Source organism: Shewanella sp. 10N.286.51.B8 (assembly GCF_041469325.1).
Taxonomy (GTDB): domain Bacteria; phylum Pseudomonadota; class Gammaproteobacteria; order Enterobacterales; family Shewanellaceae; genus Shewanella.
This window is the reverse complement of sequence record NZ_JBFRKG010000008.1, coordinates 57,672-115,342: the sequence shown is the minus strand read 5'-3', so window position 1 is coordinate 115,342 and position 57,671 is coordinate 57,672. Positions and strand designations below refer to the sequence as shown.

The following is a 57,671-nucleotide window of genomic DNA, read 5'->3' as shown; positions in this document are numbered from 1 at the left end:
CTGTCTGTGGTGACTCCTTTGAGTAAGTTATGATTGTCATAAAAGTTTCGATAGCTTGTCATCTAAGCGTCATTAGCCCTATTTACAGTTCTTATTAAGGTTGAACAATTGAACTATAAGGATTTTGTATGGCTATGACGATTAGCGCACTGGATAAGTTTGTGTTTTGCCACATTATTACTTTTTGTCGAACTCATGAGTTAACCCCTTTAGCGAAAAGAATCTCAGCAAGTGGGGATGGCCATTATTACGTGTATATGGCGGTAGGTTTATTGTTTTTACATCCTCAAGGCAGTCAGTTTTTTAATTTGATGTTAGTGAGTTTTATCATTGAACTGCCGTTATATTTTGTCTTTAAAAATGCCATTCGCCGCACTAGGCCTTGCGCCGCTTTTGCAGGCTTTGATAGCAGCTTTCAGGCATCAGACAAATTTAGTTTGCCATCGGGGCATACTGCAGCGGCCTTTATTATGGCGATGGCTATCACTTCGACTTTTCCTGCATTGTGGCCAATCGCAATGACCTGGGCTGTGGCGATTGGATTATCTCGAATAGCGCTTGGGGTGCATTATCCATTGGATATTGTTGCTGGTATTGGGTTGGGGGTCGGTGTGGTTATCTTAGCCGAGCCGTTGATTTAGCTTGTCATAGCGCTGAAATTGGTCATTAAACAAGGTAAATCATGAAAATATTATACGGTGTTCAAGGGACGGGAAATGGCCATATTAGCCGTGCCAGAGTCATGGCAAAGGCGTTAAGTAAAACTGATATCGAGGTTGATTTTTTATTTAGTGGTCGCGCCAAAGATGAGTACTTTGATATGCAATGTTTTGGCGACTATCAAGTTAGAACGGGCATGTCTTTTATTACCGAAGACGGGCGAGTCAGCATTGGCAAAACCATTAAAAGAAATATCACTTCACCCATTTTGTCTGAAGTGAGACAACTTGATTTGAGCGGCTATGATTTAGTGTTAAACGACTTTGAGCCAGTGAGTGCTTGGGCTGCTAAAAAACAGGGCGTGACCGCAATTGCGATCAGTCATCAAGCGTCCTTACAATACTCAGTACCTAAACAGGGAATGAGCTGGTTTGATGAATTACTGTTAAACAACTTTGCACCTGCAGATATCAAATTAGGCTGTCATTGGCATCATTTCGGTTTTGCTATTTTACCTCCCTTTGTAGAAGTTGAGCCAAGTTGTGGTGCTCACAGTCATCAAATTTTGGTGTATTTACCCTTTGAAAGTGCCGACGCGATAGCAGCTTTTTTAAGGCCTTTTCCTGACTATCAATTTTTTGTTTACCATGGCAATAAGCCAAAGCAGTCATTACCAGATCATATTAATTGGTTCAGCTTTGATCGCTGTGGGTTTAAACAACACATGTCGCAATGTGGTGGGGTAATAGGTAATGCAGGTTTTGAGCTTGCCAGCGAGGCGATGACATTAGGTAAGAAGCTACTGGTTAAACCGCTTCAGGGGCAATTTGAGCAATCATCAAACGTAGCAGCATTAGAGCTGTTGGCTGCAGGACAAAGTATGGATAGCTTAGATAGTAAAATGTTAGCCCGATGGTTAAAGGCGGCGTCGCCCAAGCCTATTGCATATCCGCAAGTTGGTGATGCCTTGGTGGGGTGGTTACTACAAGGTAATTGGCATCAACATCAAGCGCTTTGCCATGATTTATGGTCCCAAGTCGATCTACCTGATAACTGGCGCAAGTAAATGGCATCAGTAAATCGAGCCTTTCTTTGTCTGTGACTCAAGATCAATCAGTTAGCCGCTAGCTTTGCTAATTACTTTGGTAAGTAATAAGTAATAAGTAATAAGTAATAAGTCACATTAGCTGACTTTTGAATGATGCTGATGAAGTTGCTCGAGTAACTCATCTTCCAAAGCAAAGCGCGCTTCCATTGCTTGAGCTAAATTAGAGAGATCGCTATCTAATTCTAGCAACATAGAATCGCTATCTGCTTCAGTATATTTGTCATTGAAGTCTAATGCGGCATCAGTTGATTCACTGATTTGTGGTAATAACAGTTGTGCTCGGGCTTTACTTTGTTCACCTGATTTTTCACACTCATTAACCAATTGATCGTATACCTCAAAATGACCTTCAGAGACATAATCAACTAATTGAGCGCAAAACTGCTTAACGGTATCTAGTTCAGGTAAGCTTTTTGCAGGGACTGAGTAAGGGGCGAGGCCAGCAATTTTGAAGTATTGGATCAGTAATGCTCTGCGGTGCTGCAGCCATTGATCAACCAGCTTATTGGAGCCACCCCATTTTTGTTCGGCTTTTTCTAGTTTTGTCAGCATTATCATTCTCAATTTAGTAACCAATACATAACACTTAATGTATGAGAGAAAGTAGTGATTAATCAACTCTTTTCTGCAAAAGAAGCAATGGATTGACCAGAGGAATGGGCTGAGTTACGAGGGAAATATTCTTTGTTATTGTAATCTAAAGAAAAATGCCCAGCGATAGCATGCTACCGCTGGGCAAATAGATTTTTAAGGGCTCGATTTATCGTGCTTCTTGATTGTTCTTGCTAGCGCAAACTTTTTATATCAAAGGTGCAGCGAGGGTGCAACTTTTTTGTTGAATTAGCTTCACACCTAGTCAAAAACAACCCTTTTTGTGAGCATATTAACGTTTATATTAGCAATTTTGATACTAGTAGGAGGGGCAGCTCACATAAATTTAGCAGAACTGGTTACATTAATACCTTAAGTCGCTAAACTACGGTTCAGCGGATATCAATATATGTTTAGGAATCAAGCCCAATGGCAGAATTAAAGAATGATCGTTATTTACGCGCTTTACTAAAACAGCCTGTTGACAGAACGCCAGTATGGATGATGCGTCAAGCTGGTCGTTACCTTCCAGAATACAAAGCAACCCGTGCTCAAGCCGGTGATTTCATGTCGCTTTGTAAAGACCAAGACTTGGCTTGTGAAGTGACTTTACAGCCATTACGTCGTTATGATTTAGATGCAGCTATTTTATTTTCAGACATTCTAACCATTCCAGATGCAATGGGCTTAGGTTTATACTTTGAAACTGGTGAGGGTCCACGTTTTGAACGTCGAGCTGATACCGTTGACTCGATTAAAAAGCTTTGCATTCCAGATCCAGAAGATGAACTTGGTTACGTGATGCGTGCAGTAAGCACGATTCGTCGCGAGCTAAAAGGTGAAGTACCGTTAATTGGTTTCTCTGGTTCTCCTTGGACGCTAGCCACTTATATGGTTGAAGGTGGTTCAAGCAAAACATTCGAAAAAATTAAGAAAATGGCTTACGAAGAGCCAGCAGCATTACACATGCTTTTAGACAAGTTAGCTGATTCAGTTATCTTGTACCTAAATGCACAAGTTGCTAACGGTGCTCAGTCGTTAATGATCTTTGATTCATGGGGCGGTGCGTTATCTCACCACGCTTACCGTGAGTTCTCATTACGTTACATGCAAAAAATCGTTGATGGCCTAACTCGCCATGCTGACGGTCGCCAAGTTCCTGTTACCTTGTTCACTAAAGGTGGCGGATTATGGTTAGAGTCTATGGCTGAAACTGGTTGTGATGCGCTCGGTTTAGATTGGACTGTTGATATCGGTGATGCACGTCGCCGTGTTGGTCATAAAGTTGCGCTGCAAGGCAACATGGACCCATCTGTACTTTATGCTTCACCAGAGCGTATTCATCAAGAAGTGGATCAAATCCTATCTTCTTACGGTGAAGGTACTGGCCATGTATTTAACTTGGGTCATGGTATCCATCAACATGTTAACCCAGAACATGCTGGTTCATTCATTAACTCAGTACATGAGCTATCAGCGAAATATCATAAGTAATTGATAATGATGCGCACAAAAAAGACGAGCAATGCTCGTCTTTTTTTTAATTCGTTTTCGACCACTGAGCTTTACCATATTTTATTCATCATAGTTTTAATGGTAATGAGTGCTCTCTATCACAAAGTGACAATTGAATATTCTAAATTGTGATCTTAACAAAACTCTTAGTGGGGTTTATTTGATACTTTATCGTCATTCTGAGAATTAAGTATTATTTAGCTAACTAGCTTTGTTTCATGATGAAACAGAGGCAAAAACTAGTAGCCTTTGCCAAAAAGAGTTAATTATGAAAATTCAAATTATTGTTGCTTTAATGTTCTTTGCTGTATTTGCTGCGCTACTACCAGGTACCCATTACATTTATGTGGCTAATGCCGATTATTATATGGGGCAATTTATGACTGTTGCGGCAGTATTATTAATGTGGGGCAGTTTAGCTGCTGGTTTTGTGAGTCTTTTCTTCCACAAAATTAAAAAACTTTATCAATCTATCTAAAGTTAATAGCTATTTCTGTAGCTGAATATAGGCGCTCCCTCTAAAGGGGCGTGTTCAGTTATGACCCTCAAAGTCACCTTAATTATAGGTGGCTTTGTTATTTTTAGTGTTTGTCTAATTTAGTGTGTGGCTAGTTCAATCATAAAACGGCTTCCTTTGCCGGGAGTGCTTTTAATATCAATACGGCACTTTAGGAGTCCAAGCAATTGGCGCACTATGGCTAAACCAACACCCAACTGTGGCAATGTTTGATTGGGCTCAAATGATAACTGCTGCATGGATAATTGTTTTAAGGCTTCGACTTCATGCTTATGCATGCCTGCGCCAGTATCTTTAACGGCTAACCAGCTTTGACCATTTAAGCTTTCGCTGTATACCTTGATGGTGCCACCTTTTGGGGTGTATCTCAGGGCATTATCTACAAGATTATTTAATATTCGACGCATTAATTGTGGGTCGGTATACACTTGCAGCTCATCGGCAATATTAAAGTCTAAGAGTATTCCAAGTTTTTGCGCTCTGGGTGCAAAAGTTTGTTTTAAATCCAGTAATACCTCTCGCAAATTAATTTGACTTATTTGGGCACTGATTTGACCATTTTCCAGTGCTGCTAATTCAAGTAATTGTGCCAGTAACTGCTGTAAGTTTTGCCCTGAATTAGCGGCGTACTCAATTAATTCTGGTTGGCGCTCTGCTGGCGGTAATAGTAGCCAGGTATCGATATATCCCAGCAAAGAGGTGAGTGGGGTTTTTAAGTCATGGGACAAATGCAGTAAGAAGTCATGTTTGGCTTGTTGTTGGCGTTTGACTTGTTGGTGTTGTTGGCTGATTTTATGCAGTAAATGATTAATATTGTCACTGAGGACTCTGATTTCTTCGCTGCCATTGTAACGGTTAGGCAAAGCCAGTGTGCCGCTTAATGGCGAATCTTTTAATTGGTTGAGATCGCTAGCTAATTTTTTAATTGGTTGGGTAAAAAAGCCCAGCAATAGCACAAATAACATTAGTGCAAAAATAATCCAAAAGCCAATGGTAGCGCCCCAAAGCTTGGGCTGATTTTCTGAGTTTATTAGTGCTTGCCAGCTATCATAATCTTCGCCGCCGATGATGACATATAAGTATCCACTGTGAAGCCCGTCAGTAGTGATGAGCGGGCTGACGGAAAAGATTTTTTCTGTTTTTTTTGAGCGGGGATCTGTGCCTAAAATCGGTAGGTCTCGACCTGCAATAAATTGCTTTATCTTGGCTAAATTTACTCGAGTGGTTTTGATTTTCTCTTCTTTGGCATCGTAAGCAATGACACGACCTTGTGGATCTAAGGTATAAATTTCAAAACTTGGGCCCAGCAGCATAAAGTCGTGAAATGCTTCTTTTAGCGCTGCATCTGAGGTAATCCCTTGTGACAATAACGGATTAATGTGCGCCATATGTTCAGCAAGTTGTAAGTGTAATGATTGCTGAATTTGATTACGGCTAAATTCATGGTTGAGTTGTAACCATTGCCACAGGGCTACAAAAAGTAGCAACACCATTAAAGTGGCAGATAAGAATAGTCGGTTAAATAAGCGGTTCATTAGAGACCCATATACACTTTAAAAATAACATGCTTAAAACGAATATCAGCTAAGTTGCTGATGGTGGAGAGAACTTATAGCCTACACCCCAAACGGTTTTGACTAATTCTGGATGCCCAGGGCTGTGGGCGAGTTTATTGCGTAAGCGATTAATGTGACTGTTAATCGTATGCTCATAACCGTCATAGTTGTAACCCCACACTGCCTCTAATAATTGCATTCGGCTAAATACTTGTAGTGGATGCTTGGCCATAAACAGCAACAGATCAAATTCTCTAGCGGTTAATTCCAGCGGGCAGTCATTGGTAATGACCTCACGGGTTGCTGCGTTAATGGTAACGCCATTAAACTGCAGTTGCTCAGAGCTGATTTGTTGAGTTTTACTACGCCTAAGCATGGCTTTTACTCGCGCTCGTAGCTCCAGCACACTAAAGGGTTTGACTAAGTAATCATCAGCACCGGCTTCAAGGCCCAATACAATATCGGCTTCTGAATCTTTGGCAGTTAGCATCATCACAGCAACCGAGTTGTCAGCTTCACGAAGTTGCTGGCACAACATAATGCCATCGCCATCTGGTAGCATACGGTCCATCAAAATCAAATCTATTACACTAGATTTAATGATGTTAAGCGCTTGGCTTAATGTGGTGGCATGAAACACCTCATAATTTAGTGCGGTTAGATTTAGCATGATGAGCCTTGCCAAATCTTGCTCATCTTCAACCAACAAAATATGTGGCTTGATTTGGTGCTGATGGTGCTTATTAGAATCATTCATCCAGAATTTCCCATTTCAGGTCCTTATCCAGCAGACCTGAGATGGGCGGATAAACTTTCAGCTTGTTTGGTTTTTAATCATAAAGGCTGATGCTTGCTATTGTGTGCGGCTGATTGATATGGCTATTGCCGGATTATCAAAACGGTGTGATGGCGTTAGGACTGAGTCCATTAAACCGTCATACATGGTGATCACGCCTGGATGAATATGAACAAAATCAACATCATCACGGGTTGCATTAAACCCCTCTCCGCCATCAGCAGGTCCGGGCATGGTACCTTTTTCTTCTGTATTAGCTTCAGTGCCAGCGTCGTAAACCATGCCTTTCATAGCGACCATAGTGTCGACTGCTAACATCGAAATGTCGTAACTGTTTAATCCAGTAAAGGCATCGTTGGTGTTTACCAGCATGGTTGCTACGGTAAGGTTGGCAACATCGGCTTCATCTAAAGTAATTGTGATGGTTTCTGACATGCCTGGCATCAATATACCAGCGCCACTGGCCGTAACCTCGATACCCTCAATAGCCGCTACATCACTTGAATCGCCGCCTTCAGCAATTTTCTCTAGGGCGACATTTGCGCTTTCGCCTGCTTGCCATAACATCACATCATTGCTATGAACGGCAATTGCAATCGGTGACATGGGTTGATTAGCCGTTAAGTTTGTCACTGTGACGCTATAGGTTTGCATTACCGTATCGGGCGTTGGGGTTGGAGTCGGCTCAGGAGACGGTGAGTTGTTATTGTCTGAACAGCCACTTAAGCCCAGCACAGCAATTAATGCTGCAGCACTCAGGCTATATTTATTGATATTTTTGATTGGATATTTCATCACATGCCCCTTATTTAACGGTAACAACAACTTTCGCAACAGGGTTTAACCAGCGATGAATTCGGCTGTCTAAATCACTGGCGCCGCCGGCTGGATCAGTATCACCAAGCACACCTGGGTGAGTGTGGACATAACCATTAGTAGCACCATCCATAACACCAGTACCATTCATACCTCCGTCACCACCTGGCGCTGCTGGAATACCTGCAACGCCGGACATTCCGCCGCCATTAACCACTTCATCATTGGCTTCAGTACCCGCATCATAGGCGTTTACATAAACTGCGTAAGTACCCGCCTCAGTCGGGATCTCCCAGCCATCTAACCCCATAAAGGCATCATTGGTTGGTAGTACCATAGCAACGATAGAAAGGTGCGTCATTTCCATTGAATCAAGCATGACATCACTGACATTAGCACCGGGGGCTAATAAACCCATGGCTGGGTTGGTAACAGTCACGCCACCTGCGCCCATAACTGCGGCATCTAAATCAGCAATATCCCCGCCCTCGGCCATTTTTTGTAATGCTGGTGTAGCCATTTCGCCTACTTGGAATAGGTGACTGTCAGCATCGTGTGCTGCAATAAACAATGGCGTGAAGTGATTACCGTGGGTTAGGTTAACAACACTGATTTCAACTTCAGCAGCATTAGCTGACATACTGAACAGGCCAGCGGCGATGAGTCCACAAGTCAGTAAGCTTGCTTTTTGTGCGATAGGTTTTAATACAGATGATTTCATAACGGAGCTCCTTTTGTTTAATTGCAATCGACTCTGCCAAAGGGATCTCACTGTGTTATCGCCAAATTATCACAAAAGTTTAACATCGTTATTTTTGCTAAATAATTGTGCTATCTTGGCGATATATTAAGACAACCTGGAGTCAATATAATAATGATAAGAAGCTTAACTCCTGATGATTTTCAACAAGTTATTGAACTCGGAAACTTGGTTCATGGTGAAGGGTATTTAAATCTATCTTCGCTTGAAAAAATTTATCGAATGGGTATAAAAAATAATATCAATGCTCACTTCATCGCAGAAAGTGAACAATTATCACCAACTAAAAATACCCATAATTCGACGGCTAATATTGTCGGTTTTAGGCTGACTTATGCCGCTGGGAAGTGGCCAGTTGATCAATGGTGTACTCCTGAAAAGTGGCCTGTTACTGCTGAAAACATGTGTTATTTCAAATGTAATACAGTAGCAGAAGCATATCGCGGTCAGGGGATTGGTTCTAAATTACTGCAAGCGTCTATTGCGGCTGTTAAGCAACAGGGCGCCAAAGCGGGGGTGAGTCACTTATGGCAACAAAGCCCAAATAACTCGGCGGTAGGTTACTTTACTCATGCTGGTGGGCAATTAATTAAACAACATCCGAGCCGTTGGAACCAAAAAGTAGACGGTAGCGATTATCTTTGTGTGCTTTGCGGCGATGATTGCCACTGCACAGCTTGTGAAATGGTGATTGAATTTAGCTAACCATTTATAGAGAGACGTTATCAAAAGGCTTTACTAAAAGGCTTTACTAAAAGGCTTTATTGCAGATTTTAGTGCCCGCATTTGCACTCATATAACCAAAATAAAAAGAGCCGCTGCTATGTATGATCCTTTAATAACCCCGAATGCTGCTTCACAACCACTGGCCAATAGCTATTGGGCAAGTACCCAAGCTTTGCCGCCACGCTTACCTCACCTAAGTGGTCATCAGCAAACGGATGTCGCGATAATTGGCGGCGGTTATACAGGATTACTGACGGCATATTATCTCGCCAGTAAATACCATATAGATTGCCATGTATTAGAGGCAAACCAAGTGGGTTTTGGTGCCAGCGCCCGTAATGCAGGTTTTGTATTAAAGGGCTCGGGCAGGTTGGGCTATGCCGCTATGGCAAAACGTTGGGATTTAGCCACCACTAAAGCCATTTATGGCGAGTTTAGCCAAGCTGTCGAGCGCGTTGAATCACTAATTCATAAATACAATATAGAGTGTGATCCGCAGGAGAAAGGCTACTTAAAGGTGGCGCATAACCCTAAGGCGTTGCAGCAGCTTAAAACAGCCGCTGACTTTATTCAGCAGCATTTAATACCTTCACCATTAGACAGTAAATCACCCTCGTCAGCAGGCTCTGCAAATATGGATCAGCATGCGCAATTTATTAATGCTGCAGACTTTCGCCGAGATTATTTAAATCATCACCAAGCCTATGGCGCACTGCGATTAAGTGATGGCTTTGGGGTAAACCCGCTAAAGTTATTGCTGGGCTATAAATCAATGGTTGAGCATCAAGGTGTCACCCTATCTGAAAGCTCATGCGTGCTTGACTGGATCGAGGAAAATGGCAAGCACCGTCTGTTCACTGAGCATGGTGAGTTAAGCGCAAATAAAGTGATAGTGGCCGCCAATGGCTATACGCCCAAAGCGTTTAATCACCGCATTGATGAAAAGTTTTTGCCAATACTCAGTAATATTATCGTCACTGAGCCACTTAGTGCTGATGAGCTGCAAGCCGCTGGTCTATTTAGCCATCAAGTAACCATGGACACCCGCATTTTAAAATATTACTTCAGGTTACTGCCTGATAATCGATTACTGTTTGGCGGCCGCGGCGCTGTGTGGGGGAAAGACGCTGCAGATCCGATTTATGGTCAGCGACTCAAGCTGGCCATGAATAAATGCTTTCCTGCATTAGCGACTAAAAAAGTGGCCTATAACTGGACGGGCTGGATAGCGGCACCAATGGATGATATGCCCCATGTAGTTGAGAAAAACGGCGTGGGTTACAGCTTAGGTTATTGCGGCGCTGGGGTGTCTTTTAGTGCACAAGCGGCTTTTCGATTAGCCCAAAGTATTGCCGGTGAAACACCAACTGAAATAGCTAATTTACCACTTTATCAAAACCCATTACCCCGTTTGCCCTTTGCTAAAGCAAGGCGAATAGGGCAATGGGGTTACTATCATTATGGCTGGTTGAAAGACCGTTTTGGATAACAGCTTATATAGTCATTTATATAGTCACTTATATAGCAGCAGGCTAAGTCCGTATTTTTGAAATTTATAAACCTTCTGTGAGTTGCAGTGATTCATCTAGCGGTTGTATTTTGATATTGAAATACGCATAGGATGCACTGATGAATGGGCAAACTAGGTTAAAGATTGCATAAGGCAAATAAGCAATGGTTGCTACGCCTAAGGTACTGGCCATGAAAGCACCGCAGGTATTCCACGGGATAAGTGGGCTAGTTACTGTAGCTGAATCTTCTAGAGTACGGCTTAGATTAACTGGCGCCAACTTGCGTTTTTGATATTCAATTTTTAGCATTCTACCGGGCAGTACAATGGCAATATATTGATCGGCAGTAATAATATTTGCGCCGATACAAACTCCCAAAGTGGTGATAATTAAGCTGCTAGTCCCCGTCACTAAACTTAAGATACTTTCCAGTAAGCGCGATAATGATCCTGTCACTTCCATCACGCCGCCAAATGTCATGGCGCAGAGGATTAACCAAACCGTGGTGACCATGCTGCTCATGCCGCCGCGGCTTAATAAGTTATCTAAAACCGTGTCACCTGTGGTGGCCACATAACCATCAAACATCGCAATCCAAATACCTTTAATGAGTGCTACTATCGGTAATAAGTTGTCCTCATTAACGTAGCTGACCACATTATCAAATTGGAAAATCGCCGCACAAATAGCCCCAGCAATCGTCCCTAGAATTACGGTAGGAAAGGCTGGCATTTTTTTGTTAGCAAAAAATAACACCACTAATAAAGGAATAAGCAGATGCAGGCCAGGTTGATAAGTTGCTTCGAGGAGCAACAGGGTGCTATCAAGATCTGAATTGAAGCTAGCAACATCGGCTGATAGCCCTAAAACAGTGAAGACAATTAGCGCAATGATAATGCTGGGAACCGTAGTCCAAGTCATGTATTTGATGTGGCTGAAAATATCAGAGCCTGCAACCGCTGGCGCTAGGTTGGTTGTGTCTGATAATGGTGACATTTTATCGCCAAAATAGGCGCCGCTAATAATCGCGCCAGCGGTGATATTAATATCTAATCCCATAGCGGAAGCTATACCAATTAAGGCAATACCTAGGGTACCCGCCACAGTCCAAGAGCTACCAATACTGATCGCGACCACGGCACATAAAATACAGCTAGCGGCATAAAAATATTGAGGGTGCAAAATCTGCATGCCGTAATAAATCATTGTCGGCACCGTGCCTGCCAAAATCCAAGTGCCAATCAGCGAGCCCACGGTAAATAGAATTAACAAGGCGCCAGTGGCAACACCAATACTTTTAATGATGCCGCGTTCCATTTCATTCCAGCTATAGCCATTTTTATAGCCAATTAAAATGGCGATACAGGCCGCGAGGATCAGCGCGATTTGGTTGGCACCAGATGAGCTATCGGAAGAAAAAAGATAAACCGCTGTGCCAAGCATTGCTATGAGGGCAAAGACGGGCGCAAGTGCGTCAAGCAAACTCGGTTGCTTGTGCTTATTATCGGACATTGGGTCATCCCTATTATTATTTTTATGGTGCTTTTATAAGCTCTTTTTATTGGTTTTCTGTCGTTGTAAGCAGCCAGTATTATTTGTTATTAATTTGTGACTGGTCGACATCCTGCCATAAATAGAAGGGATAAGTCGATGTTTTATAGCAATGGTCTGCAGTGATATAACTGGATCTTTTAGAGCGGGTCAGACAATTATGACTATTAAGTTAACTCGGTAAAATAGCTATTCGCTTAGGCTAATAAAAGTGAATAACTATGTAATATTTATAATGTGCTTTTTATCGAAACCTTAGCCTTTGTTTGAATAAATAGTCTTTGTTTGAATAAACTTTTATCACTCTTACAAATACTTGTATGTATATTTTCACTTATATCCTAGACTGTATTATTGAGAGCTTAGCGCTCAGTTTCAGCACTATTTCATCATCAGTAAGAGAGTTAATGCCATGTCCGCAGCGGAAAAATCATCTCGTAAGTTAAGTTTTTATATTATCGGCGTGATCCTGTTTGTGTGGTTGTATAGCCTATGGGCCGATAGAGTCACCCCTATGACAGGCGATGCGAGAGTCCATTCCTATTTGGTGAGAGTTGCCAGCCAAGTGGCTGGTAATATCGTTGATGTTAATGTCAAAAATAACCAAGTGGTAGAAGCGGGTGAGGTGCTGTTTAAAATCGACCCACGCAACTATCAAATTGCCTTACAGTCAGCCCAAGCTAACCTTGCTATCACAGGGCAAAGTATTGGCGCCAATACTGCAGCAGTTGAAGTTGCTCAAGCTAAAGTCATTGATGCATTAGCTGCACGTAATAATGCCAAAGAGCAAGCGGTTAGGATTAGCGAGTTAGCGGAAAAAGGCGTATTAAGCCAATCTGACTTAGATAATGCCATTGAGTCACGAGATAGAAGCCAAGCCAGTTATAACGCTGCTGAAGCCTCATTAGTACAAGCCAAACAAAATTTAGGCCCACAGGGTGAAAATAACCCGCAGTTATTGGCTGCCATGGCTAACCTTGAACAAGCGCAGCTAGACTTACAGCGCACCGAAGTGCTTGCCCCTTCGCAAGGCATAGTGACCAATTTACAACTTACTCTAGGGCAAAGAGCCACGGTTGGCACGCCGATGCTGACCTTTATAGATCCCCGCGGTATTTGGATTTCAGCACTGGTTAGAGAAAACTCTCTAGAGCATATTCGTGAGGGGCAACGAGTTGAAATTGTGCTCGATGCACTGCCAGGGAGGGTGTTGAATGGCAAAGTCGATAGCATAGGTTGGGGGACTGGTGGCAGTAATAATATTGACCAAGCAACAGGCTTTTTAACCGCAGATACCACATCGTTAAATGCCCAGCGTTATCCGGTTAACATTGTTTTTGAAGACCAAGATATACCGCAAAATATTCGTTATGGCTCCCAAGCTACCGTTGCCTTTTTTACAGAGCAAAGCAGCTTTGGCGAATGGTTAGCTAAAATTTGGATCCGAGTTGTGAGCGTGTGGACCTATGTTTCGTAATGCGGTGAATCCGATCATCAGGCTGGTATTTTTCCCGGTCTTTTTGCTGTTTTATTTGCAATACTCTGGGGCGGCTATGCCTATTTTAGCGCCGATGTTTGTGGTGATATTTTTAACCATCATGCCATCAAAGCCGCCTATGAGTATGTTACTTAAACTGCTTATCATATTATTCTTTCTTAGCTTTATATTGGTGTTTCTTGCTGGGGTGTTAAAAGACACTCCCACAGGTTATGCGCTATTTTGCTGGGGATTATTTTTTTGGTGCTTTTACCGCAGTCATCACGATCCTAAAGATATGCTTGCCACCTTAGCCTTAATGGTGGTGATTATCATGACAGTGATGAATTTCCAAATGGGTGCGCCAGTGGACGTGTTACCTTGGTTGATGTTTGAAGCCTTTTTAATTGCCATCGTTATCACCTACATCAGTTTTTTATTATTCCCAGGTGATGAGCAAGATATTTTAATGGATGAAACCGTTAAAGAAGGGGCGCAAACTAACATTGGGCTTATCATGTTTAAAGCCACCGCCATGTGTATTACGCTGGTGGTACTTATCAGTATTGGCAGTACGCAAACCATGCTGATTGCCATCACCATTGGCAGTTTGATTAAAATTCCTATCTCGAATGATCATCGTATTTATAGCCAGAATAAAATTGTCACCACCGCCACTGGGATCTTATTTACCTTACCTGTGATGCTACTGTTTGCCTTTGGGGTTTCAACTTGGATGTTAATTGGGGTGACGTTATTTTGCGGGCTGCAGTTAGCTTGCTTTGGCATTCGTCGACAATGTCGCTTTAGTATTTACCAGTTATTGTTTACTAATTTTATCGTATTAACGTATCAAATCATTAAGCACCAAGCGGCAGATTCACTGTCGTCTGAATTTACCCGTTTAATCTCGATTGTTATTGCCATACTGGTTGGGGTGTTGATTTTGAATTTAAGCAAACACTCGGGGGTGCCTTTAGTAAAGGAAGATAAATAGTTTAATAAGCTCCTAATACTTTAATGGAATTGAATTTTGAACGCTAAAACAAAAATCCCTGTGACTTTTGGCATTAGTTGCCATCACAGGGATTTTTTTAATTCAGCATTAGGCTAAAAAAATTAACCTTTATCTTGCTCACGTGCGATAGCGCGGTAGGCAATATCAGTGCGGAAGTAGACGTCATCCCAGTGGATAGCATCGACTAGCTTGTATGCGCTAGCTTGTGCTTCTGTCACAGTGTTACCTAGTGCTGTGGCACATAAAACGCGGCCGCCTGCAGTGACAACATGGCCGTCTTTCATGGCGGTGCCAGCGTGGAATACTTTGGCGTTGTTATCACCTAATGATAAACCGTCAATCACGTCAGCTTTACGGTAAGCATCTGGGTATCCGCCTGCTGCAAGTACAACACCGACTGCTGCGCGTGAATCAAATTCAGCAGTCACTTTATCTAACTCACCCCGGGTAGCGGCTAGACAAAGCTCAACTAAGTCTGATTGCAGACGCATCATGATTGGCTGCGTTTCTGGGTCGCCAAAGCGGCAGTTGTACTCAAGTACTTTTGCGCTGCCATCTGGAGAAATCATTAAGCCTGCGTATAAGAAGCCGGTGTAAACATTGCCTTCTGCTGCCATGCCGTCGACCGTTGGGCGGATAACATTAGCAATGGTCCAGTCGTGAACAACTTGGGTCACTACTGGTGCAGGTGAATATGCACCCATGCCGCCAGTGTTAGGGCCGTTATCGCCGTTATCACGGGCTTTATGGTCCTGGCTGGTGGCCATTGCTAAAATGTTTTTACCATCTACCATTACGATAAAGCTGGCTTCTTCACCTTTTAAAAATTCTTCGATAACAACCCGTGAACCTGCTTCACCAAACTTGTTACCTGCTAGCATGTCTTCGATTGCGGCGTCAGCTTCAGCTTGGTCTGCCGCGATAATCACGCCTTTACCCGCTGCTAAGCCGTCAGCTTTAATCACCACAGGGAAACCTGTTTTGTTGGTTAACTCAACTGAGTAAGCTTTTGCTGCTTCAATTTCAGTGAAGTTTGAGTAGTCAGCTGTTGGGATGTTATGACGTGCTAAAAAGTCTTTAGTGAAGGCTTTTGAAGACTCAAGCTGTGCAGCGCCTTGAGTTGGACCAAAGATAGGCAAACCTGCTTCGTTAAAGGCATCCACTACGCCAAGTGCTAATGGTACTTCTGGGCCAACAATGGTGAGTTCAATTTTATTATCTTGAGCAAATTTAACCAGCTCTGAAATTGCTTCAACCTTAATGTCGATGTTTTCTAGTTTTGGCTCTAAGGCTGTACCAGCATTACCTGGTGCAACAAAAACTGTTTCAACTTGAGCTGATTGTGCTGCTTTCCAAGCTAACGCATGTTCGCGTCCGCCGCCACCAATAACAAATACTTGCATCTTTTAATCCTCTTATAGCTGCGCCATGGTCTCAATTTCTGCTTCAAACATGCTCACTTATGCTTATAAGCTCCGCGTGTTTTCATTGAACTTGAAACAATGGCTTGCTCTAATATGCTTAAAAAGTCCATGGTCTCAATTTCTGCTTCAAACATGCTCACTTATGCTTATAAGCTGCGCTTACTTTCATTGAACTTGAAACAATGGCTTGCTCTAATATGCTTAAAAAGTCCATGGTCTCAATTTCTGCTTCAAGCATGCTCACTTATGCTTATAAGCTGCGCTTACTTTCATTGAACTTGAAACAATGGCTGGCTCTAATATGATAAAAACTAAATTATAAAACACCAATGACTTAAGTTAAGTCATTGGTGTTGGCGTTTTAGTGACGGAAGTGACGCATGCCAGTAAATACCATGGCAATGCCGTGCTCATCTGCCGCTGCAATGATTTCTTCATCACGGATTGAACCGCCTGGCTGAATGATGCAGCTGATACCAGCCGCAGCTGCTGCATCGATACCGTCACGGAATGGGAAGAAGGCATCTGATGCCATCACTGACCCTTCAACCACTAAACCTTCGTCTGCCGCTTTAATGCCTGCAACTTTTGCTGAGTAAACGCGGCTCATTTGGCCTGCGCCGACGCCGATAGTCATGCCATCTTTTGCGTAAACAATCGCGTTAGATTTAACAAACTTAGCCACTTTCCAGCAGAACATTAAGTCAGTTAACTGTTCAGCAGTCGGTTGGCGTTTTGAAACCACTTTAACGTCAGCCACATCAACCATGCCTTGGTCGCGGTCTTGAACTAATAAACCGCCATTCACACGCTTGTAGTCTTGGGTGGTGGTTTTAGTGTTCCACTGGCCACACTCTAATAAACGCACGTTGGCTTTTGCTGCCACGATGTCGCGAGCCGCTTGGCTGACTTTAGGGGCAATGATCACTTCAACAAATTGACGGTCAACAATGGCTTTCGCGGTGTCAGCATCTAGCTCTTGGTTGAAAGCAATAATGCCGCCAAATGCAGAGGTTGGGTCAGTTTTAAATGCACGGTCGTATGCTTCTAATAAGCTGTCGCCTAAGGCCACACCACAAGGGTTTGCATGTTTAACAATGACACAAGCTGGGCCTTCAAACTCTTTCACACACTCTAGCGCAGCATCAGTATCTGCAATGTTGTTGTAAGACAGGGCTTTACCTTGCAATTGTGTTGCACTTGCAACCGATGCTTCATCAATGTTGCTATCAACATAGAAAGCCGCTTTTTGATGGCTGTTTTCGCCGTAGCGTAAATCTTGTTTTTTGATCAGCTGAGTATTGAACGTGCGTGGGAAGCTAGAATCTTCGTGGCACTCATCTTTACTGTGTGCAGGCACCATAGTGCCGAAGTAGTTAGCAATCATACCGTCGTAAGCGGCAGTGTGTTCGAATGCGGCAATGGCTAAATCAAAACGTGTTTCTAAGGTGGTGCTGCCGTTGTTTGCTTGCATCTCTGTAATCACGCGATCGTAGTCACTGGCGTTAACAACAATAGTGGTGTCTTTATGGTTTTTCGCAGTAGAACGTACCATGGTCGGGCCACCGATATCGATGTTCTCAACGGCGTCAGCTAACGTACAACCTTCTTTTGCCACAGTAGAAGCAAATGGGTAAAGGTTAACCGCAACTAAATCGATGGGTTTAATGGCATTTTGTTCCATTACGATTTCATCAATACCGCGACGGGCTAAGATGCCGCCGTGTACTTTTGGATGCAATGTTTTAACACGACCATCCATGATTTCAGGGTGACCGGTATAGTCAGATACTTCAGTGACAGGAATATTATTGTCAGCAAGTAATTTGGCTGTTCCGCCTGTAGAAAGTAGTTCTACGCCTTGCTCGTGAAGTGCTTTAGCAAACTCAAGCATTCCAGTTTTATCAGATACACTTAGCAGTGCGCGACGAATAGGTCTGACAGTATTCATGTAGGTACAGTGTCCACTATTTATTTTAAGGAAGTTTGGCAAAACAGAGCAGACATCGACATGGCTCTGCTTTGCAAAATTCCCTTAATGTTTTTACTTGTTAGGGGGTTGCTGCCTATAGACAGGGCGCGCGCATTTTATCGCAAAAGCACCATATAGGGTGTTTTTTCTGCGCGATTTCACAATATTGAAATAAGAACAAAGTTACTCACAAAATTTTATTCTATAAAAGCCTTGACCTTGGATTTAACTCTAAGGTTTATAGTAATACTTATACTCGTAATGATTATCTGTGTATTGCATCAGAATGTTTATCTTACTCATGGTGAATTTATGTATCGAATAGGTGAAGTCGCGGCGCTGTTTAATGTTAAAGCTGACACGCTGCGGTTTTATGAAAAACACGGTTTATTAGCGCCCTCTAGCCGCTCTGATGCGGGCTATCGACTTTATAATGAGGATGATACTGCCAAGTTAGGTTTTATTATTCGCGCCAAAGCGGTGGGCTTTAGTTTGAATGACATTGCCGAGTTGTTATCCATTGAGTTAGATAAATCCAACTGGGCATGTGCCGATGTAAAAGGGCTGGTGGACTCAAAGCTTAAACAAGTACAAGACAAGATGGCCGAGCTCGCCAATTTTGCTAACTCATTGGGCAAATTATCAGCGGCCTGTTGCGGCGGCCCTGAAAGCGCTGAACATTGCTCAATTTTAGAAGCATTAGAGTCAACAGATAAAGAATTAAATCCAAAAGCTGAACAGCAACGTCATACAGCAAAGCAGCCTCAAGGTTAGGAGCGCATTATGTTATTAAGCAATTTTTTAGAGTTATTTTTAGAGTCCGCTCCGTGGCTATTATTAGGCTTAGTGTTGGCCGGTTTGTTGAAAGTCTTTGTGCCCATGGCATGGATGCAAAAACAACTTGGTGGTCACGGCTTAAAAACAGTAGTTAAAGCAGCTGTGATTGGCGCGCCGTTACCTTTATGTTCTTGCGGGGTTATTCCTGCTGCAGTGGGTTTGCGTCGCTCTGGCGCATCAAAAGCGGCTACAACCTCATTTTTAGTATCAACGCCTGAAACTGGGGTGGATTCGGTTACGGTATCTTATGTGTTGTTAGGGCCATTTATGGCCATTGTGCGTCCGATAGCGGCGATCACCAGCGCCATTGTGGCGGGTTTATTAGTCGGTCGTGATGATGACGATGGTAAGGTCGTCAGCGAAGTTAAAGACGATGCTGCTACTAATACAGCAACTAATACCGCAACTACAACAGCGATGACGATGAAGCCTGCTGCTAATGCATCAGTGATGCAGCCAATGAGTGCCGCTGTTGTAAAATCAGTGCCAGTCGCTAAAGCCAGTAGTTGTTGTGCGAGTAAATCTGAATCGGTTAAGGCTGAGGCAGCGAGTTGTTGCTCGAGCAAGTCTGAATCCGTTAAGGCTGAGGCTACAAGTTGCTGTTCAAGCAAGTCTGAATCCGTTAAGGCTGAGGTGTCGAGTTGTTGTGCGAGCAAGTCTGAATCCGTTAAGGCTGAGGCGTCGAGTTGTTGTGCGAGCAAGTCTGAATCCGTTAAGGCTGAGGCTACAAGTTGCTGTTCAAGCAAGTCAGAGGCCGCTAAAGAACAGACAAGTAGTTGTTGTTCAAGTGAGACAACGTCTGCTGCCAGTGAAGAAAGCTGCTGTGAATCCACTAAAGACATGGCGACAGAGCTTAAACAAGAAACTATTCTGTCTCGTATCTTCACTGGACTTAAGTATGCCGCAACCGATTTAGTGCGAGATACGACATTGTGGTTATTAGTCGGATTATTCTTTGCTGCGTTAGTACAAACCTATGTGCCGACTGACTTTTTAGCAAAATGGGGTGATGGCATTCTCGCTATGCTAGTCATGGTGTTAATTTCAGTGCCTATGTATATCTGCGCCACCGCATCAACACCTATTGCTGCTGGTTTGTTATTAGCAGGGGTATCACCGGGTGCGGTCTTAGTATTCATGATGGCAGGGCCTGCGACTAATATCGCCACATTAGGTGTGGTTGCAAAAGAGTTAGGTAAACGCGCCTTGTTTGGCTACTTAGGCGGCGTATTAGGTGTGGCTTTGGTTGCAGGGATATTGGTTAACTATCTTGTGGCTGAGTTTGGCTTTGTAGTGATGCCGCAAATTGGTGAACACCACGAGTTACTCCCTCACTGGTTAGTGCTAAGTTCTGGCATTGTGTTAGCGGTACTAATGGCAAAAGTCGTTTGGGATAAACTGCCTAAAATGAACATAAAACGAGATTGCTGTTCATAAGCTTTGATTGTCCCTTATAAACCACAAAGGCCCTTGAAGGGCCTTTTTTATGTGAGTTATTGCCATTTATAGAGGGCTTGGCCGTAAGAACATCTTAAAGCGCTATTTATATCGGTTTAATGGTCAAATCTAGTCGATATATAAGAAGAAAATAATTAATAATTTAACATTTTTAGCACTCATAAAATTACGAGCTAGATACATTTTGATGCAAACGTTATTAAAAACAGGTATTTAATTGTTTGTTAAATAAGCTGGTCATTATATAAGGAAGTGCTTAATAAGATCTGGATCAAATAATTACCATAAAGAGTTATTTTAATATTTATTACGGCATTGTGTGTGATGGTTATCACCCTTCGACTTTGTAGAAAAGATTATATTCAAGGTTGGTTTATACCTAATAAGTAGTAATAAGCTACTAGGAGTGATGATGAAACATTTAACGAAAAGCAAATTAGCATTTGTTATCGCAGCAGCAATGGGGATTGCGGGTTGTGGTAGTGATGGCAAAGACGGTCAAGATGGCGCGCCAGGTGAACCTGGTGAACCAAGTAACCCACCAGTAGTAGAAATGTCAGAAGTGACCACTGTTACTATGATCAATCATGCATTAGAAGAAGGTCAAATTCGCTATGAATTTGAAGTAACTAATGAAGACGGTGAATTAGTTAACGGTTTAGCGAAAGCTGAAGCTAAATTTGCTGAAAAAACTGAACGCGGCGTTGTCATGAATCGCGATGGTGCTATCGGCGGTTATACTGATACAACTAAAGAAGGTGCAGTATTAAACGCGCTTGGCGATGGTCATTATGAGTTCATTGCGCCTATGCCTGCAGTAACAACTGCTTCAGAAGGTATTGTTTGGCTACGTGTTGGCGGTGATGACACTACTGAAATCGCACGTTCACAACCTATGGTTGTGGCAAAAGCCGAAATGATTCATACAACAACGACTGAAGCTTGTCAGTCTTGTCACGTTGATTATGCAGCATCACACCTCAAACACCCTAGCTACACAGCAATTAATGCTGATGGCGAAGTAGATTTAGTCGGTGGTTGTATGGTGTGTCATAACAACGTATCTAAAGCTGAAGAGAATGGCGGTTATGCAACCAATACATTCCAAAAAATTGGTCATATCAATCATGTGACTCGAACTGAAGATGGCGAAGAAGTATTAGGTTTTGAAAAAGATTTCGCTGTAACTAATTGTTATACCTGTCACGCAGAACCTGTAATGAATAACGGTAATGTGACTGGCAACGGGTGTAGTGATTGTCATAATACTGGCGATGTAGCAGTTGCTAGTGTAATGGCGGATCCTAGCTTTGATATGCGTGAACTACATGCTTCAGCTGCAGGTGTAACTGAGCGTAAGTCAATGCGTGAAAACTACTCTACTGAAACTTCAGCGGTTTACCATGATGCTGATTTAGAGTTTACCGATCACAAAGATGTTTCTTGGGTTGGCGCTTACTGTGTTGATGTGAAGTTGTTTGATAACTCTGGTGAAACACCAGTGCAGTTAAATATTGGTGAAATGTATGAAGCACACGAAGTAACCTATGCAGGTGCTTATGTTAACGCCTATGACAATGAAACAGACTCAATTGTTGCACGTGTCATTGGTCATGGTGCGGAAGGTTATGTAGAACGTGAAGATGGTACGCGTTCAGTTTGTTACGGTGAGCTATTAAATGCACCTGGTAGTGGATATGAAAATGCGCATCTTACTACAAGCTCACGTGTCACTTTAGCTGATACAAATTGGCAAGATGATGATGGCAAATTTGGCGTATCATTTACTGGCTACTCTGAAGTAGTGGATAATACATTTACCGCTATCGATAAGCCATTCTCACGTCGTCATAATATTGATGCCAACAGCTGTACTACATGCCATACCAATGAAACTAACTACCATAAAAATGGTAGTTATAATGATGGTGGCGAATCATGTATCGCATGTCATAACAATGGTCAAGATCGTAGCTCTAAAAACTCTGCTCCAGGCTTTGGCCCTATGGTTCACAGCATGCACTGGGGTATCGGTAATGCGCTATCTGGTAGTAAAGTAGATGAAGACGGCAACAATATTGCAAACTCAGCTGACCGCCTAAACGCTGAAAATTGTGTTTCTTGTCATGCTGAAGGTATTGATTTAGAAGCGGTACCTAATCGGTACATGCGTGCTAAAGCCTTCCATGGTGGCGATACGACTAAAATGGCCAGCCCAATCACGGCTAACTGTTTCTCTTGTCACGAACACAATACAGACTCTGCGCTGAACCACATGGAACAAAATGGTGGTACGATTGATGCTGAAGTCGTTGAAGGCTGGTACACACAACCAACATCAGAATCTTGTGCAACGTGTCATGCTGAAGGTAAATCATTCGGTATCGAGAAGTTCCATAACTTTGAACGTTAATGATTCATTATCGACATAAATGCCCTGCAAGGTTATGTTGATAACAATGATTTAATCGTGAGAGATTAAAAACAAAAGAGCCACTATGACTAGTGGCTCTTTTTTTACGTTTGTGTTGCAAAATTAATGCAATTTAGCGCAACAAATAAGTCATTTTAAAGACGCTTTTAATATTATTGACTAAAAATAATATTCAACTTTTCCGCTAAGCGAATGCCTGCTTGCTGCATTCTTAGCTCCACAGTTGGGGTGTGGTCGAAAATATATTGGAAGCGCAAATCAGGCTGATCATCACGATTTTTTTCTAACTCATACGCTGCATCACGCAAAGCTTTGGATTCATCCGCCCACACATAATAGTTTTGGCCTTGCCAGTCGCTGATATCTTTTGCTGAAATACGACTGATAAATTTAGTGTATTCGGTATAGCTTAATTTTTGATGCTCAATCAGCTTGCTATCCCACACTGAATGCAAGTTAGTGTCGTCACCAAACCACTTCAATTTTACAGCATTGCCGCCACGGTCATGGCTATGACCTACGTGTAATGGCTGATGAATATCGCCGACAAAGTGCACATAAAAAGCCAATGCTTGCCATTTTTCTTGTTCAGGTGTGGTGGTGCTTTTTAGTACTTGTTCATATTTTTCAAGACGCTCAATAATATCGCCTTTCGGGTTTCGGGTGACAGTGTCCCAGGTTTTACCATCGTCAATTGACACATAATGCCAAGGCGATGAGTGATACCAATTTTTGTCTGAACGGATCTCATCTGCCCAAGTAGACATCTGGGCCAGTGATTCACCTTTTGTCAGTTGATTAATCTTTTCTTGAGCGGTTTTGGATAAATTATTTTGGGCAATTTCACCAATAATACGGTGACCTAATTGGCCAAATGCCTGTGCTTGCTGACTAGTAAAAACGGATAAAGCCAGTGTGGCACTGATTAACAATACAGCAGGTTTCATTATTATTATTCCATTGGCATTTAAGTAGCTTGGACCTAGTAAACCACTTAAATGAGGTTAGACAGCGAATGATGAAAGTCACTTTTTAGATTAATTTTTTGTGACTAAAGAGTCTACTTTACGGCTGTTATTCATGCTTTGTTGTGGATGTTGCGCGAAGTTGACGGTCGCAGTTTAAGTTTTGTTGCTAAATAGTTCAACAATGACATGATTTTGAAACAAATTGGTTATAAACTAGCGCCTGAAGTTTTTACTCTACAAACTTCTTTATAAAGCTAGATTAACTAGTACATAAATAAATATAAAAATATTTCAGGGGTCTGAAAATGTTAAACAATAAAATCAGTCGCTTAGCGCTAGCGACATGCTTTGCTATGGGCGTTTCTCTACCAGCCATGGCCGCAGATACTGCATCAAACATCCGCGGTCAGATTGTTGGTCCTCAAGGAAATGCTGTTACAGATGCAACAATTACTATCATCCATGAACCAACTGGGACAGTCACTGAAGTGTCAGTAGGCGCTGATGGTCAATTCCTTGCTCGTGGTCTTCGTGTTGGTGGTCCTTATCTGATCAAAGTTGATTCAGGTAAATTTGCTGATGATATAGAGCAAGATTTATATCTAAACGTCGGTGAAACATTACGTTTTAACCGTACTCTGCAATCTGCAGCTGATATGGAACGTATCGGTGTTGTCGGAACTGCGAGTTACTATCGCAGCGCAGGCGCTAATAGTGAATTTGGCGCAAAAGAAATTGCTAACGCACCAGGCATTAGCCGTGACTTGAAAGATGTTCTGCGTCAAAATCCAATGGCTGTTGTCGGCACTGATGGTATCTCAATGAGTGTAGCAGGGATGAACCCTCGCTTTAACACCTTCGTTGTCGATGGTATTTCTCAAAATGATGATTTCGGCCTTAACTCAAACGGTTATCCAACTCAGCGCTCTCCAATTTCAATCGATGCGGTTGAGAGTGTTGCGTTAAATGTATCTCCTTATACAGCACGATTAGGTGGCTTTACTGGCGCGCAGATTAATGCGGTAACTAAGTCTGGTACTAACGAAGTTTCAGGTACCGTTTTTTACGAAATGACCAATGACAGCATGGCTGGTGAAGGTCTTACTCGCGCAGATGAAGATGGTGTTCGTGAAAAGGTAGAACAAAAATTCGAAGAAAAAACCTTTGGAGGCACCATTGGCTTCCCAATCATCAAAGATAAACTGTTTTTCTTTGGTTCTTATGAAAGCTTTGATGCGCCAAAATCTGCTGAATGGGGACCTGAAGGAGCTGGTTTTGGCAACAACTCTGACATAACAGAAGCCGAATTGCAGCGTGTGAGAGATGCAGCAGCAAGCATTTACGGTCTAGAAAATATTGGTGCTTACGATAAAACCCCTCAAGAAGAAGATAAGAAAATTCTGGCTAAAATTGACTGGAATATTAACGACGATCACCGTGCCAGTTTTACTTATCAAAATACCAAAGGTAACTTAACTAACAACTTAGCAAGCAACTCAAGCAGCATTAAGTTATCAAGCACTTGGTATAACAAAGAAGAAATCTTAGAGACGTACGCTGCTAATTTATACAGCGACTGGACTGAAGATTTCAGTACTGAAATTAAAGTGGCATACAAAGATACCACTTCAAACTCAAACACCATTGATGACCTAGGTATTGGCCAAGTTGAAGTACAAACTTACTGGTTCCCAAATGCTGATGAACCATGGAAAAGCTTTGGTTCAGGCGACAAAGTTACCTTTGGTACTGATAAATCACGCCAAGCTAATGAGCTAAATAACCAAAATTTAGAAATGCGTTTTGTTGGTGATTACTACTTAGGTGATCATGAAATAGGCTTTGGTGTGCAATACAATAAAATTGAAGTATTCAATTTGTTCGCACAAAACGTATCGGGTAATTGGAGTTTCAAATCAATTGAAGACTTTGAGCAGGCCATTGTTGATGACTTCTTTTATTCAAATGCAAAGTCAGGCAATCCAACAGACGTAGCTGCAGAATTTAATATGAGTACTTTAGCGTTGTTTGCTGAGGATACTTGGAATATTAATGACGACTTAGAAATGACCTTTGGCTTACGCTACGAAACCATCAGCATGTCAGACTCACCTGCATTGAATGATAACTTTGTTGAACGCTATGGTTTTGCCAACAATGCTACTTTTGATGGCAAGGATATCTGGCTGCCACGTATCGGTTTAACTTATATCCTATCAGATGACGTGAAGTTGCGCGGTGGGGTGGGTCGTTATAGCGGTGGTTCACCAACGGTATGGATGTCTAACAGTTTCTCAAATGATGGTAATAGCTTACTAACATATGATGGTGGCTGGGATAACGCATGGGGCACGCCGGACTTTGGTGATGTACCAAGTGACGCACAAGATGGTTTAGTGGGCGGCGATGGTAACACTAACTCATTAGATCCTGATTTCGATTTACCTTCTGATTGGCGTGCAAGCATTGGCTTTGATAGCACCTGGGACTTCGGTGCACTAGGTCAAGATTGGTTCTTTGGTGGTGAATTCTTATATATCCAAAAAGAAAATGATGTTGCTTGGGTTGATCTCGCACGTCGTGAACTGAAAACGGATGATACTGGCCGCGTTATTTATGAAACATGGGACCCATTAGCTAACAATGGTGTTGGTGGAAACACTGACCGTTATGACTTGATGCTGACCAATGCCGAAGAAGATGGCACCAGTAAAACGTTATCTTTTACCTTAGCTAAGAGTTGGGATATGGGCCTGAATATGCGTGCTAGTTATGCATATAACTCAGTAGATGAAGGTAACCAAGGCTCATCTTCAACAGCCACTTCTAACTACCAATACACACCTGTTCAATCTGATCGCAATGGTACCTCTATGGGTCCTGGTTACTATGAAACGCCACACCGTTTCACTGTTAGCCTAGGTTATGAAACTGAGTTTGTTGCTGGTTATGCATCTAGCTTCAATATGTTCTACGAAGCCCGTGAAGGTAACCCGTTAACTTGGGTGCTTGGCTCTTATAAAGACGGTGGTTTCGGGGATCAAAGTGCGTTTTATGGTTCTTCATACTATCTACCTTATATACCAACGGACGCGGATGATCCGTTAGTAGAATATAACGGTTTAACGTACGAAGAGTTCAAGAAGGCGATTGATGAAATCGGTCTGAGTAAGTACGCAGGTGGTATTGCAGGTAAGGGTACTAGTAACCAACCATGGGTACATCAATTAGATTTCCGTTTCACTCAGGAATTACCAGGATTTATGGATGGGCATAAAGGTATTTTATACTTTGACGTGAAAAACGTACTTAACCTGATGAATGATGATTGGGGCCGTGTAGAAACACAAAGCTATGGTAGTAAGAAGTTGGTAGACCATAATTATAACCCAGAAACGGGTGTTTACTCTTACTCAGTGCCTTACGGGCAAGATGGGTTAGAGACTGACAATTACAATAGCTATGACGTAAACAAGTCTACTTGGCAGTTAAAAGTTGGCGTTAAATACAAGTTCTAAATTGAGCTAATTTAACCGATAAAATACCGAGCTTTGGCTCGGTATTTTTTGGGCTGAAATTCACTGGTTAATCAGCCTATTTAATCATGCTAGACTGCGGCCATAGAGATCAATTTTTGGTGGGTAGTTATGTCGTTACTAAATTCAATGCACTGGAAGCTATTGAGCTTTAATGAACTCAGCCTTGATGAGTTGTATGAGCTATTAAAACTCAGAGTCGATGTGTTTGTGGTAGAGCAAAACTGCCCTTATCCCGAGCTTGATGATAAAGACCGATTACCGCAAACCAAGCATTTGTTAGGAATGAATCAGCAAGGTGAACTCATTGCGTATACGCGAATTTTAGCGGCAGGTGTGAGTTATGATGAAGCCAGTATTGGCCGAGTGATTGTGGCAGAAAAGGGCCGTGGACATGGTATTGCACATGCGTTAATGCAGCGCTCAATTAATGTTGTTAAAACTCAGTGGCCGCAAACCAGCATCCAAATAGGCGCGCAACAACATCTCAGCGATTTTTATCAGCAGCAGGGCTTTATCTTAAATTCAGAAATGTATCTTGAAGACGGCATACCGCATATCGATATGCTACTTAATTTACAAAATAACTAGTCATTTAAGACTGCTATAGGAACAGTTTATTTAGTTTGTATTAGCGTATTTATATTATCAGTATTAAGGAAAAATAATGTCAGATTTTATCATCAATAATACCCGTATCGTCTGTGTTGCTCAGTTTGTTGCTAAAGAAGGTAAACGTGATTTACTGGTTGAAGCTCTTGCTAAGCTGATCCCAGCGACTCGCCGAGAATTAGGCTGTATTCGCTACGAGTTAAATATCAGTTTAGATGATGATAGCAAAGTGGCCTTTGTGGAAAAATTTGCCGACAGAGCAGTATTTGATAAACATAATGCGACTGATTATATTCAAAATTATTTCCATAATGTTATGCCTGAGCTTGTTGAGTCACATAAGGTTGAAGTGTTCAATGAAGTGATTGCTTAAGCATTAAACTGATTAGCAAAATGAAAAAAAGAGTGCGAGTGCACTCTTTAAATTATTTCGATTATACGATGATAGCTTTGTTAATCGCTAAGTTTAATGGGGCTTAGGTAATTCCCTTAAGGTTAAATTAGGGTGTAAATTTAACTCACCTTCATGGTCAATAATGGCGATGTCATCTTGCTGAGAAATTACAGCCAGAGGGCCTTCTGGCATGCTTCTCACAAAAAGCAATCTGTAACCAAAGCGGTTTAAATCGTATAGGGCAACTTTTTGATCTGCAGTCAGCAACTCCCAATGCTCTTCATGAGAACGAGGGTTTTCACGTCTTTCACTGAGCTGATATGCGACTTGATTCATAAATCAATTGGCCTGAATAATTATTTTTATTAATCGACTATAAACAAGCAAAATGATCAATTCAAACGTTTTATTGCAAAAAATAGAATGAAAAACAATCTTAACGAGTGTTTTTAATACAAAAACTGTCATTGATAGGGATTTAGAGGTTATTTAGATGATTCACTATATTGAACCGGTTTATCGACCACCATCAGAGTGGAAGTCGCTGATATTGCAGGTGACCAATGGTTGTAGCTGGAACCAATGTTCCTTTTGCGATATGTATACCCAAGAGCAAAAAAAATTTCGCGCCCACAAAGTCGATGCTATTGAGCAAGATATTCTCAGCGCTGCCGCTTCAGGGGTACCAATCTCTAGAGTATTTCTAGCTGATGGTGATGCAATGACGTTGCCGTTTAAGCGCTTAAAAGAAATCTGCCAGCTGATTAATAAACATTTACCCAGTGTCACTCGCATTAGTAGTTATTGCTTACCGCGTAATTTAACTAACAAAACCGTTGAACAGTTGGCGGAGCTTAAAGCCTTAGGCTTGTCTTTACTTTATATCGGCTGTGAAAGTGGTGACGATGAAGTGTTAACCCGTATCCAAAAAGGCGAAACCTTTGAATCCTCTTTAGCTGCTTTAAGCAAAATAAAGCAAGCCGGGATCAAGTCATCAGTGATGATTTTAATGGGGCTAGGGGGCAAGGCGCTTTCTATTCAGCACGCTAAGGCATCTGCAGAGTTGATGAATCAAGCTCAGCCTGAGTATTTATCTACCTTGGTGGTGACATTGCCATTGGGGACCGAGAGAATGGATCAGGCATTTGATGGTGATTTTGTGTTGCCCGATCAACTGGGGCTGTTGACCGAAATGCAAACTTTGTTATCGGGCCTTACACTGGAGAAAACTATTTTTCGTTCTGATCATGCCTCAAACTATTTAGTGCTGAAAGGCGTTTTAGGCAAAGATAAGCCGCAATTACTGGCTCAAGTAGAACAAGCGATTAAAGGCAGTATTCCGTTACGCCAAGAATGGCAGCGGGGCTTGTAATTAACAGTGCCAATTGTGGTATCACAATTGGCACAGAGCTTATCGAGTATGTTTTTAAGGCTTATTGCTATTGACTCTATTCTTCGGCTACCGCCGTCATTAAGGCATTTTTGAAATCATTGACCCAGTGACGATAAACCGTTTTAACATCACCCCAATTGAATACTTGGGTGTTTTGACGCCATTGATCAAAGCCCACACCGCGATCAGCCGCTTTGGCTAACACTTCACCGCTTTGTCCATCTTTAAGTACCGCCAATAACACCATTGAGCCTGAGTTTTGGGTATAAGTTTTTCCCATGGAATTATAGCTTCTGCGGGATTTTTCAATTGGCGCGCTTAAGCGGATATCGGTTACAGCGGTTTCAATCACTAAGGTGTTAGGACCTTTTTCTGTGACTAACTCAAAGGGCTGCTCACTATTGAACACATCGCTAACGGTTTTACTAAATTGCAGCGCCATTTTATCAAGGGACTCTTGGGGTAAGTCGTAGGTGGCATTAGGCCCTTCAGTTTGTTTATTAATTCGAGGCGCTCGATAACCTTCAGGATGATCATTGGTGACTTGGGTCGGTTCAAAGTACAGTTTGGTATATTGGCGCCAATTTACATCGGGTCTTGCGTACGATAAGGCCAGTCTGGAGTTATCGACTTTAACTAAACCTTCTTTGGTTATTTCAGCGTCCGGTCCTTGTTGCAGGCTGGCAGGCCCCGATGCACAGCCCATGAGAGTGAATGCTATCAAGCAAATTAAGGGGCTAGCAGTTAAATAAGTCTTGCGCATATAATCAATCCATTAATGTATATTGTGCTAATAAATATGGCAGCTATCACTGCAGAGTCAATAATAGATTTAGCGCTCAGAGTCAGTGTTTGAATTATGGCTTTTGGTTAAACAAGACTAAAAATAGAAGGTTTATGAGCATGAGTTCAAACATGGATATTCGAGTCGATGATTTGTCTGGCGTTGAGGTGGCGGCACTATTAAATGAACACTTGCAGGACATGTACGCCACGTCGCCAGCAGAAAGTGTCCATGCGCTAGATTTAACCAAACTGCGCCAAGATGATATTACCTTTTGGACTGTGTGGGAAAATCAGCAGCTACTTGGCTGCGGCGCAATTAAACAATTAACTGCCAGCCACGGTGAAATAAAGTCGATGCGGGTTGCTAATGCAGATCGCGGTAAAGGTGTTGCTAAGCACTTACTGCAACATATGCTAGCGTTTGCTAAATGTCAGGGTTATGAGAAGTTAAGCCTAGAAACCGGCTCAATGGATTTTTTTAAACCCGCAAGGCAATTGTATCAAAGCTTTGGTTTTGACATTGGCGATAAGTTTGCTGATTATGATAATGACCCTAGCAGCCTATTTATGCATAAAACCTTAACGGCCTGAGTGGCATTGAGCTGACGAAGAGGCAGGTTATGCCTCATCTTGAAAGATATCTTCAATGGTTAGCCCAAAAAGGCGCGCCGCTTTAAATGCCAATGGCAAACTTGGATCAAACTTTCCTTTCTCAATAGCATTAATAGTCTGTCTGGAAACGCTCAGTAACTCTGCCAGTTGTGCTTGGGTTAAGTCCCGTTCTGCGCGAAGTACTTTTAATCTGTTTTTCATCGGTACTTCCTATTGCCTAAAATTATCCCCACCATGTAGGTCAAACTCATGATGATGACTAAGTGAGATATCTCTGCATGAGCATTAATCAGCCCTGTGGTGTCGAGCGTTGAATAACTGATGCCCACAATTAATCCGACGCCTAAACTCAGCCCCATGGCGTTAAGCTGAATTTTTTGTTGTAGTTCATCAAGGGAAGCTAGGTGTTTTTTATTAGCGAAAATCATCCCGATACCGACCAAAAAATTAAATCCAATCGCAGCGGCGGTAATGATGTCATGTTGCGACCAAATAAACATTGGACCAAAAGTCGATATCGCGAGTGTGATGACCCATGCAGCGGTCCATTTGGCTAAACGATTGCTGTTAACGTTATTGCACTTTTTCCAATCATTTTCTGTTGAGTTAGGTGTATTCATAAATCATTCCTTTCAAGTTAGCTTGTCTTTAAGTAAAGTAAACTTGACCTAACTATGTAACTAAAAATTACTCATGTCAAGTTTTGATGACATTTAGTAAGCAAATGGTGACTTTTACTGATGACTATAACGGTGACAATATAAAGCTGAATTCAGCCAGTTATTATATAAACTGGCTGAGAATACTTAGATATTTTACGTTGAAATAACGATTGTTTACTTAGCTTTTAGCATTCGCCTGAAGACATATTTTACGGGCTAAGCTACTGCTGCAAATGTATTTCTCTTACAGGACATGGAATGGTTATATCAGCTGATTTAAGCGCTTTGATTATGGCTAAATTCGCTTGGTACTTGTCTTCAAAATAGCTATTGGTTGGCACCCAATAACGCACACCGATTTCCATCCCGATACTGTTGAAATCATTAATGCCCACTTGTGGAGTGCGCGTTTGGCTGACGCCTCCATGGCTCATGACAGCATCTGAAATCAATTTAATCACTTGCTGGGGATCGGTTTGATAATCAATATTAAATTGAGTGTCGACTAGCTTATATTCATGAGAGTTATGCAGTATTTCACCGACAATATGTTTATTAGGGATACTGATTAACTCGCCTTCTTCATTGGTTAATATGGTTAAGCCGAGCTGAATTTGTTTTACCACTCCAGCCACACCTTTAATTTCAATGGTGTTACCAATAACAAAAGGTCGGGTAACAATAATGGTGACCCCAGCAGCATAGTTGGCCAGCATCCCCTGAAGTGCTAAACCTGCACCTAATGATGCGGCACCAATTGCGGCCACCATTGGGGTGACGCTAATACCGAGTTTCCCTAGCGAAATGATCGCCACCATCGCAATGATGCAAATCCTCACCAGATTGGAGACAAAATTGCCCAAGGTGACATCAATATCGTGCTTTTCGAATTGGCTAACAACGAAGTTCGATACTTTATTCGCTATCCAGATACCGATAAGTAAGATGATGACAGCGCCAACAATTTGAAAGCTGTATTGCACAATAAATTCAGTAAGAAGGTCGTAGACATTCTGTATTTGCTGCAGTTCTTGATCTAAGCTTGTTTCATTCATGATGATGTTCTTATTTTTGACGAATTAACAGAGAAATAATGCGTGATATTCCAATGGTAATAAAGTCATTTTTGCAATTAATTAACACTTATTGCTGTCGCTACTTTATTGTTGAGGCCTCTGTTATTGCGAATAATTAAGTCTGTATTAATCCGTGAGGTGCATCATGATTCTAATCCAATGTAATAAAGTCGAATCACAGATTCGAGTATAGTGAGTTGGCTATTTTTAATTTAAGACCTTATTAGCAAAAATGCCCAAACAATTTGTCATTTCAAATAAGGGCTTATCACTTAATTCAGGAAAATAACATGAAAGCGCTTTTATTTGCAGTTAGTGTACTTTTTATGGCTTCAACACAGGCGAATGTGTTTGTCGTGAATGATAAAATTGAGCCAATTACCTTAGAAGATCAATTTGAACAACCGCTAGTGGTTAATGAGCAAACTCAAGTGGTTTTGTTTAGTCGCGGCATGAAAGGTGGCGAATTCATTCAAGCGGCATTAGAAGCTACAACGACTGAGCAGCAACCTGCAAACTTGGTGTATATTGCTGATATCAGCGGTATGCCATCATTGATTGCTCGCTTTGTGGCTATCCCCCAAATGAAGGATTTACCGTTTGCTATGGGGTTAGATCGTGAAGGCGATGCAACTGCAAACTGGCCTACTGAAGAAGATATGGCCACTATGGTGACCCTAGATAAGTTAACCGTTGTTAGCATCGAGAACTTTGATTCAAACGAAACCTTAATCAAAGCACTTAGCGCCGTAAAATAACTGCTCTCGCTAAACAGATGGTTTACATGAGCCAACAAAAAGGACGCTTCAAGCGTCCTTTTTTGATCGCCAATATTGGCGATTAATACGCAATAGCCATTACTGCTTTTGCAGCATGGTAAAAATTTCTTCTTTTAAATGCAGCTTCTTTGATTTTAGTATTTTCAGCTCTGGGGTGCTATCGCTACTGTAATGCTGCTCATGATGCTTTATTTGCTCATCTAACTGATTGTGTTCATCAAAAATCTTTGAGAAATGGGCATTTGAGATTTTAAGCTTACTGATTAGCTCACGGTACTCTGGAAACATCGACTTACTCCTTTTATCTAATGTTAACTACAAATTAGCGCTACTTGGCTGTAGGTAATGTGACCGGGATCAATAATTAATTGATTGCCCCAAAAACTTTTTAATCAACTAAAATTGGCTATTTAGCCTTTGCTGATTTATGGTGCTGTAAATTAGTGATGTTAGTTACATTTGTAATTTTTAATCATCACTCGAATGTTTAATAACAGAATTTATGTGACCCAGTTAACCTTCATAGCGTGGCTTGTGGGTTACAGTCGTCACAATTAGAATGATATCTTCAAATATGAAAGGGGTTTTCAATATGGCCGACGTATTTCACCTAGGATTAACCAAGCAAATGCTTGATGGCGCAACCTTAGCGATTGTTCCAGGGGATCCTGAGCGCGTTAAGCGCATCGCCGAATTAATGGAAAATGCGACTTTTTTAGCAAGTCACCGTGAATACACCAGCTATCTTGCTTATATTGATGGCAAAGCGGTTGTCGTATGTTCAACAGGTATTGGCGGACCATCAACATCTATCGCAGTAGAAGAGTTAGCACAACTAGGTGTGACGACTTTCTTACGCGTTGGTACCACTGGCGCGATTCAACCACATGTAAATGTCGGTGATGTTATTGTCACGCAAGCTTCAGTGCGCTTAGATGGCGCCAGTTTACACTTTGCCCCACTTGAGTTTCCAGCGGCTGCTAACTTTGACTGTACTACCGCTATGGTGGCAGCATGTCGTGACGCAGGCCAAGAACCTCATGTTGGTATTACAGCATCATCAGATACATTCTACCCAGGCCAAGAACGTTACGATACGGTCTCAGGACGTGTAACCAGCCGCTTTGTGGGCTCAATGCAAGAGTGGCAAGCCATGGGCGTATTGAACTACGAAATGGAGTCAGCAACGCTATTTACTATGTGTGCAACACAAGGCTGGCGCGCAGCGTGTGTTGCTGGGGTTATCGTTAATCGTACCCAGCAAGAAATTCCTGATGAAGCCATGATGAAGAAAACCGAAGGCAGCGCGGTTGCAATTGTGGTTGCAGCTGCGAAAAAACTATTAGCTTAATATATTTAACTAATTGAATATAAAGGTGCTTAGGCACCTTTTTTATTACCTTCTTTTTATTGATTTATCCGATTTTTATACAGTTACTGCTAAGCTTTAGCAATGAAATATGATTGCAATATCATCAATATCCTGTATTGTTGACATAATATGTCGTGATATTGACGACCAATATATGGGTTAAAGAGTGCCCATATCCTGTGCTTGAGGTAGCACCACTATTACCACTGTGTAGTAGTTATCAATTTAAAGTTATCAGCTCTATAAAACCTTATCCAAGTTCGGGTTTTATAGCTTAAAGGAACATATGATAACGTTTTTACAGGGGGGTATATGGAATTTTCTAATCCAACCAGTATCTGGTTAATCGTCGGTATAGGGCTGATGTTGTCGGAAATTATTGTTCCCGGTGGCATCGTCATTTTATTAGGTGCAGCCTGTGTCATTGTGGCCGCAGCCTTATTTACCGGTATCGTCGATGGCACCGCGCAAAGCTTCACTTTATGGTTTATCACCTCAATGGTTCTATTGCTTAGTTTTCGCCATATCACCCAAAAAATGATTGGTGGTGACAAGCATGTGGATAATACCGATGAGGAAATGGATTTATATAATCAAGTTGTCACAGTTAAAGCTGATATTGGCCCGGGTGAAAAAACCGGTCGGGTGTTGTTTTCTGGTACTGAGTGGTCAGCACTAGGGGATGGCACTGAAATAAAAGCAGGCACTAAAGTGCGAATTATTTGCCGAGATAATATTGCCTTAGTGGTTGAGCCATATGCAGAAACTGAGTTAATGGGCGAAAGCTTCACTGATAAACAAGATTAGTCACAAAATAGCAGAATTAGGTTTTATTGATTTGGTCACCACACAGAGTGCCAACTGAGTAAAGGAATTAAGTCATGTATAGGGGGCTACGCTACCTGAACATGTTTTGCAAAAGGAAGGGGACATATGTTTGAACTAACCATAGCCATTTTATTTATATTTTTTATCTTATATAAATTGATGTTGATTGTACCGATGCGAGAGGTCAATGTGATTGAGCGCTTAGGTAAATTTAGAACCGTATTACAACCAGGGTTTCACTTTTTAGTGCCATTTGTTGATCGGGTAGCTTATCGCCACGATACTCGTGAAGAAGTACTAGATGTACCACCACAAAGTTGTATTTCAAAAGATAACACCCAGCTGGAAGTTGATGGTTTGGTCTACCTTAAAGTGATGGATGGCAAGTTAGCCAGTTACGGTATCGAAAATTACCGTAAAGCTGCGGTTAACCTCGCGCAAACCACCATGCGTTCAGAAATTGGTAAATTGACCCTATCGCAAACCTTTTCAGAGCGTGACAGTTTGAACGAGTCTATTGTTCGTGAAATTGACAAAGCGTCAGATCCTTGGGGCATTAAAGTGCTTCGCTATGAGATTAAAAATATCTCCCCATCAATACACGTGATCCACACCCTTGAAAAACAGATGGAAGCTGAGCGTAGAAAACGGGCTGAAATCACTTTAGCCAATGCTGAAAAAGACGCCATGATTAATATCTCTCAAGGTGAGCGCCAAGAGGCCATTAACCTCTCAGAAGGGCAAAAGCGAAAACGCATTAATGAAGCGATTGGCTCTGGCCAAGAAATTACCATTATTGCCAAAGCGAAAGCTGAAGGCATGGATATGATTTGCACCGCACTGGCTAACCAAGGTGGTAACGATGCGATGAATATGATGCTGAAAGAGCAGTTTATTAGCCAAGTGGGTGACATTTTAACTGAAACACAAGTCTCAGTGGTGCCTGCTGAAATGGCCAAGTTAGAAGGCTTCTTTGAAGGGATGGAGCAAGTGACCCATGCCGTAACTAACAGCCCAGTAAAAGGAGCACGCTAATGTTGAATGGAATTGATACCGATTTAATTGTTATGGGTATTTGGGGGGTGATTTTTGTTATTTTTGTGCTGAAATTATTCCAATCTATCCGCTTAGTACCCACTAAGTCAGCTTACATTGTTGAGCGACTAGGTAAATATCACAGCACCTTAGATGCCGGTTTTCATGCTTTAGTGCCTTTTGTTGATAAAGTGGCCTATATCCATGACCTAAAAGAAGAAACTATCGATGTGCCACCGCAAGAGTGTTTTTCTAGCGATGAAGTTAACGTTGAAGTAGACGGCGTCATTTATATCTCGATTACCGATCCCGTTAAAGCCAGTTACGGCATAACGGATTATCGTTATGCAGCGATCCAATTAGCGCAAACCACCACACGTTCAGTCATTGGTACCTTAGATTTAGACCGCACGTTTGAAGAGCGCGACATTATCTCGGCCAAGGTCGTACAAGTGCTGGACGAAGCTGGCGCGATTTGGGGGATTCGAGTGCATCGTTATGAAATTAAAAACATTACCCCACCAGAAACCGTTAAAAATGCCATGGAAATGCAGGTTAATGCTGAGCGTGAGCGCCGTGCATTATTAGCCCAAAGTGAAGGTGACAAGCAGAGTAAAATTAACCGCTCAGAAGGTGTGATGGCTGAAACCATTAACCGCTCAGAGGGTGAAATGCAGCGCCGTATCAATGAGGCTGAAGGTAAAGGCGAAGAGATTTTAACGCTTGCTAAAGCCACTGCAGAATCCATTGAGCGCTTGGCGGTAGTGATCTCTAAACCCGGCGGTCAGAGTGCCTTAAGACTGCAGTTAGGTGAACAATACCTCAAACAGCTTGATGGCTTAAAAGATAAAGATAACCGTGTGGTGTTACCCGGCAATATGATTAATTTTGATTATTGGATGGATAGCATGGGTCTGGAAGATAATAAGAAAGCCAAATAATTGTTTAGTGGTAAAATTTAATTAAAAGAGGCTAAGTTTAGCCTCTTTTTTTATGTATTTAACATTATGTATTTAGCAAAAGTATTTAACGACGGACTGAAGCTGAACGCGTAGTAAATTTTGCGATTTAACTGAGACAAGTATATTGTTTTAACAGTGCTTTAATTTAATAAGCCGGTTATTGATAGCTCAAGGAGTCAGAGTGAAAGCGAGAATTTTGCATTGTGTCGATGACCCTAATATGGGCGGCGTTAATTTTGCGTTGCACAGTTTGTGTGGCTCTGACATCCTCACTTTGGCATTTGAATTTGACATTCGTCAGCTGGATTTTAGCCGTTGGCAGAATACGACATTGGACGCTGATATTGTCTGTTTTCATGGCGCCTCAAACTGGCGCAAACTGCTAAATATTGCATGGCTCAGATTGCGTCATCCTAAGATCATATTTATCCTGCAAGAACATCACTACAGCGAACAATTTGTTCGCCATCAAATTGCACATCCGCAACGTTTCTATTTCATGCTGAAATTAAGCTATCGGTTAATGAATAAAGTGGTGTCCATTTCACCCTCACAGCAGCGATGGATGCTAGCTAATAAGCTATTACCTGCAGACAAAATCGCTCAGTTAGGGCAGGGGCGAGACTTAAGCTATTTTATCGCCAACAAAAGCCACTCCCCAAAAAACGCTAATCATAGGGTTCCTGTGTTAGCCGCCTATGGCCGATTTCATCCACAAAAAGGCTTTGATTTATTACTCAAAGCCATGCATCAGGTTAAGTCACCGTGTCGATTATTGTTAGCCGGTGAAGGTGAGCAATTACCTTTGCTACAACAGTTAGTTTCTCAGCTTGATAATATAAAGCTGGTGGGCAAGGTTGACGATGTGCCTCGCTTTTTAGACCAATGTGACGGGGTAATTATTCCATCACGCTGGGAGCCTTTTGGTTTAGTATTTATTGAATCTATGGCAATGAGTAAAGCCATTATCTCAACCGATGTGGATGGTTTGGGGGATCAAATTCGTCAGCATCAACTGCAAAACATGGGTAATATCGTTGAGGCTAAGGTTGGCGGCCAAGATGATAAGCAATTTGTTAACTCACTGGCCGATGCTATTGAGCGTTACTTATCGAGTGTTAACTCATCAAGCGCTCTATTATCAAGCCATGTGCCTGCTTACGTTCATGAGCAAGTCGACAATCATGGTCAAAAACAGCAGCATGCCCAAATCGATGATTGGCGTACTCAACAATGGCTGCAGCTTCAACAAGCATGGAAAAGCTTATTTGTGCAGCTATTGGAAGATAAGCGTGGTTGAGTGTTAAATGGTTAATGTGATTGATTTCTTGTTAGGAGATTTTTCTCGACATATAAAAGAACCTATCTTCTTCTTTATCTACCTCAAAGCCATTCTTAATGTATAGATGATATGCAGGACTAATTTTGAGAACTCGTAGCCTAAGTTTATTTACACCAGCTTTAATTGCTAACCGTTCACACTCTGTTAGGGCTGCTGCACCAATACCATTATTTTGAAATTTTTCACTAACCTGTAAATCTCGGATATAACACCCATCATTATCAAAGGCTAAACGAATTGCACCCACGACCGAAGCGTTGTAAAGAATGTCCCAGTTTTCTAGGTCAACAATTTGCTCATGTATCTTAGACTGTTCCCAATTTACAGAATAGTGTTCATAATATGAGCGCATGTTTTTAAATGTAATATCTGCCGATGCATAAAGATCGGCTGTTGGTTGATATGAAATCATCGCAAATCTCCTAAAGCCCTACTAATTGGCAAAAAATAGTTGGCTAAAATTTTGAGGGGTGAATAGTTAAATTTTCCTATTAATCAGCTTATTATGTGTGCTTTGTTCGTCGTTTTCTCTTTTGCAACTTTAACCTTTAAAGAATGAAAGAGAGAGGCAAAGATGAAAGTTGTGAATAATAAAAGTAAGCAAAGTAACTTTATTCCGATACTCTCATTTTCTATGAATGCATTTAAAATTGCGGATAAGAGCATGAACCCAACTAAATAGTAATTATGTATGCTACCCATGAAAACTCCTTAACTAGTGTGGTCAGAGTAAACTTTATAAGGGAGTTGATAGGCACATCATTATTTAATGGCTTTTTCTTCCCTAAATGGCGTGCTCGAAGATTGCGTTCGAGGTTAGCTAACTCTGTCCTTAAGTGGTTCTACCTTAATATAACTTATGAGCCTAGTTCAATGTTTTACTTAGTTTTTGTTGGCTAGCTTATCTAAGTCCATTACTTCAATCTAATCCATTGCCTGCCGCTGGGATGTTCAGGATGAACGGAATGTCGCGATCACATGGTCAATAATGTTCCCGACATTATCATGACATTTCCCAAATCCCTATGGGTCAGATGTGAAAGAGCGACCTTATGTGCAAGCACGACTGTGACACGCTGCAAGTTCGTCCCTGAAAGCTCGGCCATGACGTCCATGTCATGGACGGTCACAGCCGCGCTTACACCCGAATTGTCACCGCTTCGATTTGACTTCATTGGCAGCAATTAAAAGAGCTAAAGTTAGAAAACTTAAAAATTTAAGAGTCTAAAAGACTCAATTTGAATTGAGGACGTTGAAGAAAATAGCGTGATGCTCACATGGATGTGAGCATAGCTTTCGCGGTGCAGGGATGCACCATCGGAAGCGTTAGCATTTTCACTCTTTATAATAAACAGGGTCCGAAGTTAGCAACAAACGAAGTCCAAAGCTGGATCAATCCCCATCGAAAATCATGCGCTTTTCAGCATTTTTCGTTAGGGGCAGCAAGGTGATCCAAGAGGGTATTGCTGTTGATACCCTTTTGGTCGGGTGTGGGTGGACAACCCACGACGTTAATCCAAACGGAGTTTGGAACAATACAGATCAAACCATTCTCAATCCCAAAAAATCACAAAGTCTCAAATTCATAATGCGTTGCAGAATGCATTTTAGCATTGAATTACAATCTCGCCTCAATCATAAGATATTGTATTTAAAAGATAATGAAAGTTGGCATCCACTATGCAGTATCCCCAATACATCCTGATAACGAAATAGCGAGATGCCAATATGCAAACATTAAACACAACAATAGTTAACGTGAAACCACTTCACTCTCAAATCATCAATATTCTTGGTTTAAGCAGTATTGCTATTGGTACTAGCATGGCTTTGTTCAGTGCTAATACCAATGCCGCTGAGCCATTTAATGCCTGTCCTACTGAAGCATTTATTATTCAAACCCCAGCAGGCATTCCAAAAACCTTTGGGGTTGAATTAGGCACGGGTAGTTACACTGTTTTGTCTGCTGACATGGGACTGACCAAAGGATTTAATGGTGTTGGTTTCAGCTACACAGATAATTACCTTTATGGCTGGGATTATCAGCATGGCACTGTCGGTAAGGTGGGTGAAGATTACCAAGTTGAGCCACTAACGATCGTAAAAGACAGCTCAGCTGCTGCAGCGGGTAACTTCTACGTAGGTGATGTCGCCATCAATGAAAACGTTTGGTACGGCTACCGTAAAAACCAAGGCTTATTTACTGTGCCGTTAGATGGCAATAATCACCCAATGAACATTGTCCCTGGCAGTAAAGCCAATGCCACTTACAACGTAACAGATTTTGCCTTTCATCCAAGCAACGGCTTTTTATACGCAGTGACTAACGGCAGTACAGGTAACTTACTCAAGATTGACCCCACAACAGGTGCCGCTGAAACCTTAGCAACCGTTATTACTAAAAACAGTGGTAGCTTTACCTTTGGGGCGCAGTTTTTTGACCCCGATGGCAACCTTTATTTAAGTAACAACGGCGATGGCAATGTGTATAAGGTCAACGTTGAAAGTGATAACCCTACCGCAGAGTTGTTTTCATACGGTCCGTCATCTTCTTCAAATGATGGTGCTCGTTGTGCATTAGCAGAAGTGCCAGTGGGAGACAATGTTGATTTTGGTGATGCGCCAGACAGTTACGGTACCCTAATTGATTCAAATGGTGCCCGCCATAATATGGTTGCCGGCATGTCATTAGGCAGTGTTATTGATAATGAGTCCGACGGTTATCCTGCGCCGTTATCTGATGATGAAAGTGATGGTATTGATGATGAAGATGGTATCAGCATGCCAACCGGTTTTGAAGTGGGTGAAGAGGCGGTGTTATTAATCACAGTAGAAGGGGATGGTGCTTATATTAACGGCTGGATTGATTGGGGCCAAGATGGTCAGTTTGATAGTGAAGACCAAGTGATTATTGCCCGCTCAGTGAGTAGCGGCACATCAACTGTGACGATTAACGTACCTAATTGGGCTAAAACTGGCGCAACCTGGTCACGTTTTCGTTTGAGCTCAGAGGCCAGCTTATTACCAACCGGTGGTGTCAGTGATGGTGAAGTGGAAGATTATCCAATCACTGTCACTGAAACCGGCATCACTATCAGCTATTACCCCTCATCGTCAGAATACACCACGTTAGCTTATGAGGATTTATACCCTTTTCAAGGTGACTTTGATATGAACGATGTGGTGATGCAGTTACGTATTAGCCAATACAGTAAAAATGACATGGTTCGTCGCGTGGGCTTTGATGCGCAATTAGTGGCAATGGGCGCTTGGTATCACAATGGCTTTGCGGTGCAATTACATGATATTGGCCGCGGCAATGTGCAAGAGTCAGCCATTGAGTGGAGCGCCCAAGGGGTTAAGCAGACCAGCTCACCACTTGAAGACGGGCAAACCAATGCGGTGCTGTTATTTACTGAAGACTTATGGCAACACGTCAGTGCGGGTAATGGCTGTCAATATTTCAGAACTGAACCGGGTTGCGGCACCCAATACCGCGCAACATGGCAAATGACAGTGCCGTTTGTTGATGCGGTACATGTTGATGATATGCCTGAGTTCCCCTATGACCCATTCATTTTTGCCACTCCAGGTACGGATCATAGCCTAGCGGCTAAGAATATTACTGATGGTAAAAACCCAGGACGTAAATTAGAGATCCATCTGAAAAACAAAGCACCAACCGATAAATTTGATACGCGATTTTTAGGGATGCATGACGATGCTTCAACGGCATCACAAGGGCACTATTTCCAAGACCAAAATGGTATGAGTTGGGCAATTGAGGTGCCTGATACATGGCAGCACCCTGCAGAGCTACAACGTGTTGATGCCGCTTATGTTGAGTTTATTGAGTTTGCTGCAGATGCCAGCGGTGAGACCAAACCTTATTGGTATTTGACCGCCACTGACTCGCTACTGTTTAAGGATTAACCCTGACAGTAATTAGTGTGAATTTAATCAATCAATTTAAGCAAGAAATGGAATTTTAAGGTGAATATTATGAATACATTAACTCAAACTCAAGTGGCAGCAAATACGTTATTAACAGCGAAGAATGCCATTAACACAGGCATGAAAACAGGCATTAACACGGCTTGTAACACAGGCACTAAAATAGGGACTAAAAGAGCCACTAGCCTAGCCATGGCTCTATCATTAAGCTTTTTAACAGCCTGTGGCGGCGGTGGTGGCGATGATAGCTCGCCTGCACCAGCAACGACGCCTGCGGTGACAACACCTGCGACATCAACACCAGATACCACGACAGATACAACACCAGAGACAACGACACCTGAGACGCCAACGGAACCTGAAACACCTACAGAGCCAGAAACGCCGCCAGCAACCTCAATTGATGACTTGGTGGTTGATGCCGATTTTGATCTACAAGCGGCGTTTACTTTAAGCATTGATGTGCAGCTAGCATCAAGTAAGCGTGGTTACTTTTCATTGTGTGACGATTATCAGCAAAATGGCACCCAAGTGAGCGTGAACTTTGAATCTTGCTTATTACGTGGCGCCCTTGATGAAGGCGCATTGTCTGAAGAGTTATTGGTGGCCAACCATCAACGAGCATTAATGGCAGTGGTATGGTTTTATGATGGCAGTGAGCCTATCTATCAGCAGTGGAGTCATAGCTTAACCAATGACCCACAAGTCTTAGTGATTAACTAATATTCAAATAATCAATCGTATTTCAATCTTATGCCTTGTTAGCCAGATACTGCTGACAAGGCATTTTTATTTTTGATTAACAGCCTGCTTAAATGCGCGAGTTATTGGATAGCGATATTTTCTCAGTTGTCATTGTGAGCTGACTTAACTGATAATAGCGACATTAACAGATTAAAAGAGCGCACCATGAGCATTGAAAGAATTGAAACTAAAACCCGTATGAGCCGGATTGTCAAACATAACGGCACCATCTATTTATGTGGCCAAGTTTGCCAAGATGCTACCAAAGATATCACTGAACAAACTCAAACAATGTTGGATAAAGTCGAAGCACTATTACTGCAGGCGGGCAGTGATAAAAAGCATATGTTATCGGCAACCATTTACGTAAAAGATATGGCTTACTTTGCTGAAATGAACGCGGTGTGGGATGCCTGGGTCATTGAAGGTTACGCCCCTGCTCGAGCTTGTGTTGCCGCTAAAATGGCCCGTGAGGCATTATTGGTTGAAATCTCGGTAGTGGCCGCTGAGATTGCTTAAATTGCTACGCAGTGGTTTTAGTTCAGCCCGCTACTTAGCTCACAAGTCATCACAATAAAATCCCCATAAAGAATCCGTTACAGTTCCTAGTCGCAGCCGCCTAGGAACTGGTATACTTCCAGCTTGATTTTTGGGAGGACCAATGGACGTATCATCATTATTAGACGGCCTAAACGCAAAGCAGCGTGAAGCAGTGGGCGCACCGCTTTCAAGCATGTTAGTTTTAGCTGGAGCAGGCAGTGGTAAAACTCGGGTATTAACCCATCGTATTGCTTGGCTTATGCAGGTCGAACAACAAAGTCCATACTCTATCCTTGCGGTAACCTTTACCAATAAAGCCGCGGCAGAAATGCGTGAGCGGGTTGAGAAAGTGGTTGGCAGTAACATGGGCCGTATGTGGATTGGTACTTTCCACGGTTTAGCCCATCGTTTGCTGCGCACTCACTTTAAAGATGCCAATTTACCGCAAAGCTTCCAAATTATTGATTCTGACGATCAGTTACGTTTATTAAAACGTATTCTTAAAAGTCTCAATTTAGATGACAAGCAATATCCGCCGCGTCAGTGCCAAGGTTACATTAATGGCAAAAAAGACCAAGGCTTACGCCCAAAGCATATCGATGCGGGTGGCTTTCCTATTGAGCAAAATTTATTAAACATCTATAAAATTTATCAAGAATCTTGCGACCGAGCTGGCCTTGTTGATTTTGCTGAAATTTTATTGCGCGCCCATGAATTATGGCTCAATAAACCCCATGTATTAGCCCATTATCAAGAACGCTTTAAGCATATCTTGGTGGACGAATTCCAAGATACCAACGCCATTCAATATGCGTGGATCCGAGTGCTGGCAGGCAAAGAAGCCAATGTGATGATTGTTGGCGATGACGATCAATCTATTTACGGCTGGCGCGGTGCCCAAGTTGAGAATCTACATAAATTCTTAACCGATTTCCCAGGTTCCACCACGGTTAAGCTGGAGCAAAACTATCGCTCCACAGCCAATATCCTTAATGCGTCCAATGATCTAATTGCCAACAACCCTGAGCGTTTAGGTAAAAAACTGTGGACTGAAGACGATGCGGGTGAGCCTATTGCGGTTTATTGCGCCTTTAATGAAATGGATGAAGCGCGCTTTATTGTTGGCAAAATGGCTGAGTGGCAAAATAACGGCGGCAAGTTAGAAGAGTGTGCCATTTTATACCGCTCCAATGCCCAGTCGCGAGTATTAGAAGAAGCCTTACTCCATAAAGGGCTAGCTTACCGAATTTACGGTGGCCTGCGTTTCTTCGAGCGCCAAGAGATTAAAGATGCCATGGGTTATATGCGTCTTATCAATAATCAAAATGATGATGCTGCTTTTGAACGGGTGGTTAACACCCCAACTCGCGGTATTGGTAATCGTACCCTTGATATCATTCGCTCAACCGCACGTCAGCAAGAAATGACTATGTGGCAGGCAAGCTTGCGCTTAATTGAAGAAAAAGTCCTTACTGGCCGCGCTGCCAATGCCGTGAATGGCTTTATGGATTTAGTGATTGGCATGCGCACTGATACTGCCGATATGAGTCTATATGGTATGGCCGACAAGGTCATTGACCGTTCAGGGCTACGGGCTATGTACGAAGCCGAAAAAGGCGAAAAAGCCCAATCACGAGTCGAAAACTTAAATGAGCTGGTCACCGCTGCCCGCAGTTTTGAAATGCCAGAAGAACTTGAAGATATGGGCGAGCTAAATGCCTTTTTATCTCACGCAGCATTAGAAGCGGGCGAAGGCCAAGCAGACAAGTTTACCGATGCCGTGCAGCTAATGACCTTGCATTCAGCTAAAGGCTTGGAGTTCCCAGTGGTGTTTATGGCTGGGGTTGAGGAAGGTATTTTTCCAAGTAAAATGGCATTAGATGAAGGTGATCGTTTAGATGAAGAACGCCGTCTTTGTTATGTAGGCATGACTCGTGCGATGCAAAAATTGTATATCAGTTATGCTGAGTCACGCCGCATTTATGGCCGTGAGGACTATGCCAGTCCATCGCGTTTTATTGGTGAAATCCCCAGCCAGTATGTTGAAGAAATTCGCATGAAAGCGTCAGTGTCAGCGCCTAAAATGAGCAGCCGTTTTAATGTGCCAAGACAATCTATTGCCAATGACAGTGGCTTTAAAGTGGGTCAAAAAGTAAAACACTTTAAATTTGGCCAAGGCATAGTGACAGATTTTGAAGGCACAGCAGATAAAGCGCGTGTTCAAGTCAGTTTTACAGACTTTGGTAGCAAATGGTTACTGGTTTCATTGGCAAAACTTGAAGCGTGTTAGGGTAATTTTTTACTAGAGCGGACATAATTCTAAGCGAAATAATAAAGTCACTCGTGGGTTATGCGAGATGACAAATAAGAAGTGATACAACTTCAACTGCAGGAGTGAAGTAAACCATGTCAGCAGTCTCATGGACGTTACAACAAAAAATATCGGTTTATAAACGCTTAACGCGCCTTGATAGGCCCATTGGTACCTTGTTGCTAATGTGGCCGTGTTTAATGGCGTTATTGCTTGCAGCGGGTGGCATGCCTGATGTGAAGGTGTTGATCATCTTTATGCTAGGGGTGGTCGTTATGCGTGCTTGTGGTTGCGTGATTAACGACTTTGCAGATCGAAAACTTGATGCCCATGTTGAGCGCACTAAGATGCGGCCTTTAGCCTCAGGTGAAATCAGCAGTAAGGAAGCGCTGATATTATTTGTGGTGATGGCATTAATCGCGTTTAGCTTAGTATTATTTTTAAATCCGCTAGTGGTAAAACTATCGGTTGTCGGCATTATCTTAACCATCATGTACCCGTTTATGAAACGGGTAACCAATATGCCGCAAATGTTTTTAGGCATAGTGTGGAGCTGGTCAATTCCTATGGCCTACGCTGCGCAGCTAGGTTATGTGCCCATGGAAGCTTGGTGGTTATTTGTTGCCAATTGGTGTTGGACGGTAGCTTACGACACCATGTATGCCATGGTTGATAGAGATGATGACTTAAAAGTCGGCATTAAATCCACAGCCATTTTATTTGGCCGATACGACCGCCAATGGATTGCCGCGTTTCAGTTAGCGGCCCTAGGGTGTTTTATTATGGCCGGTTGGTCTGCTGAACGTGGGTTATTGTATGGCATTGGCATTAGCACCTTTATTGCCTTTAGCAGTTATCAGCAATGGCTTATTTATGGCCGCGAACGCGCGCCATGTTTTAAGGCTTTTCTAAATAATAACTGGGCCGGATTTGCTTTATTTATGGCATTGAGCGCAGATTATTTATTTTCTTCAATAAGTGCGTAGAATAGGGCGAAAAATTACATCAACAAGGATAGCTGATGACCATTTCTCGCTTTATGATACTTTTTCGCAGTATCGTATGCTGTAGCCTCTTTTTAAGCGCGGTGCCCGCCGCGTTTGCAAGCTTTACCATACCGAATACCACAGTGGTTGAGGTAGAGGATAGCGATCGCACCTATAATCTTTATATCAAACTGCCCAATAGCTATAACCAAATTGATAAGCTAAAAAGCTATCCGGTTATTTATATGACTGATGCTGTGTACAGCTTGCAAGTGGTCTCGGGTGTGACTCGTTTGTCTATGGACCGTACTGATATGCAGCAGGCTATTTTAGTGGCAGTATCAGGACAGCAAGGCCGCAGCCCCGCAGCAAGTCGTATGCGTGATTACACCCCGTCAGTTGATACTAACAGAACCCAAGCCACTGGTGAGGCCCAGCGCCACATGCAGTTGTTTGCCAATAAAATTATCCCTTATATGAATCAGCATTATCGCACTCAGCCATGGCAAAACACCTATGTTGGCCATGCGTTAGGGGGCTTGTTTGGCGCCTATATCTTACGTAATAAGCCCGCATTATTTAATAACTATGTACTGGCGAGTCCGCCATTTTGGTTTGATAACCAGCAGTTACTAAAGCAATTTCGCGAGCCGGAATTTATCACTAAATCAATAAATGCCAATGTATTTATTGGTGTCGGAGAGTTAGAAACGGCAGAAAACAGCGAGTTTGGGCAAGATATGGTGGCAGATGCCAAGTCATTTTATCAGCTGCTACAACAAAAAAATCGCTTAACTGCAGCTAATGGTTCAGGTATCAATGCCAAGTTAATGCTAATGCCTGTAGCCAATCACAGTATGGCGTTTCCGATGTCGGCGATCTATGGCTTAGACTGGCTGTTTGATGCTAAAACGGGGGTTAGTGGTCACTGATTAGGCGCAATAATAGTTCTATCAAAAAATAAGACATTTATGCCATAAACATATGCCATAAACATAAGCCATAAACATAAGTTATAAACATAATTTTAAGTTATAGAACAATAACAAGGATTGTTATATGAGACCCATAGTTAAGTACCGACTGCTGTTTTTAGCCTTTGCGATAGTACTGTTTACTATTGGCGTGCAGTTAACCCCAGAATCCCTAGCGACTGCTAATGACGAGCTAAGACTAAGCCTTATCGCTATCGGCTACTTTGGCTTAATACCGTTGGCATATTGGTACTGCATTATCAAAAAAGGCAGCCAGAAATGGTGGAAGCTGATTATTATTTTAAGTACCAGCAGCTTGGTGGCGAGGCTGAGCTTTCCGGCAGATATCGCCGACTATTTTGAGTTTGTAGCTTGGTTAAAGTACCCCATTATTGGGGTGTTGTTGATCATTGAATCATTTCTGGTTTTCACTATCATTCGCGGTTTGTTGAAGGTCAGAAAGGTCAAGGGCGACCCCCGAGTGAGTGCGGTTGAGGTGTACGCAGATGAAGATGAAAAGGCTTTGTCTATCGCCTTCATCGTCGCTGGAGAGCCGACTAACTGGTATTACGCTATCCCATGGTTTTCACGCAATCACCCCACTGCCATTAGCCACATTAAGTTATTGAGTGCCAAGCCTTGGCATTTGTTATTAATGCTTATCGGTTGTTTCACTAGTTGTGTTGCCAGCTATATGATTTTGGTTAACTGGAGTGAGTTAGCGGCGATTATTGTTCCTTCAATCATCAGTTTAACCTTGGTGATGCTGGTGGCAAATTATCGTATATCACGCCGTTATTCCATGTATCGAATTCGTAACAGGTTAGTGGTTAATAATGCCATTTGGGGCTTTATGGCGATCGACATTAACGAAATTGAAGCGGTTGCAGTGAATCAAGTGGCCAAAAAAGTTGCCGATGATGAACTATCAATAGGGCGAGGCGAGCAGACTAATCTCACTATCCGTTTTAAAGTGCCACAATGGTATTTTGGTGGGTTAGGGCAGTTAGTTGAAAAGCTTACTGTGGTGCATATTAATGTGGCTGAACCTGAAAAGGTGGTCGCGGCACTAACTGATATTGAGCAGTCTGAAGCGGCTTAAAAATTCATATTTACACTAAACGTAACCCATAAAAAAATGCGTCCACTGTGGACGCATTTTTTGGTTAACAACTGATTTAGTGGTTGTTTAGTTTTTTACTAATTTTTCGAGATCAGCTGGGCGGTAATAAACGGATTTTAATACCTTACCTTGGCGAACCACTTTACCGGCCATTTCAACATCTTTAGCGCATTTAGCGATGATGAATTCACCCTTAGTGCTGCCCACGATTTCAACACCTTGTTTAGCATAGTGAGCAATGGTTTCATTCAGCTCTTGCTCATTGCGACACACTTTACTCATGTTGCTAGAGTGAACTTCATCCCAGCATTCAATGAAGTTAACTTCACGGTTTTTAGCAACAGACAGTAATAAATCAATTAAATAACTAATTTCTAGACGGTCACTAACTTTTGCTGCGCCTAAGTGGACTAAACGGCCCATTAATACGTAAACAGAGTCAACGATGGCATCAGCTTGTTCAACGCGGCAATCCGCTTCAGCAAGCTCTGTGAGCTCTTCAATGATAAGTGAAGTGTGCAGGGTATCGGCTTTGTCATCTAGACTTGATGCATTTTCGATAGGTAAATCAAAGGTGCTGCGAAATTCTTTGATATCACGGTACAAGTGGTCAAAAATGGTTTGGTCTAAAACAGATAACTTCATTATTTATTAAGCCTAGAAAGTAGTAAATAGGCGAATATGGTAATGAATTGACAGGGCTTGTTCAAGATAAACGGCGGCCCAATTGCACAGGGACACCGTTTGTGAATAAAAAAAACCGCCTAGGATGAATCAGGGATGTTAGGCGGAGGTTAATAGACAACCTTTTGTGATGATGAAACTTTCAAATTAATTATCGATGGGCGTATTTTTCAATCAGACCATCTAAATAAGGTTGGATACCTTCATCTGTCCAATCAATGTATCCACGAACAAAGCCGACTAGGTTTCCTTTGCCGTCTAAAATAAAGCTAGCAGGCAGTAAATCTGCAGGCATGATGTAATCAACATTCTTGTCAGGATCAATCCAAGTCGCGTAATTATCAAAACCATGTTGTTCGAAAAAGGGTTTTATATCATCTGGATTTTCATCAATAGAAATTGGCACAAGTGCAAAGTCTTTATCTTGATTTCGCTCTTTAATTGCCTGCATCGCTGGGATTTCTTTGATACACGGTGCACACCAAGTTGCCCATAAGTTCACCATGACTAGCTTGCCGTGGTGTTGTGCTAGGTTGACCTTGTTTTGTTGCTGATCGCTAAAGTCAATGTCTTGAATTTTGCGCGCATTTCGCAGCTCAACAAAACGCGACATCACCATAGGTTTCTCTATTTGTTCACCCGTTTCATAGACTTTCACATCCACAGGCTTTGCAGCAGCATTAAAAGTAACGCAGCCAGTTAAAAGCAGTAACGTGATTGGCATTAATTTATTCATATTCATTCTCGTTTAAATGGAGTTTAATTGGCGTTTGGGGTTGTTTAATAATCCAAGCGATACCACCGATTATTGTGAAAAAAAACAACCCAATTGGGATGAGCCATAAAGCTAACGTGCCTGAGTGCAGGCTAGGTTGATAGCGGATTCGTTCGCCGAAACGGGCTACCATAAAATCAATGATTTCTTGTTTGGATTGACCCTGATCGAGTTTTTGAAATATGTGCCCTTTAAGCTCGTTTGCTATTTGGGTTTCCGAATCAAATAAACTGCGATTATCAGATGCTGGGCAGCGCAGTTCTTGGGCAATTTCAAAACCAAGTTGACGTTTTTCATCAGCAGAATAATTTCGGTGGGATAATGCCTCAGAAGCCGTGACATTTTGCACGCTAAATATCAATAACACGGTTAATATGGCCACTGAAATAGGGCTGAACATGCGGTGGAGCATTCGATAGAATGGGGTCATGAGGTTGCCTCCTCTAGTCGAGATGTTTTCTGATCATTAGTGCGACATGGTGAGTGTTTTGATGCAGTGCTGTCACGGCAAGCTATGACAACCCATACGCCTGCTAACATCATCAAGATTGCGCCAATCCATAACCAATTCACCATAGGTTTGTAACTGATACGCACTAAATACTCTGTGTCGTTGAGCTGGTTGCCCATTGAGACATATAAATCTTTACCTAAGGTTGAATAGACTCCTGCTGCAGACATCTGCATGCCGTTAGTTTTAAAGGTTTGACGTTGCGGGTAGGCATAACCTACCGTCGTTTCTTCCTCATCCATAATACGAATGTTGGCTTGTAGCGCATCGTAACTGTTGGTTGAAACTTGCTGGGTGTTTTCAAATACGAAGGTATAACCTGCTAGTGTTCGCCCTTGATTAGGGCCCATGCTCAACACTTCTTCTTGCTCAAGGTTTGATACAACAGAGCCTGCAAAAATAGCCACTGCGACGCCAAGATGAGCGACACACATAGCATAAAATCGACGAGTCTGTGTTATTGAACTGGTATGAAGTTGATGCTGGATCATGGCAATGATCAATGTGAGCACTAACCAAGTCACAGACATTAAACCGATGAAGAACCAAGCATTTGCTTGTTCAAATGAGTTGTTGATGATTGCTGCTAATACGATTGAGATACCTAGCAAAAACGCAGGCACTTTCAGATTCTTAGCGCTATCTTGTTGCCAACGCAGTAGAGGGGCTAGCCCCATTAATAAGCTGAGTAGTACCAGGATAGGGACAAAAATACTGTTGAAATAAGGAGCGCCTACAGAGATGGTGACGCCAGTAATAACTCGGTAAATAATCGGATAGTAACTACCTAGTAGTACCGATAAAGCTGCAATAACCAGTAACAAGTTGCCGATTAATATCAAGCTATTGCGTGAAATTAAGGCAAACTTATCGGTAGATTGTATATATTGAGCCCGAGTGGCAAAAAGTGCTAAGGCGCTACCAGAAAACAGTACCAACAATAGCAGTATTGACATACCACGAGTTGGATCCGCAGCAAATGCATGAACGGATTGCACCACACCTGAGCGTACGATAAAAGTGCCCAGTAAGCTTAATGAGAATGCTAAAATAGCCAGAAACAAGGTGAGCTTTTTACATTGTCCGAAGCGTCCAGTCATCACCACTGAGTGGACTAATGCAGTGGCAACTAGCCAAGGAATAAAAGAGGCATTTTCAACCGGGTCCCAAAACCACCAACCACCCCAGCCTAGTTCGTTATATGCCCACCAAGAACCAAACGCATTACCCCCTGTTAAGAAAACCCACGCCAAAATAGCCCAAGGACGTAAATAGCGCACATGCTGTTGTGTGAACTGTTTTCCCATGAGTGCAGCAACTGCCGCAGCGAAGCACACCGTGAGACCAACGTAACCTAGAAATAATAACGGTGGATGAATAATTAAGCCAATGTTTTGCAAGATAGGGTTGAGGTCTCGACCTTCGATAGGGAAGTTGGGTAATAACCTAACAAATGGGTTTGAGGTGAAAATGATGAATAAGCTAAAGCCACAGATAACAGCTGCTAGCACTGAAATTGTTCGGATAAAGAAAGCATGATCAGCTTCATTGTTATGAGTATTGGCAATAATAACCGTCCATAACGCGATAGCACTCACCCAAAATAACATTGAGCCTTCGTGGCTGCCCCAAATAGCAGCGACTTTATAGAAAGTCGCTAACTGAGTATTAGAGTGATCAGCGACATAGGCTACTGAAAAATCATTGCTAATAAAGCTAATAGCTAAACAAATAATCGCACCTAAAAAAGCACTAATCATCATATTACTGATAGGGCGATAATAGCTAATTAAATAAGCATTACGCTTATATAAACCTACCATAGGAATAACGGCTAATAATAATGATAACGCAGCGGCTATTATTAACAGTAAATGTCCAATCTCTGGGATCATATTATTACCTATATATTGTGTGGAGGGGTTGATAATTAATATCAAATAAATCTATTTTGTTAATGAGAAAGTTATATCAATATTAATTAGACGTTTTGTTGTCTTTAAACGACTTGTTTCTAGCGACTTATATCATCAATTAAATAAGAAGCAACTGAAGGTTATCTATGTTGAGGATATTTTTCTGTGAGGTTGATCTTAATAATTTTGCTAATTTTAATATTGAGATATTTTTATTTTGTAAAAAACATATTTATGATTTTTCATAGATAAAAAATGGCATTTTTATATAAAAAATAAAAATAAAAATACAATTATATTGTTGTTTTTATTGGTTAATATTGTTTTTAGGTTTTGTTAGGTCTGAGGCGTTTTATGATGTGATCTAGATCAACAAATCATTGGTTTTTATCTTTAAACTTAGTCTTGCTCAAATTAATTATATCGCTAGCTGAACTGCCAGGTTCGACTGCAACATATAAAATAATGATGATTAGGAGTGGGACAATGAAACAGGCTAAATACAAGATAGCAGCACTAAGTGTGCTAGTTTGTCTTGGCATTGTTGGCAATGCAACAGCTGCTGGTGGCAAGTATAATAGTTTGCCAGAAATGGGTAAGACAGCACAGAAAGTTATTTCAAATCCAAATGGAGATGAAGAATCAAAAGGCGTTAAAACGCTACAAGATTATATTGTTCAAGAAAAAGAACTTTTTGATTATTTATTCCAGAACCATCCAGTATTTAAATACCATGAAGAAGGTAACTTAGTGGGTGATTACCACATTAGTGATCGTGGTGAAGAGTATTTAGATACAGGTAATAGCCCTAAATATAGCAAACGTGTGGGTCGTCCAAGCGCTGTTCAATATCGTTTAGGTGCTAAATCAATTCTTGATTATCCAAACAAGTTTGTTGGACCTGAAAAATGTGGTGAATGTCATGCTGTTCAATACGAAGCATGGAATCGTTCTCGTCACTCTAAAACAATTCGTTTCCCTGGTGAACATCCAGAAGTGGATAACGATTTGAACAAGACCATGTACAACACCAAAGATACCTCTATTTTGGCTGATGGTATTACGCCTGACATGATCTACGCAACTGTGGGTACACCACGTACTAAATACGGCTTCATTGATGCATGGTTAGTCCGTGGTACTTACCATATTCGTGACGGCTTATTGAGAGATGGCAGCGGTAAAATGGTCGCTGGTGGTAACCAATTCTCACGTGGTTGGGCTGAATGGTTAACGCCTGAAATGGCTGCCAAAATTAACGCAGTTATCCCAGAATTTCCTGAAACTAACGATGGTAAAGCATTTGGTCCAAGTGGTTCTCACCAAGTGGGCATGAGCTCATACGGTGCGAAGTATGAAAAAGAAATGTTGTTCCAACCTGCAAGCTCTTACTGTGAAGTGTGTCATAGCTTCAAGTTCGACTTCGAAACTAAAGATGAATACTTAGCTGCTTTAGGTGACCCTAAAAAACTACAAGAACATACCATTTCTAAAGGTATTGCTTGTGAAGAATGTCACGGAGCAGGTGGTCATCTCGATGGTGGTAATGGCGGCGGAATGCCTTCGAATTGTGAACGTTGTCACCAACGTTTTAACTTCGTTGATGAGCTAGCTGATACTGAAGAAGGCCAAGATAAACTTGAGTATGCTTTTGGTGTGAAAATGAAGTCTGCATGTCCATCATGTGGTACTGAAGGTTCGCAAATGTTCGCTTCTATGCATTATGAAAAAGGCATGCGTTGTGCGACCTGTCATGATCCACATGAAGTTACAAGCAACGATTGGAAGTCTGGTTATACCAAACCGAAAATGAAGAAAGAGTGTTCTGACTGTCACGCAGCGCAAGCTGAAATCGCAGCAAACACTAAGACTCATAGCGACCAAAGCTGTACAAGTTGTCACATGCCTAACATGGGCAGTTGTGAAAACTTCACCGCAATGCAGTTCCCTGATCAAGCTGGTTTCGACGCGGTTCGTAAGTCGCACATGTGGAAGATTGAAATCGACCCAACTCAGAAGACATTGAACCCACCAGAAGGCAAACCTCGTGAATCTACTGTGAAAGGTTGGACTGTTGCGAAGAATGCTAATGGTAATAACTACTTAGATTTAATGTGGTCTTGTGCTCGTACTGCTATCTCTGATGATAATGTCGTTAATGGTAAAGGTTGTCACAGTCAGTTCCAATCAGAACTTGATCCAAGCCTACACTACGAAGATCAACAAGAGATCTACGGCGAAGTGATGAAGTTCCAAACGCCTATCAAAGAAACTTACGCTCAAGTTGTCGGCGCTCTTGACACTATCGACCAATTATTAGAAGTGACTAAGTTATCTGTTGAAGATAAATCACAAGTTCTTCTATTGGCTGATAAAGCACAAGATGCAGTGACGCTGCTTGAAAAAGATGGTTCTTGGGGTGTCCATGGTGCGCGTTATACCCATAAACGTATTGATGCAGCACTCACTTACGTGACTCAAGCTCAAGCCATTATTAATGGTAAAAAAATGTAAAACCCTAATGGCTACTCACGTATGTGAGTAGCCATTTTTTAATAACTCGGCGTCAGCCGATGCCGAGATATTTTGAGAGAAAACCATGAAAAAACTACTTAGCAAGATTTTGATTTCAGTATGGTTGTTCGTCGCAGTGCAAGCACAAGTGTTTGCTGGTGCGGGTGGGGATCTCATTCCAATTCCTATTAATGACATTCAGCTTAATCCGATTTCAATGCGTGAAGCTGAGTCGTTAGTGGGCAATGAAGATGTTTATTTTTTTGATGTAAACACATTGGAGTTATGGGCTGAAGGGTTTATCCCTGGTGCGGTGTACTTCAACGTTAAGAACTGGAAAAAGTTACTTCCAAAAAATAAGGATGCGGTGATGGTGTTCTACTGTGCTAACACTTTATGTACTTCAAGTGCGATGGCTGCACGAGAAACAGTAAAACTAGGTTACACAGGGGTTAGACATATGGCCGATGGAATTTACGGCTGGCGATTGTCAGGAAGAGTAACAGAATTACCTTAACCATTTTATTACCTATTTAAGACCTGATGATGTGTTGTCGCTGGGTCAATCTATTTTCCAAGAGAGAGTGCCAAATGAAATTATTAAAGAAAAGTACCTTAGCCATTGCAACGTGTATGACATTGGTTTTATCAGCAGGCAGTTTTGCTGCTCAAAACGTAGAAAGCGATGTTGAAAAACAGTCTTACAGCATGGGCGCTTCTATTGGTCATTACCTATCAAGCCAAATTTATAACCAAACGGAGCTTGGCGCTCAAATTAATGTTCAATTGGTGATTGATGGTGTGATTGATGCGCTTAAGAATGAACAAAAAATGTCTGATGAAGATGTGCTGACTTACTTAAACGATCGAAGTGAACTACTTAATTTATTGAGTAGCCAAAAAATGCAACAAATTGCCCTTGAAAGTAAAAAAGCCAGTGATGCTTTCTTAGTTGAAAACAAAGCGAAAGATGGCGTTAAGGTGACGGGTTCTGGCTTGCAGTATGAAGTGATAAAAATGGGTGAAGGCAGAAAACCTAACCCTGAAGATGTGGTCACTGTGAAGTACAAAGGCACATTAGTTGATGGGACTGTATTTGATGAAACGACAGATCCAGTTCGTTTTGCATTACTGACAGCCATTGCTGGTTGGGAAGAAGGTTTACGCTTGATGCCTGAAGGCTCAACCTTTCGTTTTGCCATTCCATCTGAGCTAGCGTATGGCAAAGACGGTGCTGGTGATATTCCTGGTGATACCGCATTAATTTTTGAAGTGGAATTAGTTAAGTCTGAAGCACCGAGTGAAAACGCAAAAGGTATGGGCCTAACAGGTATGGGCATGAACGGCATGATGGGCTCTCACTAAGCTTTTACTAACAACAAGTTGTCATTGAAATTTTGGTGATAACTCATTAATTAAATTCAAGAAAGAAGAGACACTTATGAATATTCTGGTCTTAGGTATAGCAGTATGTCTGAGTATATTTATCGGACTCTTCTGGTTTCATCACAGTGTATATAACCGTAATTTGAGCAGCACTGTGATGAAACAAGCC

The 57,671-nt window shown here is 42.0% G+C and carries 53 protein-coding genes (1 of these 53 only partly in view); 33 read left to right on the top strand and 20 right to left on the bottom strand.

Annotated features, from left to right (window positions below; genetic code table 11):
- Positions 1-128: 128 nt before the first annotated feature.
- A complete protein-coding gene (locus AB4160_RS04530) occupies positions 129-641 on the top strand; it encodes a phosphatase PAP2 family protein (protein ID WP_102436970.1) in 513 nt (170 codons plus the stop codon).
- 41 nt (positions 642-682) lie between these two features.
- Entirely contained in the window at positions 683-1,726 is a 1,044-nt protein-coding gene (locus AB4160_RS04525) for an MJ1255/VC2487 family glycosyltransferase (RefSeq protein WP_372003724.1), read from the top strand.
- Positions 1,727-1,843: 117 nt separating this feature from the next.
- Here AB4160_RS04525 and rsd read toward each other — a convergent pair whose 3' ends face one another.
- Entirely contained in the window at positions 1,844-2,320 is a 477-nt protein-coding gene (gene rsd / locus AB4160_RS04520; protein ID WP_198590413.1) for a sigma D regulator, read from the bottom strand.
- Between the two features lie 468 nt (positions 2,321-2,788).
- On the opposite strand from rsd, the gene hemE reads away from it, so the two are divergent.
- Positions 2,789-3,853 (top strand): uroporphyrinogen decarboxylase, encoded by a 1,065-nt coding sequence (gene hemE / locus AB4160_RS04515; RefSeq protein ID WP_102436964.1) that lies wholly within the window; start codon positions 2,789-2,791, stop codon positions 3,851-3,853.
- Positions 3,854-4,142: 289 nt separating this feature from the next.
- A complete protein-coding gene (locus AB4160_RS04510) occupies positions 4,143-4,352 on the top strand; it encodes a hypothetical protein (RefSeq protein WP_372003722.1) in 210 nt (69 codons plus the stop codon).
- A 119-nt stretch (positions 4,353-4,471) separates the two neighbouring features.
- On the opposite strand, the gene AB4160_RS04505 is transcribed toward AB4160_RS04510, so the two are convergent.
- The 4 genes from AB4160_RS04505 to AB4160_RS04490 form a co-directional block, all read right to left on the bottom strand.
- A complete protein-coding gene (locus AB4160_RS04505) occupies positions 4,472-5,926 on the bottom strand; it encodes a HAMP domain-containing sensor histidine kinase (protein ID WP_102519942.1) in 1,455 nt (484 codons plus the stop codon).
- Positions 5,927-5,975: 49 nt separating this feature from the next.
- Positions 5,976-6,704 carry a response regulator transcription factor gene (locus AB4160_RS04500; RefSeq protein WP_102436956.1) on the bottom strand — a complete coding sequence of 243 codons (729 nt, stop codon included), beginning with the start codon at positions 6,702-6,704 and terminating at the stop codon, positions 5,976-5,978.
- Between the two features lie 96 nt (positions 6,705-6,800).
- Positions 6,801-7,538, bottom strand: a complete 738-nt coding sequence (locus AB4160_RS04495; RefSeq protein WP_198589304.1) for a spondin domain-containing protein — start codon at positions 7,536-7,538, stop codon at positions 6,801-6,803.
- A gap of 10 nt (positions 7,539-7,548) precedes the next feature.
- Complete coding sequence (locus AB4160_RS04490; protein ID WP_241901028.1) at positions 7,549-8,199, bottom strand: spondin domain-containing protein; 651 nt, start codon at positions 8,197-8,199, stop codon at positions 7,549-7,551.
- 234 nt (positions 8,200-8,433) lie between these two features.
- Between AB4160_RS04490 and AB4160_RS04485 the strand changes: the two genes are divergently transcribed.
- Together AB4160_RS04485 and AB4160_RS04480 are read left to right on the top strand one after the other, a co-directional pair.
- Entirely contained in the window at positions 8,434-9,024 is a 591-nt protein-coding gene (locus AB4160_RS04485) for a GNAT family N-acetyltransferase (RefSeq protein WP_102436952.1), read from the top strand.
- A gap of 118 nt (positions 9,025-9,142) precedes the next feature.
- A complete protein-coding gene (locus AB4160_RS04480) occupies positions 9,143-10,534 on the top strand; it encodes an NAD(P)/FAD-dependent oxidoreductase (RefSeq protein WP_372003720.1) in 1,392 nt (463 codons plus the stop codon).
- A gap of 64 nt (positions 10,535-10,598) precedes the next feature.
- Here the strand turns inward: AB4160_RS04480 and nhaC are convergent, their stop codons facing one another.
- A complete protein-coding gene (nhaC, locus tag AB4160_RS04475) occupies positions 10,599-12,068 on the bottom strand; it encodes a Na+/H+ antiporter NhaC (protein ID WP_372003718.1) in 1,470 nt (489 codons plus the stop codon).
- A gap of 451 nt (positions 12,069-12,519) precedes the next feature.
- On the opposite strand from nhaC, the gene AB4160_RS04470 reads away from it, so the two are divergent.
- Together AB4160_RS04470 and AB4160_RS04465 are read left to right on the top strand one after the other, a co-directional pair.
- Positions 12,520-13,584, top strand: coding sequence for an HlyD family secretion protein (locus AB4160_RS04470; RefSeq protein WP_372003716.1), 1,065 nt, complete (start codon positions 12,520-12,522; stop codon positions 13,582-13,584).
- The gene (locus AB4160_RS04465; RefSeq protein WP_372003714.1) at positions 13,574-14,581 is read left to right on the top strand and encodes a DUF2955 domain-containing protein; all 1,008 of its coding nucleotides are present in this window, start codon (positions 13,574-13,576) and stop codon (positions 14,579-14,581) included. Before AB4160_RS04470 ends, AB4160_RS04465 begins: the two co-directional genes overlap by 11 nt.
- Positions 14,582-14,703: 122 nt before the next feature.
- On the opposite strand, the gene purD is transcribed toward AB4160_RS04465, so the two are convergent.
- Together purD and purH are read right to left on the bottom strand one after the other, a co-directional pair.
- A complete protein-coding gene (gene purD, locus AB4160_RS04460) occupies positions 14,704-16,005 on the bottom strand; it encodes a phosphoribosylamine--glycine ligase (protein WP_102476016.1) in 1,302 nt (433 codons plus the stop codon).
- A gap of 382 nt (positions 16,006-16,387) precedes the next feature.
- Positions 16,388-17,977 (bottom strand): bifunctional phosphoribosylaminoimidazolecarboxamide formyltransferase/IMP cyclohydrolase, encoded by a 1,590-nt coding sequence (gene purH / locus AB4160_RS04455; protein WP_372003712.1) that lies wholly within the window; start codon positions 17,975-17,977, stop codon positions 16,388-16,390.
- A gap of 333 nt (positions 17,978-18,310) precedes the next feature.
- Between purH and zntR the strand changes: the two genes are divergently transcribed.
- From zntR to AB4160_RS04440, 3 genes are all read left to right on the top strand, one after another.
- Positions 18,311-18,772: a Zn(2+)-responsive transcriptional regulator gene (gene zntR / locus AB4160_RS04450; protein ID WP_102436938.1), complete on the top strand. Its 462-nt coding sequence runs from the start codon at positions 18,311-18,313 to the stop codon at positions 18,770-18,772.
- Positions 18,773-18,781: 9 nt separating this feature from the next.
- Positions 18,782-20,272, top strand: a complete 1,491-nt coding sequence (locus AB4160_RS04445) for an SO_0444 family Cu/Zn efflux transporter (RefSeq protein WP_372003710.1) — start codon at positions 18,782-18,784, stop codon at positions 20,270-20,272.
- Positions 20,273-20,705: 433 nt separating this feature from the next.
- The gene (locus AB4160_RS04440; RefSeq protein ID WP_372003708.1) at positions 20,706-22,706 is read left to right on the top strand and encodes a multiheme c-type cytochrome; all 2,001 of its coding nucleotides are present in this window, start codon (positions 20,706-20,708) and stop codon (positions 22,704-22,706) included.
- Positions 22,707-22,879: 173 nt separating this feature from the next.
- Here the strand turns inward: AB4160_RS04440 and AB4160_RS04435 are convergent, their stop codons facing one another.
- Positions 22,880-23,674: a S1/P1 nuclease gene (locus tag AB4160_RS04435; protein ID WP_372003706.1), complete on the bottom strand. Its 795-nt coding sequence runs from the start codon at positions 23,672-23,674 to the stop codon at positions 22,880-22,882.
- 326 nt (positions 23,675-24,000) lie between these two features.
- Here AB4160_RS04435 and AB4160_RS04430 point away from each other — a divergent pair, with 326 nt between their 5' ends.
- The 3 genes from AB4160_RS04430 (at position 24,001) to AB4160_RS04420 (ending at position 28,216) form a co-directional block, all read left to right on the top strand.
- Entirely contained in the window at positions 24,001-27,213 is a 3,213-nt protein-coding gene (locus AB4160_RS04430; RefSeq protein WP_372003704.1) for a TonB-dependent receptor domain-containing protein, read from the top strand.
- A 129-nt stretch (positions 27,214-27,342) separates the two neighbouring features.
- Entirely contained in the window at positions 27,343-27,822 is a 480-nt protein-coding gene (locus tag AB4160_RS04425) for a GNAT family N-acetyltransferase (protein WP_372003702.1), read from the top strand.
- Positions 27,823-27,898: 76 nt separating this feature from the next.
- Positions 27,899-28,216 (top strand): putative quinol monooxygenase, encoded by a 318-nt coding sequence (locus tag AB4160_RS04420; protein WP_102436932.1) that lies wholly within the window; start codon positions 27,899-27,901, stop codon positions 28,214-28,216.
- Between the two features lie 93 nt (positions 28,217-28,309).
- Here the strand turns inward: AB4160_RS04420 and AB4160_RS04415 are convergent, their stop codons facing one another.
- Positions 28,310-28,573, bottom strand: coding sequence for a hypothetical protein (locus AB4160_RS04415; RefSeq protein ID WP_102436930.1), 264 nt, complete (start codon positions 28,571-28,573; stop codon positions 28,310-28,312).
- 157 nt (positions 28,574-28,730) lie between these two features.
- On the opposite strand from AB4160_RS04415, the gene AB4160_RS04410 reads away from it, so the two are divergent.
- Positions 28,731-29,609: a radical SAM protein gene (locus AB4160_RS04410; RefSeq protein WP_102436928.1), complete on the top strand. Its 879-nt coding sequence runs from the start codon at positions 28,731-28,733 to the stop codon at positions 29,607-29,609.
- A 76-nt stretch (positions 29,610-29,685) separates the two neighbouring features.
- Here AB4160_RS04410 and AB4160_RS04405 read toward each other — a convergent pair whose 3' ends face one another.
- On the bottom strand, positions 29,686-30,393 hold the full coding sequence (locus AB4160_RS04405; protein WP_102436927.1) for a DUF3313 family protein: 708 nt from the start codon (positions 30,391-30,393) through the stop codon (positions 29,686-29,688).
- A 140-nt stretch (positions 30,394-30,533) separates the two neighbouring features.
- Between AB4160_RS04405 and AB4160_RS04400 the strand changes: the two genes are divergently transcribed.
- The gene (locus tag AB4160_RS04400; RefSeq protein ID WP_372003700.1) at positions 30,534-31,007 is read left to right on the top strand and encodes a GNAT family N-acetyltransferase; all 474 of its coding nucleotides are present in this window, start codon (positions 30,534-30,536) and stop codon (positions 31,005-31,007) included.
- 27 nt (positions 31,008-31,034) lie between these two features.
- Here AB4160_RS04400 and AB4160_RS04395 read toward each other — a convergent pair whose 3' ends face one another.
- The 3 genes from AB4160_RS04395 to AB4160_RS04385 form a co-directional block, all read right to left on the bottom strand.
- A complete protein-coding gene (locus AB4160_RS04395) occupies positions 31,035-31,229 on the bottom strand; it encodes a helix-turn-helix transcriptional regulator (protein WP_102436925.1) in 195 nt (64 codons plus the stop codon).
- Positions 31,226-31,648, bottom strand: coding sequence for a hypothetical protein (locus AB4160_RS04390; RefSeq protein WP_102436923.1), 423 nt, complete (start codon positions 31,646-31,648; stop codon positions 31,226-31,228). The genes AB4160_RS04395 and AB4160_RS04390 overlap by 4 nt, the downstream gene beginning before the upstream one ends.
- Before the next feature lie 263 nt (positions 31,649-31,911).
- Positions 31,912-32,745, bottom strand: a complete 834-nt coding sequence (locus AB4160_RS04385; RefSeq protein ID WP_102436921.1) for a mechanosensitive ion channel family protein — start codon at positions 32,743-32,745, stop codon at positions 31,912-31,914.
- A 311-nt stretch (positions 32,746-33,056) separates the two neighbouring features.
- Between AB4160_RS04385 and AB4160_RS04380 the strand changes: the two genes are divergently transcribed.
- Positions 33,057-33,524 carry a hypothetical protein gene (locus tag AB4160_RS04380; RefSeq protein ID WP_372003698.1) on the top strand — a complete coding sequence of 156 codons (468 nt, stop codon included), beginning with the start codon at positions 33,057-33,059 and terminating at the stop codon, positions 33,522-33,524.
- Between the two features lie 99 nt (positions 33,525-33,623).
- On the opposite strand, the gene AB4160_RS04375 is transcribed toward AB4160_RS04380, so the two are convergent.
- Positions 33,624-33,833 carry a YdcH family protein gene (locus AB4160_RS04375; RefSeq protein ID WP_303502694.1) on the bottom strand — a complete coding sequence of 70 codons (210 nt, stop codon included), beginning with the start codon at positions 33,831-33,833 and terminating at the stop codon, positions 33,624-33,626.
- 304 nt (positions 33,834-34,137) lie between these two features.
- Between AB4160_RS04375 and udp the strand changes: the two genes are divergently transcribed.
- The 5 genes from udp (at position 34,138) to AB4160_RS04350 (ending at position 39,042) form a co-directional block, all read left to right on the top strand.
- Positions 34,138-34,896, top strand: a complete 759-nt coding sequence (udp, locus tag AB4160_RS04370; protein WP_303460450.1) for a uridine phosphorylase — start codon at positions 34,138-34,140, stop codon at positions 34,894-34,896.
- Positions 34,897-35,229: 333 nt separating this feature from the next.
- The gene (locus AB4160_RS04365) at positions 35,230-35,724 is read left to right on the top strand and encodes an NfeD family protein (RefSeq protein ID WP_102436916.1); all 495 of its coding nucleotides are present in this window, start codon (positions 35,230-35,232) and stop codon (positions 35,722-35,724) included.
- A gap of 126 nt (positions 35,725-35,850) precedes the next feature.
- The gene (locus AB4160_RS04360; RefSeq protein WP_102436914.1) at positions 35,851-36,780 is read left to right on the top strand and encodes a slipin family protein; all 930 of its coding nucleotides are present in this window, start codon (positions 35,851-35,853) and stop codon (positions 36,778-36,780) included.
- Positions 36,780-37,721 (top strand): SPFH domain-containing protein, encoded by a 942-nt coding sequence (locus AB4160_RS04355; RefSeq protein ID WP_102436912.1) that lies wholly within the window; start codon positions 36,780-36,782, stop codon positions 37,719-37,721. Before AB4160_RS04360 ends, AB4160_RS04355 begins: the two co-directional genes overlap by 1 nt.
- Positions 37,722-37,923: 202 nt before the next feature.
- On the top strand, positions 37,924-39,042 hold the full coding sequence (locus AB4160_RS04350; RefSeq protein ID WP_372003696.1) for a glycosyltransferase: 1,119 nt from the start codon (positions 37,924-37,926) through the stop codon (positions 39,040-39,042).
- A 31-nt stretch (positions 39,043-39,073) separates the two neighbouring features.
- Here AB4160_RS04350 and AB4160_RS04345 read toward each other — a convergent pair whose 3' ends face one another.
- Positions 39,074-39,496, bottom strand: coding sequence for an N-acetyltransferase (locus tag AB4160_RS04345; RefSeq protein WP_102531982.1), 423 nt, complete (start codon positions 39,494-39,496; stop codon positions 39,074-39,076).
- A gap of 1,316 nt (positions 39,497-40,812) precedes the next feature.
- On the opposite strand from AB4160_RS04345, the gene AB4160_RS04340 reads away from it, so the two are divergent.
- From AB4160_RS04340 to AB4160_RS04310, 7 genes are all read left to right on the top strand, one after another.
- Positions 40,813-43,017, top strand: a complete 2,205-nt coding sequence (locus AB4160_RS04340; protein ID WP_372003694.1) for an LruC domain-containing protein — start codon at positions 40,813-40,815, stop codon at positions 43,015-43,017.
- A 69-nt stretch (positions 43,018-43,086) separates the two neighbouring features.
- Positions 43,087-43,761, top strand: a complete 675-nt coding sequence (locus AB4160_RS04335; RefSeq protein WP_241904105.1) for a hypothetical protein — start codon at positions 43,087-43,089, stop codon at positions 43,759-43,761.
- Positions 43,762-43,947: 186 nt separating this feature from the next.
- Positions 43,948-44,301 (top strand): RidA family protein, encoded by a 354-nt coding sequence (locus tag AB4160_RS04330; protein ID WP_102436903.1) that lies wholly within the window; start codon positions 43,948-43,950, stop codon positions 44,299-44,301.
- 142 nt (positions 44,302-44,443) lie between these two features.
- Entirely contained in the window at positions 44,444-46,612 is a 2,169-nt protein-coding gene (gene uvrD, locus AB4160_RS04325; protein ID WP_102476511.1) for a DNA helicase II, read from the top strand.
- 116 nt (positions 46,613-46,728) lie between these two features.
- Positions 46,729-47,619, top strand: coding sequence for a 4-hydroxybenzoate octaprenyltransferase (gene ubiA / locus AB4160_RS04320; RefSeq protein ID WP_102476510.1), 891 nt, complete (start codon positions 46,729-46,731; stop codon positions 47,617-47,619).
- 35 nt (positions 47,620-47,654) lie between these two features.
- Positions 47,655-48,551, top strand: a complete 897-nt coding sequence (locus AB4160_RS04315; protein WP_102436897.1) for an alpha/beta hydrolase — start codon at positions 47,655-47,657, stop codon at positions 48,549-48,551.
- 127 nt (positions 48,552-48,678) lie between these two features.
- On the top strand, positions 48,679-49,695 hold the full coding sequence (locus tag AB4160_RS04310) for a hypothetical protein (RefSeq protein ID WP_303502691.1): 1,017 nt from the start codon (positions 48,679-48,681) through the stop codon (positions 49,693-49,695).
- A gap of 87 nt (positions 49,696-49,782) precedes the next feature.
- Here the strand turns inward: AB4160_RS04310 and AB4160_RS04305 are convergent, their stop codons facing one another.
- The 4 genes from AB4160_RS04305 to AB4160_RS04290 form a co-directional block, all read right to left on the bottom strand.
- Positions 49,783-50,361 carry a nucleoside triphosphate pyrophosphohydrolase family protein gene (locus AB4160_RS04305; RefSeq protein ID WP_102436893.1) on the bottom strand — a complete coding sequence of 193 codons (579 nt, stop codon included), beginning with the start codon at positions 50,359-50,361 and terminating at the stop codon, positions 49,783-49,785.
- Positions 50,362-50,551: 190 nt separating this feature from the next.
- A complete protein-coding gene (locus tag AB4160_RS04300) occupies positions 50,552-51,136 on the bottom strand; it encodes a TlpA disulfide reductase family protein (RefSeq protein ID WP_102436891.1) in 585 nt (194 codons plus the stop codon).
- Positions 51,129-51,605 (bottom strand): cytochrome c-type biogenesis protein CcmH, encoded by a 477-nt coding sequence (locus AB4160_RS04295; RefSeq protein ID WP_241903470.1) that lies wholly within the window; start codon positions 51,603-51,605, stop codon positions 51,129-51,131. The genes AB4160_RS04300 and AB4160_RS04295 overlap by 8 nt, the downstream gene beginning before the upstream one ends.
- Positions 51,602-53,581 carry a heme lyase CcmF/NrfE family subunit gene (locus AB4160_RS04290; RefSeq protein ID WP_303502690.1) on the bottom strand — a complete coding sequence of 660 codons (1,980 nt, stop codon included), beginning with the start codon at positions 53,579-53,581 and terminating at the stop codon, positions 51,602-51,604. The genes AB4160_RS04295 and AB4160_RS04290 overlap by 4 nt, the downstream gene beginning before the upstream one ends.
- A gap of 507 nt (positions 53,582-54,088) precedes the next feature.
- Between AB4160_RS04290 and AB4160_RS04285 the strand changes: the two genes are divergently transcribed.
- The 4 genes from AB4160_RS04285 to AB4160_RS04270 form a co-directional block, all read left to right on the top strand.
- Positions 54,089-56,116: a cytochrome C gene (locus AB4160_RS04285; protein ID WP_303460435.1), complete on the top strand. Its 2,028-nt coding sequence runs from the start codon at positions 54,089-54,091 to the stop codon at positions 56,114-56,116.
- A gap of 85 nt (positions 56,117-56,201) precedes the next feature.
- Positions 56,202-56,633, top strand: coding sequence for a rhodanese-like domain-containing protein (locus AB4160_RS04280; protein WP_372003691.1), 432 nt, complete (start codon positions 56,202-56,204; stop codon positions 56,631-56,633).
- A gap of 74 nt (positions 56,634-56,707) precedes the next feature.
- Positions 56,708-57,481: an FKBP-type peptidyl-prolyl cis-trans isomerase gene (locus AB4160_RS04275; RefSeq protein WP_372003689.1), complete on the top strand. Its 774-nt coding sequence runs from the start codon at positions 56,708-56,710 to the stop codon at positions 57,479-57,481.
- A gap of 178 nt (positions 57,482-57,659) precedes the next feature.
- Positions 57,660-57,671: the 5' end (the start) of a nitrite reductase gene (locus tag AB4160_RS04270; RefSeq protein WP_372003687.1), read on the top strand. The gene runs 627 nt beyond the window's last position; 12 of the gene's 639 nt are visible here — the first part of the coding sequence; its start codon is at positions 57,660-57,662; its stop codon lies beyond the right edge, outside the window.

Bases quoted from the DNA above. Each gene is read 5' to 3' on its own strand.
- AB4160_RS04530 (WP_102436970.1), top strand. From the start codon at position 129: ATGGCTATGACGATTAGCGCACTGGATAAGTTTGTGTTTTGCCACATT.
- AB4160_RS04525 (WP_372003724.1), top strand. From the start codon at position 683: ATGAAAATATTATACGGTGTTCAAGGGACGGGAAATGGCCATATTAGC.
- rsd (WP_198590413.1), bottom strand. From the start codon at position 2,320: ATGCTGACAAAACTAGAAAAAGCCGAACAAAAATGGGGTGGCTCCAAT.
- hemE (WP_102436964.1), top strand. From the start codon at position 2,789: ATGGCAGAATTAAAGAATGATCGTTATTTACGCGCTTTACTAAAACAG.
- AB4160_RS04510 (WP_372003722.1), top strand. From the start codon at position 4,143: ATGAAAATTCAAATTATTGTTGCTTTAATGTTCTTTGCTGTATTTGCT.
- AB4160_RS04505 (WP_102519942.1), bottom strand. From the start codon at position 5,926: ATGAACCGCTTATTTAACCGACTATTCTTATCTGCCACTTTAATGGTG.
- AB4160_RS04500 (WP_102436956.1), bottom strand. From the start codon at position 6,704: ATGAATGATTCTAATAAGCACCATCAGCACCAAATCAAGCCACATATT.
- AB4160_RS04495 (WP_198589304.1), bottom strand. From the start codon at position 7,538: ATGAAATATCCAATCAAAAATATCAATAAATATAGCCTGAGTGCTGCA.
- AB4160_RS04490 (WP_241901028.1), bottom strand. From the start codon at position 8,199: ATGTCAGCTAATGCTGCTGAAGTTGAAATCAGTGTTGTTAACCTAACC.
- AB4160_RS04485 (WP_102436952.1), top strand. From the start codon at position 8,434: ATGATAAGAAGCTTAACTCCTGATGATTTTCAACAAGTTATTGAACTC.
- AB4160_RS04480 (WP_372003720.1), top strand. From the start codon at position 9,143: ATGTATGATCCTTTAATAACCCCGAATGCTGCTTCACAACCACTGGCC.
- nhaC (WP_372003718.1), bottom strand. From the start codon at position 12,068: ATGTCCGATAATAAGCACAAGCAACCGAGTTTGCTTGACGCACTTGCG.
- AB4160_RS04470 (WP_372003716.1), top strand. From the start codon at position 12,520: ATGTCCGCAGCGGAAAAATCATCTCGTAAGTTAAGTTTTTATATTATC.
- AB4160_RS04465 (WP_372003714.1), top strand. From the start codon at position 13,574: ATGTTTCGTAATGCGGTGAATCCGATCATCAGGCTGGTATTTTTCCCG.
- purD (WP_102476016.1), bottom strand. From the start codon at position 16,005: ATGCAAGTATTTGTTATTGGTGGCGGCGGACGCGAACATGCGTTAGCT.
- purH (WP_372003712.1), bottom strand. From the start codon at position 17,977: ATGAATACTGTCAGACCTATTCGTCGCGCACTGCTAAGTGTATCTGAT.
- zntR (WP_102436938.1), top strand. From the start codon at position 18,311: ATGTATCGAATAGGTGAAGTCGCGGCGCTGTTTAATGTTAAAGCTGAC.
- AB4160_RS04445 (WP_372003710.1), top strand. From the start codon at position 18,782: ATGTTATTAAGCAATTTTTTAGAGTTATTTTTAGAGTCCGCTCCGTGG.
- AB4160_RS04440 (WP_372003708.1), top strand. From the start codon at position 20,706: ATGAAACATTTAACGAAAAGCAAATTAGCATTTGTTATCGCAGCAGCA.
- AB4160_RS04435 (WP_372003706.1), bottom strand. From the start codon at position 23,674: ATGAAACCTGCTGTATTGTTAATCAGTGCCACACTGGCTTTATCCGTT.
- AB4160_RS04430 (WP_372003704.1), top strand. From the start codon at position 24,001: ATGTTAAACAATAAAATCAGTCGCTTAGCGCTAGCGACATGCTTTGCT.
- AB4160_RS04425 (WP_372003702.1), top strand. From the start codon at position 27,343: ATGTCGTTACTAAATTCAATGCACTGGAAGCTATTGAGCTTTAATGAA.
- AB4160_RS04420 (WP_102436932.1), top strand. From the start codon at position 27,899: ATGTCAGATTTTATCATCAATAATACCCGTATCGTCTGTGTTGCTCAG.
- AB4160_RS04415 (WP_102436930.1), bottom strand. From the start codon at position 28,573: ATGAATCAAGTCGCATATCAGCTCAGTGAAAGACGTGAAAACCCTCGT.
- AB4160_RS04410 (WP_102436928.1), top strand. From the start codon at position 28,731: ATGATTCACTATATTGAACCGGTTTATCGACCACCATCAGAGTGGAAG.
- AB4160_RS04405 (WP_102436927.1), bottom strand. From the start codon at position 30,393: ATGCGCAAGACTTATTTAACTGCTAGCCCCTTAATTTGCTTGATAGCA.
- AB4160_RS04400 (WP_372003700.1), top strand. From the start codon at position 30,534: ATGAGTTCAAACATGGATATTCGAGTCGATGATTTGTCTGGCGTTGAG.
- AB4160_RS04395 (WP_102436925.1), bottom strand. From the start codon at position 31,229: ATGAAAAACAGATTAAAAGTACTTCGCGCAGAACGGGACTTAACCCAA.
- AB4160_RS04390 (WP_102436923.1), bottom strand. From the start codon at position 31,648: ATGAATACACCTAACTCAACAGAAAATGATTGGAAAAAGTGCAATAAC.
- AB4160_RS04385 (WP_102436921.1), bottom strand. From the start codon at position 32,745: ATGAATGAAACAAGCTTAGATCAAGAACTGCAGCAAATACAGAATGTC.
- AB4160_RS04380 (WP_372003698.1), top strand. From the start codon at position 33,057: ATGAAAGCGCTTTTATTTGCAGTTAGTGTACTTTTTATGGCTTCAACA.
- AB4160_RS04375 (WP_303502694.1), bottom strand. From the start codon at position 33,833: ATGTTTCCAGAGTACCGTGAGCTAATCAGTAAGCTTAAAATCTCAAAT.
- udp (WP_303460450.1), top strand. From the start codon at position 34,138: ATGGCCGACGTATTTCACCTAGGATTAACCAAGCAAATGCTTGATGGC.
- AB4160_RS04365 (WP_102436916.1), top strand. From the start codon at position 35,230: ATGGAATTTTCTAATCCAACCAGTATCTGGTTAATCGTCGGTATAGGG.
- AB4160_RS04360 (WP_102436914.1), top strand. From the start codon at position 35,851: ATGTTTGAACTAACCATAGCCATTTTATTTATATTTTTTATCTTATAT.
- AB4160_RS04355 (WP_102436912.1), top strand. From the start codon at position 36,780: ATGTTGAATGGAATTGATACCGATTTAATTGTTATGGGTATTTGGGGG.
- AB4160_RS04345 (WP_102531982.1), bottom strand. From the start codon at position 39,496: ATGATTTCATATCAACCAACAGCCGATCTTTATGCATCGGCAGATATT.
- AB4160_RS04340 (WP_372003694.1), top strand. From the start codon at position 40,813: ATGCAAACATTAAACACAACAATAGTTAACGTGAAACCACTTCACTCT.
- AB4160_RS04335 (WP_241904105.1), top strand. From the start codon at position 43,087: ATGAATACATTAACTCAAACTCAAGTGGCAGCAAATACGTTATTAACA.
- AB4160_RS04330 (WP_102436903.1), top strand. From the start codon at position 43,948: ATGAGCATTGAAAGAATTGAAACTAAAACCCGTATGAGCCGGATTGTC.
- uvrD (WP_102476511.1), top strand. From the start codon at position 44,444: ATGGACGTATCATCATTATTAGACGGCCTAAACGCAAAGCAGCGTGAA.
- ubiA (WP_102476510.1), top strand. From the start codon at position 46,729: ATGTCAGCAGTCTCATGGACGTTACAACAAAAAATATCGGTTTATAAA.
- AB4160_RS04315 (WP_102436897.1), top strand. From the start codon at position 47,655: ATGACCATTTCTCGCTTTATGATACTTTTTCGCAGTATCGTATGCTGT.
- AB4160_RS04310 (WP_303502691.1), top strand. From the start codon at position 48,679: ATGAGACCCATAGTTAAGTACCGACTGCTGTTTTTAGCCTTTGCGATA.
- AB4160_RS04305 (WP_102436893.1), bottom strand. From the start codon at position 50,361: ATGAAGTTATCTGTTTTAGACCAAACCATTTTTGACCACTTGTACCGT.
- AB4160_RS04300 (WP_102436891.1), bottom strand. From the start codon at position 51,136: ATGAATAAATTAATGCCAATCACGTTACTGCTTTTAACTGGCTGCGTT.
- AB4160_RS04295 (WP_241903470.1), bottom strand. From the start codon at position 51,605: ATGACCCCATTCTATCGAATGCTCCACCGCATGTTCAGCCCTATTTCA.
- AB4160_RS04290 (WP_303502690.1), bottom strand. From the start codon at position 53,581: ATGATCCCAGAGATTGGACATTTACTGTTAATAATAGCCGCTGCGTTA.
- AB4160_RS04285 (WP_303460435.1), top strand. From the start codon at position 54,089: ATGAAACAGGCTAAATACAAGATAGCAGCACTAAGTGTGCTAGTTTGT.
- AB4160_RS04280 (WP_372003691.1), top strand. From the start codon at position 56,202: ATGAAAAAACTACTTAGCAAGATTTTGATTTCAGTATGGTTGTTCGTC.
- AB4160_RS04275 (WP_372003689.1), top strand. From the start codon at position 56,708: ATGAAATTATTAAAGAAAAGTACCTTAGCCATTGCAACGTGTATGACA.